Here is a 57,671-nt window from a genome sequence, read left to right on the forward strand (position 1 = left end):
CGCCTAACACTCATGACGAGCCTCCGAAACGGTAACCGAACCCGTAAACGGTTTGTATATAAATAGGGTAAGCTGGGTCCGTTTCGACTTTTTTACGTAAACGGCTAATATGAGCGTCTACAGTTCGTTCATCATTAAGCATGTCGTCTTCGAGTGCTGCATGCAAAAGCTGTAGTCGGCTGTAAACGATACCGGGTTTAGCTGCGAGGGTGAGCAGCAACTTGAATTCTGTCGGCGTTAAGCTGATTTCCATTCCCTTTTTCCACACCCGATATTCAGCTTCCGAGATGGTCAGTTCTCCTCTTTCCAAAGGTTGATCGGTGATGTCGGAGTCTTCAATTCTTCGTAACAGCGAACGAATTCTCGCAACCAATTCCCGTAAAGAAAAAGGTTTCGTAATATAATCATCTGCTCCGACTTCCAAACCGATGATTTTGTCTGTTTCATCTGTTCGTGCTGTTACCATGATGATACCGACATGACTCGTTTTCCTCAGTTCCCTACACACATCGATTCCACTTTTTTGGGGCATCATCCAATCCAAAACTGCAACGGATGCATTCGTTCGTTTCACTTGTTCCAGTGCTTCAGTCCCCGTCCTAGCCGTGACGACCTCAAAACCTTCCTGACGTAAAAAGGGCACGATAAAGTCCAATACCTTTTCTTCGTCATCGGCCACCAAAATGGTCGGTGTCATCTGCACCACATCCTTTCCTTACTTCATTATATTCTCTCATATTTCGATGTTTTTTGTATGTCATGTCGCACATTTCATAAAAACCGTAACAGTTCGTCATAAGTTCACAACATTTCATTGCTACTATGCAGAGTGAAGGTATGAAAAAAGTATATTTGCAAAGGTAGGGAAAGTAAATGAAATTTGTCGGTCGATGGCTTTACGCAACGTTTGCGTTGTTATTTTTGTTGTGTGTAATTGCTCAGTTTTATTTTGCAGGGGTCGCTATTTTCGGGGAGGCTTATTACTGGTCTCAGCATGTGACACTCGTGCATTTGTTTGGATTCAATTTGCCGGTATTAATGGTATTTGCAGCGTTTGCCGGGAGGAGCCGTAAGTGGGATTATTTACACATTCTTAGTCTCTTCTTTTTGGTGTTTTTGATGTATTTTACCGCGAATCTCGGTTTTGAGCACTCGTTTATCGGTGCTCTGCATCCTTTGGTAGGTGTCCTAATAGCGGTGATAGCAGGCTCTAATCTTTATCGCGCCATCACTTTAGCATTAAATCGAGAAAAAAGGAGGCAGGAGTAAAATGAGAGCTTTCATTCTTAGCATAATGGGGTGGGTTGGAGGTTATTTTCTTGGAAGTATGGTTTTCAGGATATTAAGTGTGTTTGGGGTAACTGTTTCCAGTTGGCCAGTGGTGTTTTTGTTGTTTCCATATGTAAGTGCATTCTTGCTCGCTTTCGCCTTACCAGTTATAGACTTGAAGAGGAAAAGTGACTCGTCATGAGAATGGAGGAGAAACATTGAATGATGATATTGACATGGATTTGGATGTTGAACGTCTTGTTCGTATGTTTTTTAGCCTTAAGATTTGTACTGGATGATACAACGACCGGTAATGAACAGCACTACAAAAAAGCAAGGTGCGTTCGCATAAGTATGCTGCTTTTAATTGTCAGCACCATTCTTTTATTTATCGACTTTTTTATACACGCAGATATAAGTTTTATGTCCTATATCTGGATGGGGATATCATCTATTGCTTTATTAGTTCTGGTGCCATATTTTTTGAAATATTGGAGTCTTCTATTGATGACCATGACTAGACAAGTACAGATGAGAACTATGCATTTAACATTAAGGAGTGTTTGAACAAATGATGAAGCTAACGGAATTCAGTTTAAAAAATCCCGTCGCCATTTTTATTCTTTCTGCATTATGTCTTGTTGGAGGAGTATATGCTTTTACCCAACTGGATGCGGATTTCATGCCGGAAACAGAAAGTAATGTCATCGATATTTCCATTCAATATCCGGGAGCTTCTCCGCAAGATGTTCATGATCATGTAACTGAAGTGGTAGAGGAAGCATTCATCGGTTTTGAGCATATGCGAGATATTGAAACGGCATCATACGAAGATCAGGCTTATATCCATCTGATTTTTTCATATGGGGTTGGAATTGAAGAGAGAAAAGATGCTGCAGAAGATGTACTCCAAGAAGTTGCTTTGCCTGAAGAAGTGGAGGTTGACATTTCCAGCTTTACTTTTGATGATTTACCCATTTTGGATATGGCTATTATGCCTGTGGACGAAAACAGCACTACATTTCAGGAATGGGTTTTGGAGGATCTGGCTCCGGAATTGTCAAGCGTACCTGGAGTGTATGATGTTATCGTGGAAGGTAAGAGTGATACATGGATGGAGCTGGTTGTCGAAAATGAACAAGCCATGGCTTTAGGATTATCGTTGCAGCACATTCAGGAGGCGTTGAGTGATGCTTCTTTCTCCCATTCAGCGGGAACTTTTGAACGAGACGGGGATCACATTCCCGTTAGAGTTAGCCAGGACACGACAGACATGGAGTCGCTTGAGCAATTAGCATTGCATTCTCCCGTGACTGGAGAAGCGGTTGCGATTGGAGATATTTCCCGGTTTGAAACGGTTCAAGAATCGAGTGGATATACACGGTATAATGCTCAGGATGCATTGTCATTGGCAATATATAAACGCGGTGATGTTAATACAGTGGACGTTGCCGATCAAGTTATGGATGTGTTAAACAGTTATGAAGAACGTATGCATTATGCGATTCATTCGGATAACGCAGCAACGATTGACTCGTCTGTCAGGGGGATGATCGAGACAGGCATACTGGGGGCATTGCTAACGTCCTTGATTGTACTCGTCTTTCTTCGAAACTTACGGGCTATGGTCATCGCTGTACTGTCTATTCCGCTTTCTTTACTTATTGCGGCTATTTTTCTTAATATGTGGAGTTTGAGTTTGAATGTGATTACGTTGGCGGCAATGGCTGTAGCTGTAGGACGAGTGGTGGACGACAGCATCATTGTGATTGAAAATATTTATCGCAAGTTTCACCAGCATCCGGATGAAGATCGAACATTGTTAACGATTTCCGGGACAAAAGAGATGATGAAACCGATTATTACCTCTACCTTGACGTCCATACTGGTGTTTCTTCCTCTCGGTTTGTTGAGTGGGAACACGGATGTCGGCGAGTTCATGATGCCGTTTGCGTTAACGATTGTTTTCGCCTTAATTGCTTCGACTGTGATCTCATTAACGCTTGTGCCCATTATGGCTCGATTCTCATTCATCAAATTAACACCACGATCGACAGATGCAATGCCAACCCGTTATTATGAGCGATTGTTACGCTGGTCTCTTGGGCGCAAGTTTGTCGTTGTTACACTGGCCACCGTTTTATTGTTTGGGTCATTGCCACTAGTAGGCAATCTCGGTTTCGTCTTTCTACCCGATGAAGAAAATCGCTTATTGCAGGCCGAGGTTCTCTTACCCGTTTCCTCCACGCTTGAACGGACAAATGAAACAGCTTTACAGCTAGAGGAATCTTTAATGGAACATCAACAGGATTACCCTCACATTTACACAAGTGTCGGCACTTTCGATGTCATGAGTGGGATGACGTTCTTGAACCGTGTTGAATTTGTTTTAGATATTGCTGATCATGTTCAGATTGATGAAGCGGTCACTCATGTTCAAGAACTGTTGGAATCCCAATTGCCTCAAGGTGAATCGGAAGCAGTTATTAATGTACAGGAAGCGCCATCAATGGGACCACCGACTAATAATCATGTTCATATCGACTTGTTTGCTGAAGATGCAGCGCAGCTTCAAGAAGCGGCATTGATGGTAGAGGGGATGATGGATGAACGTGACGATGTCCGTTATGTTCAAAATAATTTACGAGAAGAATTAGAGCAGTGGACCGTTCATCTGAATACGCTGCCAATGAATAGTGCAGGCTTGACATCTTTGCAGGTATGGAACCATTTAACAGACAAAACACAAACATTGGAGTTGGGTGCTCTTCAGGTAGATGATGAGCTTTACGATTTGAGAGCTGTGTATTCGGAACGTTTTAAGGATCCGGATGATATCGAACAGATGATGCTATATAGCGAGCAGGGGATGTTCAGCATTTCGGATGTCGCTCATGTAGAAGAAGGAGAGACAGTTACTTCGATTCGTAAATTAAATGGGAAGGAATTTGCTAGAGTGGCTGCACAAGTAATGGGGGATGATGTGCTTGCAGTCAGTGAAGACGTCAAACAAGCGGTGGAACATCTTGATTTACCCTCTGAAGTTACTATGATGGGAAGTGGGGGGAGTGACGATACAGCGGATATGTTCGGAGCTATGATCATGGCCATTTTACTCTCCATTGGTCTTGTGTATATAACGTTGCTTCTATTCTTTGGCAAATCACGACTGCCTTTTGTTATCCTAACCTCAGTATTATTTATGCCAATAGGGGCATTTCTAGCCTTATGGTTAGCTAATGAGCCTTTATCGATGAGTGCAATGATCGGTTTATTAATGCTGGTAGGAATTGTGGTGGCAAATGCGATTGTTCTGATCGATAAGATCAATCATAATCGTGAAGAAGGTATGCCTATCCGAGAATCCGTCGTCCAGGCGGGTAAGACGAGATTACGACCGATATTTATGACAACACTGGCGACAATCGTGGCACTACTTCCACTTGCATTTGCCACACCAGAAGGCGGAATTGTTTCGAGAGGAATGGCGATTGTTGTCATCGGTGGGTTGATGACATCAACCTTTTTGACTTTGATCATTGTTCCATTGGTATATGAATTTGTTTTCCGTAAGACGTTAAAGAATGAGCAGATGAAAGGAAAATAGACACACGGAATTATGATGCAATAGGACTGGAATGAAGGTGATGGCTGATTGTGCTTCAATACCCAGGGAGTGCAACGTTGTCTTCGAGATGTTAGAGAAGAGATTGAGGCTCTTTTATATTAGGTATTCTTTCAAAAGATAACTCCGTAGATTTTTAGACAAAATATAACTGAACGACTATCAGCTTTTGTTGGTAGTCGTTTTTGTATGATTTCTTTTATACGGAATATAATTACGAGTTATAAAGTAATGTATAATCCTGACACATAAAATGTCAGGTGGCGCTCATTCACTTTTGCACGGGGTTGATTGTTGAATTTCATGATGTTATCGGTGCGTTAACGAATCCTCGTGCCCCATAAAAGAGAATCTGCGGATGTATTTCACCCTGTTATCCCATAATCTCTAAGGAATATAATTCGATTAAAAAAGAGGTCTATAACGAACCCTAAATGAGAAAAGTTCCTACTTGTTGTTAGAAGGAGTTAAAGGGCTTTTTTAATATTGTATTTTATTAGTTAATTATTTATAATTAATAGACAGTCAGTCGGTTTATTTAAGGAGGAACTATGGCACGTAAAATTAATAAAGCAGAACATCAGGCTAAACGTAATAAAATTCTTGATGTAACGTATCAACTCATCATGACGAAAGGTTTTGGACAAATGTCCGTTCAAAATATTTTGGATGAACTCGATATTTCTAGGGGAGCGTTCTTTCACTATTTTCGTTCTAAAGATGATCTTTTAGAGCCGTTAATTGAGCGGATGTTAGATCATATTGAGCAGCAAGTGGTGCCGGTCGTAAAAAGTGAACGGTCTGCAGTGAATAAACTACAAGCTTTTTTTAATATAGTAAATGAAACGAAAACTGATCAAAGACAGCTTTTTTTGCAACTAATAGAGGTTTGGTATTCGGATGACAATGTGCTCGTTCGGCAAAAAGTTCGTATCCAAAAGATTAAACGATTTGAGCCGCTCTTACGGCAAGTCATCGTTCAAGGCATTGAAGAAAATAGTATAACGGGGATAAAGACAGAACACACAGCCGAAGTCGTTTTGTGTCTATTGTTAGACTTGTCTGATGCATTTGCAAGCTTCTTATTGACTAGAAAAGATGATTCATTGGATCTTGAAACGAAAGTTTTCGCTTATACGCAAGCGATTGAACGTATTGTTGGCTTACCTGCACATTCGTTATGTTTAATGGACAATGAGACGATTCAAATGTGGGGAGAAAAAGAAGTTTAATGTTGTTGAAATCGATAATAGCGAAACCGTAGAGGAGTGGAGAAATGAGTAAAAATGACGATACGTTAAGTCAAATGGATCACTTCACACTTGAACACCGAGGAGCAATAATTCATTACTGGATAACCCCTCACGATCATACAAAACCTTTGGTCATTTTCACCCATGGAGCGTCTCTTGATCATCGCATGTTCGATGCGCAGATTGAGGTGATTCAAAATGCTGGATATCCAGTTCTTACGTGGGATGTTCGCGGACATGGTTTGTCCAAACCTGTTGGGGAGGAATTTCATGGACAGATCGTTGTGGAAGATTTAGAGCAAATCATTCATAAACATCAGGTAGAGAAGGTTATCCTTGTTGGCCATTCGTTTGGTGGTTATGTTTCGCAAATGCTGACATTTCTTCGGCCGGAAAAAGTAAGGGCCATAGCAGTCATTGGATGTACAGATATTACTGAAGTTCCCTCATTGGGCATGCGTATTGCTTACCGAAACATGTCGCGTATTTTTCGCATAATACCAGAAAGAACGCTGCGGAAGAAATTTGCTGAAGGGATGGGAGTAACTGAAGCGGTACAGAATTACGCCTTGAATACAAACAAACAATTAATGCGTGATGAATTTATTGAAATTATGGATGGCGGTGTTCGTGCTATATATGAAGATCCTCATTTCGGAAAAGGATACTTTATTCAGAAGCCATTTTTGCTAACCCATGGTGAGAAAGACAGTGCGGAAAGAGGAGCTTTTGTTAAAAAGTCACCAGGCTGGGCAAAACGTGAAGCGAATTGCCAGTATAAAGTAATTCCGAACGCAGGGCATAATGCGAATCAAGACAACCCTACCTATTTTAATGATGTTCTGCTTCATTTTTTAAGTCGATTATGATGGATTTTACTAAAGTGACGGTCAGGATCGTTAACAGTATCCTGAATCCGTGATGAATTAATTTCCTAAACAAGGAGAAGTTGCGTCTAAACAAGGAGAAGTTGCGTCTAAACGAAGAGATGTTGCGTCCAAACAAGGAGAAGTTGCGTCTAAATAAGGAGAAGTTGCGTCTAAACAAGGAGAAGTTGCGCATACTTTGTATGAATCCTAAGAATCTCTCGATTTAACTTGGTGGAGTAAATACTCTAATTCGTAACTTGCGGACGCTTTCACTCCAAAGCACAACAGATGTCTCACTTGTGCCTAGAGGTGAAAGCGAGTAGATGAATTGCGTATCAACACGGTTATCACGGATTCAGGAGTATATAATAAACTCTAAATTTAACTATAGAATCATATGGATGCTGAGATTCGATGATATCTTCGAGTTCACAAGGAGGAGGATGGAAATGGAGGAAGTGAATGCCACTCGCAGCGAGATTGAAAGAAAGATTGGGGAGGTACTCGTATACCCAGACGGCAGATCCGTAACATTCCTGGAAAGCGGAAAAGATGAAGATGGGGAATACATCATTTTAAAACATCAAGTGCTCGAGCAAAGAGCATTAAATGGTCCCCATTGGCACCCAGTTTTAAAAGAAACGTTTAAGGTTAAGGAGGGAAGGATGAAATTCTTAATAGACGGACAAGAAATGATTCTTAATGCAGGCGAACAAATCACAGTCAACCCTAGGCAAATTCATCAATTCTGGAATCTAAGCGAAGGTCAGTTAGTAGCAACCCACAAAATTCAGCCACCTGGACTGCACTGGAAGATGTTCGCACTCGTCCATAAGTTGGAGCATGAAGGGAAAATGGGGAAGAATGGCATCCCACGCAATCCATTCTGGCTAGGGCTAGCATGGGAATGTATTGATGGTTATTTACATGGACCTCCCCGCTTCATCCAGACATACGGTTTAGGAGGGTTAGCTAAATTGGCAAAAAAATTAGGTTACAAAGTTTCAGCTAAATGATCTTACAACAAATAAAATGCAAGGGGTCCGTCGTCCGAGGTCAGATAATCAATCAGTGACAATTTTAAATGGTAAGAGTTGACCCTCACACTAATGTCATCGTTTACACTTTAGATAAACAATTTGAGGGGAGATGTCAAATGAGTTTTTACCATTTATATAGGAGGACACTTGCTTATGAATATTCTTCTCGTTGTTACTCATCCAAATAAAGATTCGTTAACCTTTGCCGTGATGCAGCGCTTTCTTGCGGGACTGCAAACAAATGAACATAATGTCGATGTTATTGATTTATACCGCCACTCATTTGATCCTGCATTATCTGAAGAAGATGAACCTGCTTGGAAACTTAAAGGGAAGCAGTTTTCACCTGAAATACAAAAAGAAATGGAACGAATTCAGTTAGCTGATGCCCTTGTGTTTATTTTTCCGTTATGGTGGTATAGCATGCCTGCTATGTTGAAAGGATACTTCGACAAAGTTGTAAATTTTAAATTCAATGGGCAAAAAAAGTTGCTCTGGATTACGTTAGCAGGAGCTACTAAACACCACTTAGTAAAATACGGGAATCATCAGTTGATTAGCCAATACTTCAATCAAACGATTGCTGGTTGGCTGCAGGCTGGAGAATCATCAACTGAGTTTTTATATGATACACTATCCGGCTCTAAGGTCCATATTCAAAGTTTGCTAGACGAAGCTTTTCAAATGGGCAAACAGTACCGTTAGTAGACGTTTCGCTTGGGATTTATGGATTATAATCGGTGATATGAAACAAAAAAATTAGCGACTAATCCTTACAAAATCTATCATTTAGTAAGGGGGAGTCGCTAAGACATTCATTAAACCTGTGATCTACATCGAACGAAGATGGCCTTCTTCACCGTTTATTTCGAAAATCTCTCTACTCTATTTATTATAGGATAAATTTTAAAAATAAGGACTTCACTATTGATACCAAAATTATCAGCATGATTATTAAGGATTTCTCGTCTCTTGAGCTCTTTTTCTAATTTTTCCTCTGCGATTTCCATGTATCCTTTAATTACTTTAAAGTCTTTGTCCTTCTCTAACACTCGATCTGGTATATTGATGTACCAATCATCATGAACTTTTACAAGGTGAACGTTATGTTCGTAAACGAACCCTGATTCATATTCCATTTCGACTTGATAGACGACATCATCGGAATTTACAGCTTCTTTACTTAAAATTTCGTATAGCACTAACGGATCATCATCTTTATAGCTTTCTAGTTTCTCTTCTTCCGTTTCATATCTTTCATCAATGACTCTTTCTACGTATGATTCCACGTTGCTAACTCGTAAATCAAGAATTTCCTTGATTTCTTCATCGGGATTAACATCTTTCCCTCCTGTTAATCCAGTGCTAGGTAACAACATGAAGATGACGAATACAATGAAAAGTATACGAAGCTTCTTCAATGAACAATCCCCCTATAATGAATGTGGAATTTATTCCCTATTGATTAGTTGCTTAAGAGTATAGAGTGATTACCTATTTTTGTAAAGGGGTTGAGAGAATCGGGGATTTCTGCACCATAACATAAGTAGGTAGAAAATAATATCAGCAAGAAAATCTTGGTGATAAGAGAGACGGAGTCTTGTCGCTAAGGAACTAAAACTATTCGAAGATAGATGTTGGTAAAGACACATATATATTGACCTTAAGGTAAAACTCATGTTATTATTTTATTGACCTTAAGGTAAATGTAGTGTGTGAGGAACACTATCACTGATAAAATCTCGCTACAAACATTTTTACTACTGAGGGATGTATTTCCATTATGAGTGTTATTGACCTTAAGTTAAAAACGACCAATAAACATATATCTCCCTTCGAAATAATGAAATAAGAAAAGCTCATGAATATCATTACAGTTATTGTTGACCTTAAGGATAATAAATTAATCGGGTTTTATAGATGTTAAAAGGTGGGAAGGAAACATGAATGATAAATTCTTAAACTTAAAGTCTGAAAGACGAGAGGCCATTATTAATGCAGCCCTTAAGGAATTTGCTACAAAAGGGTACCTGGATGCTTCTACAAACACGATTGCCAAAGAAGCTGGGATATCTAAGCCATTGCTTTTTCACTATACCAGTACTAAGAAGGATCTATTTCTATACTTATGTGAATACAGTTTTCGTATTCTTAAACCAGAGCTAATAGAATACCTCGAGTCAATAAAGAAAGAAAGAGATGTTTTTATAAGGATTGATCAGGCTCTCCAACTCAAAATGAAATTAACTCATAAATATCAGTATTTATATGAATTTTATGTTATGACTTTTTTTACAGAAGCAGAAGAAGTGAAGGATGAGCTTGCAAGTAAAGTTGATGACGTTTACTTTACTAGTCTAGAAAAATTAAATGAAAACATCGACAAGTCCAAGTTCAAGGATAATGTCAACGTTGAAAAGGCCATAAAAGTTATTACGTGGGTTAGTGAAGGGTTTGCAAATGAGGCAAACAAAGAACTGAAAACAGATGAAGGATATTCGAACCGGAATGATGTAGGAAAATATCGTCAAGAGCTTGATGGTTACTTGTCATTACTGAAGGATTGTTTTTATAAATAATAAGAAAGAAGGAGTCGAACTAGATGAGTGAAAGCACCTTTAAATTATGGTTAGATGCACGTAAAGTTAGAAAACAAGGAATGGAAGCAGTAAAACAGCGTCAGCGTGATCGCTTAAAAGAAATGGTAAACTTTGCTCGCGTTAATTCCAATTTCTATCGTGATAAATACAAAAATCTACCGGATAATATCGAAAATCCGACATCATTACCAATTACGAATAAAAAAATGCTTATGAACTGTTTTGATGATTGGGTCACTGATCCGAAAATAACACTTGAACATGCTCGTTCCTTCATGAATAACTCAGATTTGGTAGGTGAGAAGTTTCAAGGAAAGTACTTATTAGCAACTACATCTGGAACAAGTGGGAACCGAGGTATTTTTGTCATGGACGAACGTAGCCAGGCAGTTAACGTTGCTCTTGGAATTATTAGAGCGCAGTCCTGGTATGGAGCAGGAGATCGTGCTCGTATGCTTGCCCGAGGAGGTCGACAAGCATTTATCATGGCGACAGGAGGTCATTTTGTTGGGGTAGCTGGAGCTAGCCAAATAATTAAAAGTAATCGATTGGCTAACAAAACAATGAAGATTTTTTCAGTACACAAAGCTTTACCTGAACTGGTAGCTGAGCTTAATGATTATCAACCTACTATGATATTAGGCTACGCAAGTGTAGTGTCGTTGCTTGCTAGTGAACAGGAAGCTGGTCGATTAAAGATTAACCCAGTCCTCGTACAGCCCGGAGGTGAGTCGCTCCCAGAAAGTGAATTTGAACGTATTGCGAAAGCTTTTAAAGCGAAAGTCCGCACTGCTTACTCTGCTACTGAATGTGCTTTTATGGCCTCAAGCTGTGAGCATGGTTGGCTCCATATTGATAGCGACTGGGTCATCCTTGAACCAGTCGATGCAGATTATAAGCCAACTCCTGTGGGAGAGCAGTCCCATACTGTTCTTTTAAGTAATCTTGCAAACCGGATTCAGCCTGTTTTACGTTATGACCTTGGTGATTCGATCCTCACTCGTCCAGAGCCTTGTCCGTGTGGGAATCCACTGCCTGCAATCCGAATAAATGGGCGCTCAAACGACGTTCTTACATTTTCTACTGCCGAAGGTGAAGAGGTTACAATTACGCCACTAGCATTTGGAACGTTGTTTGACCGTACTCCTGGAATTGATCTGTTCCAGATCGTTCACATAGAACCAACTACGATAAAAGTACGTCTGCAGCTTTCAGATTACACAAATACAGAGAAAGTATGGCAGTCTATCCATGCCGAACTCTCTCACTTATTTACAGAAAACGAAATTAATCATATAAAAATTGAACGTGCAACGGAACCTCCAGAGCAATCCTCAGGTGGCAAATACCGTACAATTATCCCCTTGGAGAGTACAACAAGTTCATAAGATTAGTATGAAGATTAAACTTACCTCTGTGAAAAAGCAGCTTCATTTACCACCACTTATATAAGCTGATTAGCTTATAAAATCGGATGACAAATGTCACTAGTATCACGATCTTTTTGCCAATATGATTTAGATATACAAGAAGGGAATGATCAAATTGACAAATGGTGGGGAGCGAGGATCGTCAGAAAGGTTGACTATATGTTTGTTACGTTGCGGAATGGTCGGTTCTATCATGTTTGTGATCGTTTTTCTCGTCGATGGAGCGACTCGTATCGGTTATGATCCGATATACCATCCAGTTAGTGCGTTAAGTCTTGGTGACAGAGGATGGATCCAAGTTGTTAACTTTATAATAGCGGGACTACTCATGATTGCTTTTGCAGTAGGATTGCGACGGGCGCTATTTCCTGGTCATGGTGCAAAATGGGGGCCATTATTGTTTGGATTATTTGGGTTAAGTCTGCTGTTTTCAGGTGTTTTTGTTATGGATCCTATGAAAGGGTATCCTCCAGGAGCACCGTCTGGAGTCTATAGTGATGGTACTAGCTGGCATCACACGGTGCACGATGCATTTGGTATTGTTGTGTTCACTTCGCTTCCGATCGCATGTTTTGTCATTGCCCGTAGGTTCACCAAGTCTGCGAGGCGCAGCTGGTCAATATATAGTACACTCACTGGCTTTGTCATGATCGTCCTTTTCTTTATTTTTGGGACGTTATGGGAGAGTGACTCTCCTTTTAGCGGGCTCATTCAACGTATAATGCTCATTGTAGGATTTTTGTGGACCACTTTAGTTGCTATCTATCTGATTAAGAGGCTGAAGAAAGAGAGTGAACGAGATGGGAGACAAATATAGGATTTCCTGTTCCTGAAATTGGTCGATTCGTTGGTATAATTAGTACGTTTCTTATTGACTTCTCTTTTTGGGCTTATATGGAGCGGGGACATGAACATTCAATACTGGAGATCATGAAGGAAACAATACCTATTTGGAACAGATGGACTGCTTCGATTGTTGGAATCCTTCTTGTTCATTTCATTCCGCTTCGTTAAGAGAAATACAATCCGTAGAACGTTCATGAAGAAGATGAGCGATGTTGTTATCGATTATAGAGTATAGAAAAAGATAATCATTTCTCATAAATTTCTCTTGCAAGAGGAGGACTCAAAAATGTCTAAAAAATGCGTGAAGCTAGATAATGGTGAAGTTATTGCTTATAAAAAAAGGGGATATGGAGAAAAGGTCGTAGTGTTGATTCATGGCAATATGTCCTCAAGTGAACATTATTCATCATTACTTGAACAAATTGATCCGGAATCCTATACACTTTACGCACTAGACTTAAGGGGTTTTGGTGATAGTACTTACTACTCTCCAATTGAATCGGTTCGTGACCTCTCGAATGATATTTATAAATTTATAGACCATCTAAATATAGGGAAGGTTTATTTAATTGGGTGGTCTGCAGGTGGCCCAGTCTGTCTACAAGTAAGTATTGACCATCCAGGTTTAGTGGAAGGTATAATCCTTTTGAGTTCAGTAAGTTTTAAAGGAGATCCCATACAAAGAAAAGACAAATCAGGTGTAATAAACGGTGAGTATTATGAAAGTAAGGAAGAGATGGCTCTGGATCCTGAGATAGCTATCCCATCAAAAGCTATACAAAATAAAGATTTCAATATAATGAATAGTATGTGGAATGTAGGGATTTATACAAACCAGAAGCCATCTCAAAGTAGAAACGAATTATTGATTAAAGAAACGTTTAAACAGCGAAATCTTGAAGATATTTATTGGGCTCTTGCTCATTTTAATCTTTCCTATGAACATAATGGCTACAGTCAAGGGAGCGGACTGATTAAACAAATTAACGTTCCTGTATTAAGCTATTGGGGAGAACAGGATCGAATTATTAAGTTTAAGGATGTTAAAAGTACAGTGGACTCACTCCCGAATGCCTCATTGCGAGTTTTAAAAGAGTGTGGTCATTCACCACTTGTTGATAACTTAGAAGAGGTACTTAACGGTATGAAAGATGTATTCGTTTAGCTTACAATCCAACGAGAAAAACTTTAGTAGGTTTAAAGAATGCTTTCATCGAGAGTCATGAAAGAGGTTTGATATCTATTGTATATTAGTATCATTGAAAACATCTTTGGCTACCGTGAGAAACTCTTTTACAGCCGGAGAGGCCTCAGAGATTGAAGGGCAGGCTAGTGAAACGTTACGAGAATGTGTTAAATTCAGCTTTCCTATTTTAATGTTTTGCTGTGTTTTCAAAAATAACTCTGGACCAATGGTTATTCCGAGACCTTCCTGTACCATATTAGCAATGGTATTACAGTCATGCACTTCAAAACGAACAGTTGGTTTCATTTGTGCTTCTTCAAATAAATCCTCTACATGAGATTGATACATCCCTGTTGGCATAATAAAGGGCTCCGCCTCTAAGTCTCGCATATTTATTGTTTCTCTGTGGAGAAATTGATGTTCAGGGTGAAAAGCTACGACCATGTTGTCTTTTATGAGAGGAACAAAATCCAAATCTGGATATGACATCCCTTGCACGACAAACCCAATGTCAATAATTCCTGTGTTTAACCATTCGGTAATCTCTTCATATGTCCCTTCGTAAAACTTAAATTCTATTTTAGGATGCTTTTTCTGAAACTTTGAAAGTATTTTTGGTAATAAGCAGGACGATGCGCTTGCAAAGGTACCAATTCGAATGGTTCCTGTTTCTAAGTTTGATGCTAGCGCTACTTCCTGATTTATTTTTTCTATTCGATTTAATATTTCCCTCATATGCAGAATCGTCCTTTGCCCTACTTCAGTTAGTGTTATCCCTTTTTTACGATCACGAATTAATAACGTTACTCCCCATTCTGATTCCAGGCTAGAAATGGCATGGCTTACGGCTGATTGCGTCATATTTAGTTTTTCAGCAGCTTTTGTAAAGCTTCCTAGTTCAACAACTTTCGTTATTATCTCAAAGCGAACGATGCTCATGAGTAAAAGCTCATCTCCCTCATTAAATATATCAATTTTACTTATGTTACCACGGAGTTTAAAATGAAAGCAACTTGGAGGGAGTTGGAGAAATTGAAGGAGAGAATCAATCAATTAACTATATTTTTGTTAGCTTTAGGAGCATTTGCTACAGGTACGGCAGAGTTTGTTATTTCTGGAATATTAGAGATTATATCTTATGATTTTAATGTAACGGTATCATTAGCAGGTCAATTAATCACCGTATATTCTTTATCTTACGCCGCAGGAGCACTAATACTTGTGCTATTAACTGCAAAGTTTGAGCGTAAAAAAGTATTATTATATTCCATCCTTACATTTATATTAGGAAATCTTATAGCATTTTTTAGTTACAGTTATAGTTTGCTAATGTTATCGCGAATCGTCATGGCTATGAGCGGTGGATTATTTATTGTAGTTGCAACGAATTATGCTGCTCAAATTTCTACTCCTGAAAAACGTGGAAGTGCTATCGCAACAGTTATTACTGGTTTTACTGTTTCGTTAGTTCTTGGAGTACCTATAGGAACATTTTTAGCGGCTTATGTAGATTGGCGGTATATTTTTTTAATCATTGCTTTTGTTACAGTACTCATTTTATTTTTGCTTTACAAATTGTTACCTAGTATAAAAGGAAATGCGCCACAACCTTTTAAACAACAGATACAGGTTATGAAAGATAAACGTCTAATTGCAGGGCTAACAACGACTATATTATGGATTCTTGGATATACGATGGTATTTGCTTATATTTCACCGTTGTTAAGTACATCTGCTGATTTGTCAATAGAAATGATTAGTGTAGTATTATTCGTATTAGGCACTTTTGCTTTTATGGGTTCACGTTTTGGTGGGTTTGCTGTGGACAAATGGGGGCCAAATCGAACTATATCAATCAGTTTATTCGTTCATGCAGTTGCCTTATTTGCTTTGACCTTTACAATGGGTTCAACAACAGGAGTATTTATCACGATTATGGTTTGGGGAGCAGCAACTTGGACAACAACACCAGCAAAGCAATTCTATCTTATATCGTTGAAGCCAAATGCCTCAGAAACGATATTAAGCTTTAATACGGCATTGATGAATATTGGAATGACCTTAGGTGCAGCTTTAGGAGGTATAATCATACAATATACGACGGTTTTAAATTTAAGTTGGATTAGTGGGTTGTTCGTATTGCTCGCATTAATTTCTATCTTTTATTCATTTCACTTAAATGAAGTGTACAGAAAACGTGAGAAAGTAATTGCATAAAGCAGCTATGATGATATGAAAAAATAATTAACGATGAGTTTAGTTAAATGACAGTGGAAGCACTAATTAAATTAAGGCGTATCCCAATCCTACAAAAAGAAATACTTGTATGAATTTAACAAATATAGTTGATTATTATAAGAAGGTCATATAAATTGTAACTAATAAATGCGGAAGGGTGAAAGCGTACATGATTCAATAATCCTTACTTTAAGAGAAATCGATAATATTATTTTTAAATTCAGAATGGGCTGTATGTCAATCTGGACCCAAAAATGATTATATCGATTGTCTTTCTGGGATAGGATTATTGTATGTACGTTATATGAGACTTAAAAATGGCTTGAAGACAAGTTTGTTTTAAGGCTTAATAATGGACTACATAACCTCCTATCTCAGAAATTGAGCGTAGGAGTTTTTTGCGTGCCAAAAATTATAATTGGAGGGATGAAGATGAACGTTGAATTAAAAGAATTTGTTTTAACAACACCTGATTCAGGACCGTATGGGATCGCTGTAGCACAAGATGGAAAGGTATGGTTTACGCAACATAAAGCAAATAAAATTAGCTGTTTGGATAAGAATGGTGAGACTCAAGAATTTACAGTTCCTACAAATGATGCTGAAGTGATGTGCTTAATTGTATCTTCCAGTGGTGACATATGGTTTACAGAGTATGGAGCCAATAAAATAGGAAAGCTCACAACATCAGGTGTTTTTACAGAATACCCACTGCCACATAAGGACTCTGCTCCTTATGGCATAACGGAAGATTTTAATGGTGATTTATGGTTTACGCAATTAAAAGGAGACCGTATAGGAAGATTAACAAGTGGCGGTGATATTTATGAGTATGACCTTCCAACTAAAGGTTCCTTTCCTTCAGTAATTACGTTAGGTTCAGATCATGCACTTTGGTTCACAGAAAATCAAAATAATATGATTGGCAGAATGACTGTTACGGGAGAATTGACGGAATACCCTCTACCTACAGAAGCAGGGGGCCCTGTAGGTATTACTAGTGGTAACGATGGAGCGCTCTGGTTTGTCGAGATTGCGGGAAATAAAATAGGCCGTATTACAACTACTGGGGAAATCAGCGAATATACGATTCCAACTCCTAATGCACGCCCACACGCTATCATCGCAGGGAAAGACCAAGAGGTATGGTTTACTGAATGGGAGGCAAATCAAATAGGCAGAGTTACAAGTGATCGATCGATTGTTGAATATCAAATTCAAACAAAAAATGCAGAGCCTCATGGCATAGCGTATGATAACGATCATTCAGTATGGTTCGCATTACAGTGTAACAAAATTGGCAAGCTTAAATTGAAAAAATAAATTGAGAGGAGCTTTGTTTATGAAATCACAAAACCACCTAGGACCTAACCCAGACACTGTACATCCTATAAAAGGCAATAAACATGTTCAGTTTATTAAACCCTCTATTACAAAGTCCAATATAATCGTAGGAGATTATTCTTACTATGATAGTCAAGATGGTGAATCGTTTGAAGAGCAAGTACTTTATCATTACGAAGCAATAGGAGATAAATTAATCATAGGAATGTTTTGTTCAATCGGACCAGGTACTACATTTATCATGAATGGAGCAAATCATCGAATGGACGGTTCAACATACCCTTTCAACCTTTTCGGAAACGGTTGGGAGAGATATACCCCTACACTAGAAGAGCTACCTTACAAAGGTAATACAGAGGTAGGGAACGACGTTTGGATTGGTAAGGATGTAACAATTATGCCTGGAATACGAATAGGAGACGGAGCGATTATTGCGGCAAAATCGGTTGTAGTGAAGGATGTAGAACCTTATACAGTAGTAGGGGGAAATCCTTCACATTTTATTAAGAAAAGGTTTACTGAAGAGAAGATTAACGACCTCATAAAAATACAGTGGTGGGATTGGGACATTGAGCTCATAAATGAACATATTCATTCGATATTAAATGGGGATGTAGAGAAGCTAAAACGAATTTGATGAAGAAAGACTGAATGGTATGGTAGGACAAATTTTTTAAGAAGGGGGGACTCAAAATATTTATTTGAGACACCCTCCTCTTTTTGAAGTGTAACCTATCCAGCTTTTATAGTTAAGCTATGAAACTGTATCTATAAACTTTGAATTGCTACAAACCTTCTTACATTTAAATACTAAAAGTAAATCCGAAATGATAAAGATAAATGCTAGAGAAGTAGATATTAAACATTTTTTGCCTCCCCCGCAAGCTGAACACATGCAAGTCCAATAATGATGATCATAATCCCTCCGATCTGAATAGTTGTTAGTGCATCACCAAGCAATGTAGCTCCTAAGAGCGCTACAGTCAGTACACCAACACCAGACCATATTGCATAACCAATACCAATATTCATTCCATGTTTCAGGCTAAGTGAAAAAACAAAGTATGAACTCACTGCGAATAAGACTGATATTGTGGTTGGTAATGGTGCCGTAAATCCTTCCGAATAACGAGTCGCTATTGCTGCTGTTATTTCTAAGAAAATAGCTGTTAAGAGATATAAAAATGCCATACTTAATCTCCCCTTGTCTCGTAGTAAAAAGTAATTCCTCAAACTGCACCAATCTCTAACACAGCAACTCCTGATATGATCAGAGCAACTCCCATTACTTGCACTTTAGTAAGTGATTCTTTAAAAAAAATGAAGCCAAAAATGGCAATGGATATTACTCCTACACCAGACCATATAGCGTAGCCCATACCGATGTTTAACCCGTATTGGAGACTGACAGCAAAGAAAAAATAAGAAGCAATGATTACGATGATGGTTACGATACTCGGAACAACTTTTTTAAACCCGTCTGAGTACCGGCTTGTGATTGCGCCGGTCACTTCAGCTAAAATTGTTAATGCTAAAAAAAGATAAGCCAAATGAATGACCTCCTTTATGTGTTGTATACCTTTAGTATAAGGAGGTAATGGTATCATGTATAATGATTGTTAGTGATGATAACATCAATTTAAATGATGTTAATAAGGAGTGTGGAAACATGGAATTAAGTGACTTAAGAGTATTTCAAGCGATTGCCGAAGAATCGAGTATATCAGGAGCGGCAAAGCGGTTGGATTATGTTCAGTCGAATGTAACTGCGAGGTTACGTAAGTTAGAAGATGAGTTAGGTGTTCTTCTGTTTCATAGAAATGTAAAAGGGATAACGATTACAGATAAAGGTGCTCTATTTAGACAATATGCAGATTCAATCCTGCAAATGGCAGATGAAGCCGTTACAGCTTTACAAGATCACGATAAACATGTTGGAACCCTACGAATAGGTGTAGTAGAAACGGTTACTTGCGGGAATTTTATGAATCTCATATCTACTTACCAAACAAAGTATGAACAAGTATCGCTTCGCTTAGAAACGGGAACCCCTTTAGAGTTAATGGAGAAAGTGAAGAACTATGAATTAGACGCAGCTTTTGTAACGGAGAATCTATCATCAACGAACTTTGTCCTTGATTACGTTCAAACGGATGAGATTGTTCTTATATCTAAAGGAGAATTGAAGGTGCCCTCATTATCAGAGCAAAGATGGGCAATCTCTCCGGAAGGATGCCCCTTTAGAAAAAAGTTAGAACAGTGGTTTCAAGATGAAGGGATTACCTTGAAAGAATGCATTGAAATTAGCTCACTTGAAACGATTTTAAGCAGTGTAAAGGAAGGAATTGCATCAACGATTCTTCCGAAGTCTGTATTAACAGGTTCTTATGAACAATTACATGTCACGCCGATTCCTCCTCCTTTTCAACTCATTGAAACTGGCTTAATCAGGAGAAAAGAAAAGTATGTAAGCCATGCGTATAAAGCTTTTGCAGAGCTCGTTAAGGAGCAAGGGCTGTAATGATAGGAAAATAAAACTTATAGTGAAGAGTGATGTTTGCCTATTCTCACTTCATAAACTTCCCCCAACTTAGAAAAATGGATGGGATTAATGGAGAATAACCATTTCATTATATTCTTTGTAAACCACAGGCTCTGCCTGTGTGAAAATAAACCTTTAAGGGTTGTATTCGTGTGAGCTCTTAAAAGTAAGAATAGTTGGAAGGTATACTGCTTGCTTTCCACGGACGAACGGTTGAGCTACTTCGATCAAGCTCGAAGGGATCTCAACTCGTCCGTTTTTCCGTAGGAGTCGCGCAGTACCTTCCACCTTTTGATGACAACTTTATTTGCGTTATGTCATTTATTATCTTAAATGATGGATACGAAATGAACATAAGTTTCTTTGATAACAAAAGCCCTTTAATGAGATAAAATGAGCTGAGATACAACTTCCCCCAACTCGTTTTTTCTATGTATGCTATTAGAATGGTATTTAAATGTCATCATTTACTCGAAAGAGTGCCAGGCGGTGACTCAGGCGGGAAAAGCAATCGTCGAAAATCCCCTAGGTGCACACAGTGTGACACCTAGGAAGTTGAGGCATTGCCCGCTGAAAGCGTCCGCCTATAGCGATTTCGAATTCTATATGATTATGAAAAGGGATATCCTCAAAAAACTTTTGACACGGACCAAATTAAATAAGGTCCCTTAAGGGACTCTGGTGGTAAAGTGCCCTTATAGGGCGAAATTAAAACCGCCCGTTTTACGGGCGGATACTTATTAAATTAGAAAGTATAGACTAAAAAACAGCAATCTATAAGAAACGAAATCATGTGTAACGGTGGTAAGATGACAGAGTCTAGACAATAAATGCTAGGGAGGTCATCAATGTGGAAATGAAAAAGGCAGAATTCACGGGTGGAAGTAACATTGCCCTAAAAATACCAAAGTTCAAGTATGAAGAAACGGTGCATTTTTATAGAGATGTTTTGAAGCTTCCATATTTAGGCTTTATATCTGAATCTCATGCATTTCAGTTTGGAGACACTACGCTGTGGCTCGATTGTATGGAAAATTACTCCCAACAAGATGTATGGCTGGAAATTCAGACAAACCAAGTCCAAGCAGTAGCAGATTATTTACGTGAAAACGACATTCATCGAAGAGACGAAGTAGAGGTGCACGAAAATTCAGATGGTTATTGGATTTCAGATCCATGCGGCACGATCCTTAGAGTAAATCAACGAAAATAGTAGTCTATTGATAAGTAGGAATGATCTGAAGGGGTGTATATTGACGCCCCTATTTAAATAAGTTTGACAATAAATGGTTAATATGTGATGATATACATACCGAACGTTCGGTATGTATAGGAGGTACAAAATGACAAGACGATATCATTCAGAGGAAACAAAAGAAAAGATTATTGCTGTTTCAACTCGGCTATTTATCGAAAAAGGTTTTGAGAAAACGAGTATAAAAGACATTTGTGATGCTCTAGGAATGTCAAAAGGGGCAATCTATCATCACTTTAAGTCGAAAAAGGAGATTATAGAGGCTGTCAGAGAAAATAAAAGCAATCATATTGAAGAAACCGTAGAACATTGGCTGAATGGATTTGAAGCCAAAACGGCAAAAGAAAAATTAACACTTCTTTTAGAAAAGGACATAGCAGATCAAGAAGCACATTCACTTGATAAAGCTTTTAGTACGCAAATAAAAAGCCCTGACTTTATTGTGTCAACGATGAAAGATTCCGTTCAAAAGAGTGCGCCTGTATTTGCAAATATTTTAAAGGAAGGTAATAAGGATGGATCGATTGCAACGGACTACCCAGATGAGTTTGCTGAAGTCTTCTTTTTATTACTTAATATTTGGTGTGATCCGGTAATCTTCGAATGCGATGACGATCAATTGCATCGACGGCTGCAATTTTTGCAATCTATGACGAAAAAGATGGGGGCAGATATTATCAATGACCAAACCTTAGAAAAAGCAGAAAAACTGTTGCAAAACCTTTATTCAAATGGTGATCAAGCATGAGTCTTAATCAAACGGTTGTAAATGTTGAAAACTTGACCAAAACGTTTCATAAACAGGAGGTTATTACATCTTGTTATATGTCCGTAGAAAAAAACTCTATTTATGGTTTCTTAGGAGCAAACGGTGCAGGAAAAACAACGATTTTCAAAATGTTAACCGGATTACTCTCACCGACGACTGGCAAAATAGAAGTGCTAGGAATAAATGTTCGTAAACAGAGAGAAAAGATACTGCGAAACATTGGCAGTATGATTGAAAGCCCTATTTTTTATGAGCATTTGTCCGCAGAGGCAAATTTATACATTCATTTATCTTATATGGGGTGTAAAGATGGAGATATCCCTTTTGTACTTGAAAAAGTCGGATTGAACCATACAGACAATCAACCCGTTTCTCAATTTTCAGTTGGGATGCGTCAGCGTTTAGGTATAGCGAGGGCAATCGTACACAAACCGAAGCTTTTAATATTGGATGAGCCAATTAATGGATTAGACCCTATGGGGATCCGTGATATGAGAAAGTTGTTTCCATTTCTCGTAAATAACTATGATATGACGATTTTATTATCGAGCCATATCTTAAGTGAAATTGAGCATATAGCGGATACTATTGGAGTAATAGCTAGTGGAACTATGGTAGAAGAGGTAAACGTTAACTCGATCAAAGTAAATCACCCTAATGGATTAGAGGATTATTTCTTTCATGTGTTAAATCAGGAGGTGAATATATGATCGATTTAATGAAACTTGAAATCAAAAGAAATAAATTGAAAACCTTTACTTTGGCTAGTACCTTTATTTCAATTGCAATGTTAGGTTTCATGTATTTATTTGCGTATGCCCCACAACTAGAACCAAATGACCCTGATTTAATGATTTTTGCTGGATATAACAACCTTGTCACATTATATGGAGTCGTGAATATGACAGCTTTTTGTACACTTTCGTCTGTCATGTATTCACGTTTTATTATTGATGAATATTCAGGGAATCGTTTAACTTTACTCTTTTCTTACCCTGTCAATCGCAAAAAAATATTACTAGTCAAATTATCTTTTGTGTTTATCTTCACCTCCCTAGCAATGACCGTATGTAACCTCATCGTCTTTTCGATATTCGGGATCACGGAATACATCTATCCTTTAGTAAATGAAACAATAAATGTGAAGTATATGCAAGATGCAGTAGTAACTACTATTTTTATGGCGATTTTAGCAGGGTCAATTAGCATCATTGCGACGGGGGTAGGATTTATTAACAAATCAATTCCAACTGTTTTAATATCTGCCATTGCTCTGTCATCAATTGCCTGCAATATTGTTTTTAGTTCATTAGCAAATCAATCATTAATCATGATCACTGTGGTGATTACAGTCATTGCTGCAATTGTCATTACTTTGATACTGATGTGTAAAGTTGATCATATGGAGGTCGAATAACATGGAAGAAGGAATAGAGCGAATCATTGATCAGACACTAGCAAATATAGATCAACAACTTTATATATTGAGTGCAGTAGCAGGAGTCCTCCTTTTCTTTATAGGTCTTTACTTAGTCATCCGAAAGTCTAAAAACAATAAACAAGGGATGAAGATCCTTGGGCAAGTGTGTCTAGGCATTGGGATTCTAGCATTTTTTAGCGGGGTTATTCAAATTTTGATTCAGTAAGAGTTGAGACTTGCTGATCACAAAGAAACCATGATCGATGATGGTTTCTTTTTATTTTCCAAAAATACTAGTTTGAGAGAACAAGCCGATATTGAACCGGAAGCATGAGTGTGTCCTTTTATTTAGAAAAAAATGGTTGATTTATATACTGAGTAACTATATACTCAGTATATAAATCACTGTATATAAAAGAGGCTGATATGAAATGATGGATCTAATTGTCGAGTTTCAATGGGAAATCTTTATTGCGGCAGAGGTATTGTCGATGGTTTGCCTGCTTTTATTTGGAGCAGTGCGTTACCTTTTAGGCAAACGATCGTTAAGCATGTGGTTTCTCGTTTTATTTATTGTGTTGCTCGTCATTGAAGCAGCTTTAGCAATGCTCATTTATCAGGAAACAGGAGAAATCTCAAGGTTTCAGATCGTTGTCACGATTTTTGTTCTTTATGCTTGTACATTTGGAATTTTTGACTTTATAAAGCTTGACCGATGGATGCGCCGTAAAATTGGTGAATGGCGCGGGGTACAATTACTCTCAGATAAAGATATAAGGGTCATGAATATGCAGAAGGACCCAAGGTATGTCGCGAAAAAATATCGCTATAGTTCCATTGCTCATCTTATCGTATTCCTGGCCGTCCAGGCAGGTTTCTGGATTTACAGCACGAGCGATACGGATCAAATTATGCGCTATTTGACAGACCTTTCCTGGGTCGGGACAGAAAATGTAACAGAAACGCCTTATGCAAACGAAACCTTGTACCAAATATCAATGGTTTGGGGCATCGTGTTTATTATTGATTTTATTTGGTCATGGTCTTATACGATTTTTCCTGAAAGTAAGAAAGGATGATAGACATGATTGAAACGGTTGGGCTAAAAAAGGAATTTAAAACTAGCAGAGAAATCGTACCTGTGTTAAAAGGAGTTGATTTCTCTGTCGATCAAGGGGAATTTGTTGCGATTATCGGCCCGAGCGGGTCTGGAAAAAGTACACTTCTTCAATTACTTAGCGGTTTAGACACCCCGACTAAAGGGGCGATCAAATTGAATGGAACGGAATTACATACAAAAACGGAGAAGCAACGAACGATTTTAAGGCGACAGAAAATAGGCTTTGTATTTCAAAATTATCAGCTATTACCTACATTGAATGTTTATGAAAATATTGTTTTCCCTTTGCATGCTGATGGAAGAAAGGCAGATGAAAAGGACATTCAGCAGGTCTTGGATTCTGTTGATTTAAAAGGCTATGACAAACGTTTTCCACATGAACTTAGTGGAGGACAGCAACAACGAGTGGCCATCGCAAGAGCGTTAATTCACAATCCGACGATTTTGCTTGCGGATGAGCCGACGGGAAACTTGGATAGGGAACGAGCTAGTGATATTTTAGATTTATTATCGAAATTCCATTATGAAAGACAACAAACAATTATTATGGTGACACACGATATGTTTGCTGCAGGTTACGCCGATCGCATCGTTTTGTTTAAAGACGGGGTGATTGAAACAGAGGTCCAAAGGGAGGATGATGACTATGCTGCTTTCCTTTCTCGTTTCATGGCGTAATGTAACACGTCATAAAAAGCGTTTTCTATTTACAATCTTAGCTGTTGTACTAGGTGTCACGGTCATGACAGGAATGATGATTGTTAAAGGGACAACAGCGAGTACAATGGAAAATCAGGAACAGTTATACGCCGGGAGTGCGGACTTCTGGATCCAAGGGAATGAATACTTTTTCCCGATGAGTGAAATCGAATCCTTTTCCGAGCGAGATGAAGTGGAAAAAGGGGTTGCCTCTCTATTAAAGCAAGGGTTTGTTGAAACGGGTAATGAAACTTTTGACCAAGCTTCTGTAAGGCTAACAGGTGTATCTAGTTTTAACAATGGCTTAATTGAACTGCCTGTAAAAGAGGGAGATGTCACAAAAGAAGGGTTAATTATTACTGAAAATGCTGCAAACCTTTGGGAAAAAGGTGTAGGTGATTCGTTATCCTTTACGAATATGGGCAGTATGGAGATTACGGCTATTGTCTATGAAGGGGCTATGTTAAACAGCCCTAAAGCAATAGATGAAGCGTCGACCCGTCATGCGCGTGTCATGGTCCCACTCGATATTTTGCAATCATGGACAGGGATGGAAGGACAAATTACAAATTACCGATTTGAAACGAAGGCTGGTATTGATCAAAATGCGCTTCTTGAAAATTATCAAGCTGAGCTATCGGATTCCTCCTTATTTATTCAGCCAGTTGTTATAGACGGAAGGCAAAGTAATGATGTCGACGGTTTGTACTATACATTTGATTTAATCGCAATTATTTCGGTTTTTATAAGTGCGTTTATTGCATTTAATATGATCTATGCAAGCATTGTTGAACGGAAAAAGGAGTTTGCGGTAATGAAAAGCATCGGGTATACGAATCGAAATATTCATCGGCTCGTATTGAGAGAGATCGCAATTCTTTCAGTAATCGGAATAGTTGCTGGACTTCCGTTAGGTATTTTCTTAGGTGCTTTCATACAAGATATCATCATCTCAGCAGTAGCGACACAAAATGTTGCTTATGATTTGGAATTAGCACAACCTCTTGTCTTATCAGCGGCTGTCGGAATTGTTTTCCCTTTTCTTGCAGCAGCCTTCCCCGTTTATCAAGCGGGAAAAGTACCGATCATGGAGGCGATGGCAGAGAAACATGCTACCAATCAAGTTCGAAAAACAATAAGCACGTTACGAATTATTGCTGGGATCATCTGTACCGGAATCGGACTGATTGATCATTTATGGGCATTTTTATTATTATTTGTTGGGCTAGTTCTTTTATATCCATTGTGGATGCGTATCATTAAGATAATCATTAGTCCATTCATTAAGGTGGTATTTCATTATCCGGGAATACTGGCGATTCGTTCGACGAAACCATTTATGAATCGCAATGCTAATACTTCCGCAATGCTTGCTATTGGTGTTAGTTTAGCCTTATTTATGAGTGCATTGCTTGAATCACTTCCTGAAGGGATGGAGAACGATATTCGTTCAACGTTTGGCGGCGATATTCATGCTGTGAAAGAAACCCCGTGGACAGAAGCAGATTTAGAAGTCGTAGAAGCAATAGATGAGGTAGAAAATGTTTCTCGTTTTGCGAATGTCCCTACGATAACGTGGAAAACAGAGGATGACGAGTATCGGGAATTTTCGATGATGAGCTTCACAGGTGACCCAGAAGACGCAGAGATGTTTCGCATAACAGAAGAAACAGCAGAAGTAAACGAACGCCCACACCTTTATTTAGGAGAACGTGCACTGACAGAATGGGGAGGAAACGTTGGAGACATCCTTACATTAAATACACCATCTGGTCAGGTAGATTTCTTTGTTAAAGGGAAAGTACAGACTTCTCATTACACAGGTTATGTAGCGTTTGTCGATGATTCGGTACGCGAAAAGGTTTTTAATTGGCCTGAACAATTTCATCTTTCGATTTATGCCAATGATGAAGAAAGAAATATTCCCATTGTTTATGATCATCTTTCGGAAAGCTTTGGTGAAGTGTTATCAAGTGTTAACAGTGTAACATCAGATGTTGAGCAAGCGAAGAGTGCGATATCCGGTATGAATGAGCTTATTCAAGGCTTGCTCATTCTCATCGTTGCTTTATCAGCAATCGGCGTTAGCAATACGTTGTTCATGAATACGATTGAACGGGTTAAGGAAATTGGAACAATGCGAGCAATCGGTTTTACAAAAAGTCAGGTCAGACTTATGATAGTTGCAGAAGGTTTGCTCATTGGTGTTGCTGGTGTAATAGTAGGGACATTATATGGAATTCTTGTGATCTATTTGAATTCAAAATCCGAACAAGTAGAGGCGCTATTAAGCTTTACGGTTCCTTGGATCAGTCTATTCCTAGCAATTGCCAGCGGTATATTATTTTCAATTGTTGCATCATGGCTGCCTAGTGTTACAGCATCGCGTGTTCCAGTAAAGGATGCGATCAATTATGACTAAGTGGGGATTTCAATGTCTGTAAAACACTCGCTGCTTGCATTGTTATATGAAAAACCAAGACATGGATATGAACTAAAAACTGGTTTTGAAGAACTTGTTCAAGGAATGTGGCCGCTAAACGCAGGACAAGTTTATACGACGCTCGACAGACTGGAGCGGGATAAGCTGGTGGAATCACCAGGGCACGATCAGAAAGACCGTAAGCTATATACCATTACACAATCCGGTAAAGAAGAACTATGGAATTGGCTGGAAAAACCAGTTGGTCGCTCTTTACTAAAGGATGAGTTTTATTTTAAGTATTTATGTGCAAGTCATGTTGACTATGAGGAAAAGCAAAACATGATTAGACAGCAGAAACAAACGATGATGAAAGATATTCTACATCTGACCCAATTAAAAAAACAGATGAACCAATCTGGGAATCATACGATGAAGATGCTTGCTGAAGGAGCATTGCTTCATCTTGAAGCAGACATCAAGTGGTTGGAAATGATTGAAAAGGATTGAGTGTTCAAGTGAGAGATGCATGTTGACGTGCTTAATATTCAAAAACCTATGTTTTTATAAGTATCCTATGTTCATAAAAATAAGGGAGAGACCTTGAGATTTTCCCCCTGGAAACTCCCTTTTTAAAAATATAAGTAAAACTGATGATAGAAAGTTGTACAAACCATGAGTTGGAAAGGGCGTTTATCAGCTATAATAATTCACCATTATTAGCTTCATCTTTAATAAAATCAGCAACCCAATAGGCTAGAGCCCCTACGGTCTCGGCAGGATTATAGGCACCGATATTAGGGAATGCAGAGGATCCGACCACAAATAAGTTAGGGACTTCATGAGTTTGGCAGAATCGATTAACCACCGAATGATTAGGGTCCTCTCCCATACGTGTAGTGCCGCCAGCATGGCTATTTAATGCCCAAGGGTCTCCCAACTCACCACCCCAGGTTTCAATGGCTCCGCCTGCTTTTAACATTTTTTCTGCTTGAGAACGTAAAAAAGCCAATTGACGAGATGTTTGTGGATGCCAATCAAAGGTTACCCGAGGTACAGGGAGCCCTTGAGAATCTTTTACATTCGGGTCTAATTCCACGAATTTATCCTGTTGAGGTGGTTCAGTTGTGTAAATTCTAACGGTGTAATGGTGGGAATAGGCTTCTTCCATGAAATCACGGTAATCCTTCCCCCAATTTGGAATATCATCAGGAGTCGGAGCACCTGAAAACTCTATAGGCTGGCCAGCTAATCCGAATGGATCGGAACCTGTTAAGTTACCTCCCATCACAAAGTCTTCTCCCCATTCATCAGGATCAAAATTATCTTCTGCAAAACGATTTACTGCCCACCTTGGCGTAGGACCTAAGAAGGCGTTCATACGCTCTTTAAATAAACCTAACAGTTGGGAGATTCCCCGCATATAAAAATAACGTCCTACCTGATCATTGTTATTAGCAATTCCTTTTGGAAAGCTGCTAGATTTGGATAACAGCAGCAGCTGGGTCGATTCTAAATAGTTAGCAGCTACTATAACAAGACGTCCTTTAATATGATGAATATCCTGGTTTTTGTCAAAATACTTTACCCCTTCGGCTCTTCCATGTGAGTCTGTAGTGATTTCAAAAGCTCTACTGTGAAATCTTAATTCAAAATTACTATTTTTGCGTGCTTTCCGGAGTTCAGTTAACCCAACATCTCCTTTGGCTTCTACTACACAGCCGAAGCTTTGACAAAAACCACAATACCCACAGGCAAAGCGACCATCATAATCGATAGAATTAATAGCTCCAGGAACGGGAAATGGTTGATGGTTCAGTGATTTTGCAGCTTCAATAAAATGTCGTGTAGCATATCCTGGAACAGTCGGGGGCATGGGATATCCTTTTTGACGTGGGGGGTGATAAGGATCAAGACGATGGTCTCCGCTAATTCCAATACGCTCTTCAAATCGTTGATAAAAAGGTTCCAAATCAGAATAGGAAATCGGCCAGTCAATGAGTGCTCCGTTGTCTACTTGACCAAACACACTTTTCGCTTTGAATGTAGCCGGTTGAAACCGCCATGACTGCGCACCCCAATGCAGGTGATCACCGCCAGGTCCCCAGCCACTCCAGCCGGTAATGACTCTTTCGGTTTTGTTTTCTTTATCGGAACGCCACGTATAACGTGGTTCATCCTGTGGTCCCCATAAAACCTTATTTCTTATAGGGAATTTTAATTCGTCCATTGCGTACTGTTCAGATTTAATATCTGGTCCTCGTTCCAATGCAATTGTATGGAGGCCGTGATCTGACAATTCACGGGCCAATATGCCTCCAGCACAACCACTGCCAACGATAATGACATCTGCGTCAAAAGAATTCGTTTTCATTCAACACCATTCCCCTTGTCTTTCAAACTAGCGTACCTTTTAGGTTTCCATCCACGGCTAAGGTGGGTAATCGGGTGAAAGCGGGCACCGGGAAATCCGATTAATTTCCATCCTGCTTTATCTTTATTTCCGCCGTAAATGGGATCTGCGAACATTCCTTCCATTGTATGTTGACGAAGTGTTTCGAAAAATTCCGTTCCCTCAACCTGTTCCATGATGGACTGCCGATTTTTCCGGTTTAATTTTTTAAAAGAGGAGTTGTAATGTTTTTGGGATAGCACTTCTAATTTCTTGAGACCTTGTTTATAAGTAATGACGTCATTCTGATAGACATTACGTAAGGAGCGTAAAATGTAGATATTCACATTTGCCTTCTTGGCTCCTGGAAAAATTGTTTCTACTGCAGCACGCAAGGTTTTAACGAATCGCTTATTAAAATCCAAGTCTTTATCCCGTTTTTTATTTGCATACTTTAAGTTCTCCCATTCTTCTAAAGAGCAACACTTAATCGGTCTCCCATCTAATGGATGGGAACGTTCGTAAGCTTTGGACAAGCTTTTTGATTTCATAATTTAACAACCCTCCTGATCGATAGGTTATTATCCATATTATTAGAGGGGCTTCAAGTATATACGGAGAAAAGATTAATTAGCTGGCTAATAGGAAAGAAGCAGTAGAAAAATAGTAGATAAAAAAATTGAAAGTGATCAAAAAAAGGTTGTTGACAAGAAGATATATGATTAGTATAATTATCTCGAATTCGAGATAATATCATTTGAAAGTAAATAATCCAAAATTTTTTGAGTGAATGTCTCGAATTCGAGATGTTAGCAGGGTGCTACTGAGTTGATCAATATCAGTCAGACTCGTCCATGTTTTACCTTAACAAAAAACGGTAACAAATATTTTATGAAGCAATTAGAAGAACGAATATTTTTTTATAGTAATATCTCGATTTCGAGATAAATGTTCTGACAAGTATCTTGTTATTTTATTCGTTGCTTGACGATAGGGAAATTGACAAATATGGATTCGAGTTCACTACGACGAAACCCCAAAAGCGGACAAAATAATGAGATATCTAATGTGTTAGTACAAAAATAAGATAAATCCAAAAGGGAGTGAACAAGAATGAGTAAGCAAACAATGGGAATTCACCATATCACAGCAATTGTAGGTCATCCACAAGAAAATGTAGATTTTTATGCAGGTGTTTTAGGGTTACGGTTAGTGAAGCGAACGGTTAATTTTGATGATCCAGGTACGTATCACCTTTATTTTGGTAATGAAGGTGGAAAACCAGGAACGATCATCACCTTTTTTCCATGGGCAGGTGCACACCAAGGGAAGATCGGCGGTGGTCAAGTAGGGGTCACATCTTATGTCGTTCCAAAAGGTGCCTTACCATTTTGGGAAAAAAGACTGGAAAAGTTTCATGTTTCGTTTTCAAAAACCGAACGTTTCGGAGAGCAGTATTTAGAATTTAATGATCCACATGGGCTTTATTTGGAAATTGTTGAAAGGAGTGAAGGAGAAGTCAATCGTTGGAGCTTTGGCGAGGTAACCTCCGAAGTGGCGATTAAAGGCTTCGGTGGAGCGACATTATTATCGAATAAACCTGATGAAACGGCGAAATTGTTAGAAGAAGTAATGGGGCTCGAATTGATGGCAAAAGAAGGAGATTTCGCCCGATATCGTTCTACAGCGGATATTGGGAATATCATTGATTTAAAGTTAACACCAGTTGGAAGCGGACAAATGGGTGTTGGTACAGTACACCATGTAGCTTGGCGGGCAATCGATGACCAAGATCAACTAGATTGGAAAGAGCATGTTGAACGTGTTGGATTCCGTGTGACGCCAGTCCAAGACCGAAACTATTTTAATGCCATTTACTTTAGAGAACGTGGAGACATATTGTTTGAGATTGCAACTGACCCTCCTGGATTTGCACACGATGAAACAGAAGAAACAATGGGAGAAAAATTAATGCTTCCTGAACAATATGAGTCTCACAGAGAAAAGATAGAACAGGTTGTCCTGCCGTTTGAAGTAAGAAAATTAGACTGAACGAAAAGGGATGATGACAATGCTATCGATAGACCCGTCTACTCGTACCGAAAGAGAAAATTATAAATTTTTAATCGGAAGTATTATTCCAAGACCGATTGCATTCGTGACATCGATTTCGAAAGACTCGATATTGAACGGAGCACCTTTTAGTTACTTTAATATAGTTTCTTCTAATCCGCCAATGATTTCATTATCAGTACAACGTTCAGAAGGGAAACAAAAAGATACCGTCAGAAACATTTTGGGAGCAACAGAATTTGTCGTTCATATTGTAGACGAACTTAATGTTGAAAAAGTGAATCAAACAGCAGCGAACCTTCCGTCAAATCAAAGTGAAATCGAGTTAGCAAGATTGACTCCAGTAGATAGTGAGAAGATTTCAGTGCCAGGTGTAAAGGAAGCGAAAATTCGAATGGAGTGCATGCTGGAGCACTCCTTACCACTAGGAGGTTTAGATTCACCTGGGTGTGATTTAATAATAGGAAAAGTTGTTCATTTTCATATTGAAAATGATATTTATGACAAGGGAAGAATAGATCCAAACGGCTTAGCTGCAGTAAGCCGTCTTGCAGGAAATCATTATGCGAAAATCGGAGAAATGTTTTCCATTGAGCGACCTAAATAAGCATTGGAAAGGTGGGAATAGAATGCAAATATCATCAGGAATCCACCATATTACCGCAATGGTGAATGATGCACAAAGGAATATTGATTTTTATGCAGGCATCCTTGGGTTAAGACTCGTAAAAAAAACGGTCAATTTTGATCGCCCAGAAGTGTATCATCTTTATTTTGGTAATGAAATGGGCCAACCAGGAACTGTTATGACATTTTTCCCATGGCCAAAACAGTTAAAAGGGCGTATTGGAACCGGGCAGGTCGGAGTTACCAGCTACATGATTCCAAAAGGGGCCATTTCCTTCTGGGAGCGTCGTTTACGAAAGTTCAATATTGAATTTCGTTCAGAGGTTCGTTTTGGCGAGAAATATTTGAAGTTCTATGACCCAGACAACCTTGAAATTGAATTAGTGGAACGCGATCAAGGCCCATTAAACAATTGGAACTTTGCAGGTATTCCATCAGATCATTCAATAAAAGGGTTCAGTGGGGCTACTTTATTTTCTAAACAGCCTTATAAAACGGCTGATGTACTTGAAAATGTATTAGGGTTTGAATGCATTGGGCAAGAAGAGAGTTTTCTCAGGTTTACGTCAGAAGCAGCACTTGGAAATACCATCGATCTTAAGTTAACGGCATCTGTTCGTGGGTTGATGGGAGCAGGAACTGTTCATCATATTGCCTGGAGAGCTAAGGATGAAGAAGATCTTCGCAGATGGAGATCACTTCTTCAACATAAAGGGTATAATCCAACAGAGATTCTTGATCGGAATTACTTTAAAGCTCTTTATTTCCATGAAGAAGGAGGCATTCTTTTTGAAATTGCAACGGATCCACCGGGCTTTACTGTAGATGAACCACTAAATAATCTCGGTGAGAAACTAATGTTACCTTCATGGCTAGAGTCAAAACGAAATGAATTAGAGGAATCGCTGCCTCAAATTGAGGCTCGTAAATTGAAAGGAGACGAATCATGAAACACCTATTTAATAAAGGGACAGATTCAACAAAACCAACGTTATTGCTGCTGCATGGAACTGGAGGAAATGAATTAGATCTATTACCTCTTGCGGGGAGAATTGATGATGAAGCTTCAGTATTAAGTGTAAGAGGCAGCATATTAGAAAATGGAATGCCTCGTTTCTTTCGGAGGTTAGCTGAAGGAGTATTTGATGAAGAAGACTTGATTTTTCGAACAAAAGAGTTAAATGAGTTTCTTGATGAAGCAGCTGAAAAATATAGCTTTGATCGAAATAATGTAATTGCAATTGGCTATTCGAACGGAGCTAATATTGCAGCGAGTTTATTATTTCATTATCAACATGCATTGAAAGGTGCGATCCTTCATCATCCGATGGTACCGAGAAGAGGGATAGAACTCCCTGATTTATCTAGAAAGTCTGTGTTTATTGGGGCAGGGACAAATGATCCAATTTGTTCATCAGAAGAATCTTCTGAACTAAAATCGTTATTAGAAGCTGCAAATGCAAAGGTTGAACTACATTGGGAAGATAAAGGGCATCAGTTAACCGCTGAAGAAGTAGAGGCGGCAGCCGGATGGTATCGTAAGTGAATGAATTTCATAATTATTGGCCCTTACAGGCCAAGGGTTTCAAGACATGAAAAAAGGAGTACCTCCCCAAATGTCGAATTTAGTAAGTAACGAGCAAACTAATTCGAAGGGGGAAAGACTCCTATGTCTATTGTACGACAAGAAAGTCTTTTTAGCATGCAAATTTTATTTGATTTAGAACCTACCCAACGTTACGATGAGATTTTTTCAGCCATTAATATCCATCCACTCCTTACCGTGGTATCAAAAAAATCCAATTTAGGCAGGCCCGTTAAATTAAACTATCCTGCCATGATTCAAGCACTTGTAGTAAGACTCGTTGAAAGAATTCCTGAAATACAACTTCTCATTAAACGTTTAAACTCGGATCTTAAGTTTAAGATAGATTGCGGTTTTTTAGTATCAGATCCTGTTCCTTCGGAAGCTTCGTTTTCAAGGATGATTACAAAGATCAAAGATACAAACGTTCTTGAAGAGGTCAATTCTCAAATAGTACTTGATGCGATTCAAGAAGAATTTATTACGAATTCCAATATCGCCATCGACTCTGGTCACTTTGAAGCGAGAGATCAGGCTCCTTCCAAGAAAGAAGAGAAACCAAAGCCTGAGCCAAAGAAACGTGGGCGTAAATCAAAGGCGGAACGCGAACAATGGTTAAAAGAGAAAGAAGCCATGGAAGCCTCTTTGTCCATTTTTGAAAAGAAAATTGAAGATCAGCTAGACGTTTCTTATGATGAACTTCATGGTCAGCTGCCTCTTGACCCTGCATGGGGCGTGAAGAAAAACAGTGAAGGTAAAAATGTGTTTTGGTACGGGTATAAAGGCCATTTGGCTGTGGATACAAAAACACAATTTATTCTCCAATCGACGATTTCTTCAGGCAGCCTAAACGATGGGAAAGCAGCTATCCCTTTATTAAAAGGAATAGAAAGTAACTTTCCGGAACTTAGGATGATCTTTGTCCTAATGGATGCAGGGTATGATTACGATGCCATCTATGAACAAGTCCATCGAATGAAAGGGCATTCCATCATTGCTTACAACAAAAAGAATGAATCAGAGCCAATTGGGTTTGATGAGAATTTCGCTCCAACCTGTGTCAGAGAACATTCGTATCGATATGATAGCTTTGATCAAAAGTATCAAACGCTAAAATATACTCGTCCAAAGGAATGTATAGACTGCCCACTAGCTGATGATTCCTTATGCCAAAAGGTTTACAAGATAAAAATAGAGTCTGATTTACGGCGGTATAGTGCACCTGCACGTGGTTCCATTGCCTGGAAAGAGCGATTCAAAGAACGGAGCTCCGTTGAACGGGTGATTGGATACCTCAAAGAATTTTTTCAGTTAAACAATGTAAGATATCGAACAGGAAAGCGAGCCAAAGTCCATTTTGATTTAGTTACCATGGTATATAATGGCATGAGATTAGCCAGCATGCGACTTGCTCAAAAACAAACTTCAACGAGTTTGGCAGCAGCTTAATAAAATGCAGGGAACCAGTGATTGTAGCGAAAGGTGCGAGACGCCTTCGGGAATAGCATTAGCTGAAGATCCCGCAGGGTGCTCTCCCCGAGGAAGCTGAAGCAATGCCCGAGGCAAGCGAGCGTCCTGAAGCGAAAATCAGCATCAATGTTAATAGATCGAATAATTTTTTAAAGGTATAACTTTTATTCTGAAAGTGTTTGCTTTTTTAAAAAAGTGAATTATGAAATTGGTTCAAGTTATAAATTATTTTAAAGTAAATCTGTTAAGTTTTTCGTTGTAAAAATTCATTCATAACAAAAGAGATTGGAGAGATAAAGTGATGTTAAACAAAACCGAAATTGGCGCATTTTTATTACGTCTCGTACTAGGTATTATATTTTTAGCGCATGGTGCTGACAAGTTCCTAGGTGGGATCGACAATACAGTAGGTTGGTTTGATAGTATCGGTTTACCAGGAGCGCTGGCTTATGTTGTAGCAACTATTGAGTTAGTTGGAGGTATTGCTCTTATTATAGGATTATTTACAAGAATTATTTCTGCACTAATCGCCTTTATCATGGTTGGAGCAATCATAACCGTGAAATTTTCAGCAGGGTTTTTAGACGGCTACGCGTATGATCTTGTGTTATTAATTGTAGCTGTCTACCTTGTCTTAAATGACAGTAAGTTTCTTTCTCTTAGTCAAGTATTTAGTAAAGATAAAGCGCGATTCACAAAATCAACTTAATTATTTCGAGTTGTGGAGGTTGATAATTTCATATTTATAGGACTCCGAGTAGGAGCGAGATAGTAAATGAATATCCCTCTTAGTTTTAGCCAAAAAACCCGTCTATATTATAATTGGTCGGGTTTTTCTAAGTGCAGAAATGGAAAAATCGAATTTCTGAACTATACTGCCTTACTCTGTAATGTATCCTTATCTTTGACCGGTTTCTTTGATAGAAGGGCAAAAACCATGGCCACAAAAGGAAAAATCGTCATTAGATAAATCATTTCTTGATAGCTGCCAATGCAAACGGCAATGGGCCAAAAGCAGAACCAATGACCATAATGGTTGAGGAAACCCCTTTAATACTCCCGATGTTATAGCGACCAAAAATAGTTTGGCCAAACAATTCCAAGGCTTATTGCTCGAATCCTCCTACGATGCCACGAGCAATTCCGAACATAATAGCTAAAGAATATGACTCAGCAGGTACGAGCAATATCATGATACCAATTTGCCCGGCAAAAGTTAATGTAAGAATTAATTTACCTTCACACGTTCTACAATAAAACCTGCGAGGAAGGTAATTGGAAAGGATACCATAGCCATAATACTTAAAATATATGCTGCCGCCTAAACTCACAGAAGATTATTGAGAAACCGTTGACAGATCTATGCGGGACATTGAGTACGCTATATGCGCGAAAAAGGGTAATATTGCGTGTTTGGAGGACACAAGATCCGCTATTGAGTCAAAAAGTCAATGATTTCATGTGTTATGAGTAGAATAACGGAACAGGTGTCCTCGAAGATTGTGATAAAGACGTTTTTTGGTCAAATAAGAGATCTGATGTCCGCCAAAACTCACCTTATAAAAACAACCGTCCAAAAAAGACGATTGTTAGATGGAGGGTTATTACTGTGGAGGCTGATTGTTATGTGTAGGGAAAGAGATGTTAGATAATGCTTGACCTGCTTCATTTTGATAAATATTTTGAGTGGCAAGGTCTCCAATTGAAAGCATCCCTACTAATTGGTTATTTTCAACAACAGGTAAGCGGCGAATTTGCTGTTGTGCCATCATGTTAGCTGCTTCATGAATGTCCATATTCACATCAGCAACTGTTAGGTTACTGCTCATACATTCTGATACTGGAGAATTCGCTTGCAATCCATGTGCGGTCGCACGTAAAGTAATATCCCGGTCTGTAATAATCCCTCTAACTTGACCATTCTCTACTACTGGAACAGCTCCACAATCGTGTTGCTCCATTAAAGCAGCAGCCTCTTGGACCGATTGTTGTGGAGAAACAGAAACGACATGATTACTCATTAAATTTCTTATCGTTTGATTCATATATTTCACTCCCTTTAAAACTAGAGTTTGTAAAAGGAAAGGAAATATACAATGGAACAATGAATTGAAAAATAACTTTTACAAGTATCATGGTATTTAAAGCAATTAGGTTACATCCGCGAATTGTGTTCCTTTTCTTTTTAATAAGAAATCTCAATCACTTGATTGTACCGATATGCAGACGCCTTGTTCTGTTCTTATATGCTACCCTGTAAATACGTCTCCTTTTGGATAAGAGACATTTGGTTTTGACGATTTCGCAAGGGCAAAAGCTAATGTGAGCGGTCCAATACGACCGACAAACATTAAGACAATGATCATTTGCTTTCCTAACATAGATAAATCTCCGGTCAAGCCCATTGAAAGACCAACCGTTCCAAAAGCTGAAAATGCTTCAAAAACGATCAGAATAAAGGGGGCTTGCTCCGTAATATTTAATATGAAGATGGAGACAAAAACCATTGCTAAACTAATGACCACGATTGCTAATGCACGATGAATAATGTCTTCATTGATTCTTCGTTTATAAATTACAGACTCTTGGCTGCCACGTAAGTAAGTATAAACAGCTAATATAATGACTATAAAAGTCGTGAGTTTTATCCCACTCCCTGTTGACGCACTGCCGGCTCCAATAAACATAAGAAGAAGAATGAAAACAATAGTACTATGGTTCATATCACTGATTTCAATCGTATTAAAACCTGCAGTCCTGGGTGTTACGGCTTGAAAGTAGGAAGCCCAAATTTTTTCGTAGGTTGTTAGGTCTCCTAATGTCATTGGATTTGTATATTCCAAAATAAAAATCGTAAATAGTGCGACTACATTTATAATTAGCGTGCCAACTAGCATAATCTTTGTGTGTAATGAATAATGGCGAAATCTTTTGGTCGTCATGACATCATACAATACAGTAAAGCCGATTCCCCCAACGATAAATAAAATCGTAATAATTAGATTGACGATCGGATCGCCTACATAGCCTGATAAACTATCAGCCCATAAACTAAACCCAGCATTATTAAAAGCAGAAACTGAATGGAACAGGCTTGTAAAAATACCAAATCCCCAGCCATACTCTGGTATCCAACGAATCGAAAGTAACACAGTTGCAATAACTTCCATAATAATGGAGAATAGAAATAAGATTTTAACTAACCGGACAACACCACCAATTGAATGTTGATTAAGTGCTTCTTGTAGCAGAACTCTTTCTTTCAATCCGATTCTTTTTCCTAATACTAAAATCGTCATGATGGCAAATGTCATTAATCCTAAACCACCAATTTGGATCAAAATCATAATGATAACCTGGCCAAAAATGGTGAAATCAGCGCCAGTATCAAGAACAATCAACCCTGTAACAGTCGTTGCAGAAGTAGCCGTAAATAATGCATCAATCCATGAAATGCTTCCTGTTGTACTCCATGGAAGCATTAAAATAAGAGTCCCAAGTATGATGACAACTCCAAATCCGGCGGCTAAAAATTGTGGAGGGGAGATACGCCACCCTTTAAATAAATTTTGTAATCTCACCTTACATCGCCTGATCTTCAAATCGCTTAATGTCTTTATTTTCACCAATGACGATGAGGAGGTCTCCTTCATGAATTTTCATGTCTGGTTCTGGTGAAATGTCAATGTCTTCATTTTTTTTGACCGCAAGGATTGTGACTCCGTATTTTGCACGAATATCTAAGTCAATCAATGTTTTACCTTTTAATTTCGAAGTTGCAATGAGTTCGACAATACTATATTTATCTGAGAGCTCAATGTAATCAATGACCTTTTCATCTGAGACTTGCTGTGCAATTCGTTTCCCCATATCTTTTTCAGGGTGCACGATCATATCAGCGCCAATCTTAGCAAGAACTTTATGGTGATAGTCATTTTTAGCTTTAACCCAAACTTTACTAATATTGAGTTCTTTTAATACGAGCGTTGTTAATATACTTGCTTGAATATCATCACCTATAGAAACAATGACATATTCAAAGTTTCTTATGCCTAGTGATCGCAGTGCTTTTTCATCAGTAGAGTCTGCGACAACTGCGTGTGTTGCAATGTTCGCGTATTCATTGACTTTATCTTCGCTTTTGTCCATCACAAGCACTTCATGACCTAAATCGATTAATTCCTTACATACACTTCCGCCAAAGCGGCCTAAGCCGATAATGGCAAATTGACCTTTTCTAGACATCCTATCCATCTCCTTTAACAAAAAAAGACCTCTTCAAAGAAGGGTCGTTTTTTGACCTTTCTCTCGAAACGCTTACGAAGTTAGCTGTCGGATTAGGGGATCAGAGTACCCCTTCTTAAATAAGATTCACCCCAAGGCGATGAAACATACGCCAGAAAACTGGTTCCTCCGCTCTGAGAAGATTCAGCGATTTAAAAGGTTTTATAAAATTTTTGATCATTCTTCTTTCCCAATTAATCGGGTCCTGAGTAATTGGAATAAATATAAAAACGGATGAAGAAGGGAATCTCCATCCGTTTTTTTGCAAAGTTAATAAACATTGAAACATCGGATTTTTACCGAATAATCAATGCATACCAAAAAAACAATTGTCCCTTCAACGCTTACGAGGTTAGCTGTCGGATTCGGGCGCAAGAGTCGCCCTACGACTAGTAAATATAAAGTCGATTCACCCCTAGGAAAACGATTAACGTTATCCGAAAATGGGTCCCCCGCTTCAATTGAATTAAGCGATATACAATTTAAATATGTGTGAACCAACTATGCTTGATGTTTTGAATGATCATAGATTACTCCTCGTTCAAAAGATTGTAAAGAGCTATAAAATGTCAAAAATAATCAAAAATGATTTTCATATGAGATTATGTAATTAATACTATCATTTACTTAATTTATAATGGTTTTTCTTTTATTTTCGATTTTGAGGTTGGATTCTTATCTATAAATTATGGAAAATTATTTCTTAATTGGATTTTTTGTATTCAATATGTCTATTTGTTCTCTCTGTACAAAGTTTGGATAAAAAGGCTAACGAAAGTTTTTCTCGTTAGCCTCGATGTACAAACATTTATTTATTTTTTGTTTGAATCCACCAAAGGTTCCCTAATGGGTCGACGATGCCTCCCATATGTCCATTCTCCTCTGTTACTTCCATGATCGAGGTTCCTCCAGCTGCGGTTGCTTTTTCATGAGTTTCAGCAGCATCGTCTACATAAATATACATTTGTATAGGCACTAGACCGTCATTGTTTAAGTCACCACATACACCTGGCCCACAACTTCCATCAGCAGACGTATCAGCAAAATAAATAGTGCTTCCACCGATTTTCATTTCTGCATGGATGACACCTTCTGTACCTTCCAGCTTTTCAACCGTTCCTAACTCAGCTTGAAATGCTTTCCTAGTAAAATGAATAAACTTAGGGGCATTTAACACCATAAAGTAGGGGACGATCGATTGATCCTCGTGTAAATTTTTCATTTTCCATTCGCTCCTTTTAACTTTGATTTAGTAAGAAACTAGTTCATTTCTTCTTACAATTTCATTTTACTAATTTCATGCAAATGGATAGGTTTAATAAAATAAATCGTATAAGAATAACTTATATATTGGATAAACCCGTCATGAAGTTTAAAATTGAGTTACAATGGTCTCCTCAAGAAGGTTGAGAATCGCACATAGAGCTTGTAACAAAATATTATAGGTGATTTCGTTTACGCAATCATAAAAGGAGTTGGGCTCATGATGAGAGGAAGTGAAATAGCAAAGAAGTTAAACATAAGTACAAGTGCATTAAAGCACTATGAATCGTGGGGCATTATCCCTAATGTTGAAAGGGCGAGCAACGGTTATCGGATATACACAAAGGAACATGAAGCTTATTTTCAATGTATACGAGCACTGAAGCCAGGCTTTGGGATGGATGTTGTGAAGGAAGTGATGCCTCTTATTGTGAAAGGGGAGGATATGAAAGCCTTATGGTTAATCAATGAAAGGCAAGTACGTCTTCACGAAGAAAAAAGAACAGCAGAAAGAGCTGTACAGTTGCTTGACTTAAAAGAGCTAGAAGACATTCCGCGAGATAAATCGAAAAAGACTTTTTATTCGATCGGTGAAGTAGCTAAACAAGCAAATGTTTCTCCATCATCAATACGGCACTGGGAAAAGGAAAAGCTAATAGAACCAAAACGAAGCAAAGATAGTGGATTTAGAATCTTTACTTTCTCAGATCTTCGAAAAGTTCTTATTATTCGAACCGTACAAAAAGCCGTTTATTCGTTAGATATTGTCCGTGAAGTTATAGCGGAAATGGAAAACGATAACTTCGTTCAAGCGAGAGAAATGACAAAACAATCCTTAATCTATATTGATCAAACGTTGGTTGAGCAAATTAAGGGAGTTTCATCCTTGAATCATTTATTAGAGGTGAAAAAGAGACTCTAATGTTATATACAAAAAATGGATATGTTACGTTGACTTTATTAGCAACTGAACTTATAATAATGATTGTGTTTCATATGATTAATTTAAGGAGGGTTGTTAAAAATATGGGTTCAATTATTATTTTCCGTTCTTTGAACAAGTAATTTCATACGTTCAAAGGCTCTGTGATCGCTAACAGAGTAAACGGGAAAAGTCTGCCCATTTTTATTTAACAATCCTATTGAATATGCTTAATAAAAAGTAGGGAAAGACTGATATTCTGTCTTTCTCTTTTATTATAGGTTCAACTAGAAAAGGTGCTTTTATTAAATCAGCAGTAGTTAAATAAGCGTAATCAGATACGTAGGAAGCATTGTTATTAACTGCGGTTTAAAATAGCAGCAAAACACTTGAATTGAGCCTGATAATATGAGGAATAGATTTTTTAGAAAACTAGGGAAGGCTACGTTATGCTTATTTTTTGAAGGTTCCTTCTTTCTTTATTTTTTCCAAAATCGATCCCGTTTACTGAAAGCCGCAGACCACGATGTCTGTGGCTTTTTCATGCGATTGGGGCTGAAGGATAAAGTAAGAAGGGATTGAGAAATGAATGACGAAAAGAATGAATAAACATACGTCCAAGAGGAAAGCATCACGACGGGGGCAAGCAAATTTTAGCGGGCAGCACTTCATGCACAATAAACGGATTGTAAAGGAAATAGTAAACATCGCTCACATTTCAAGTCGGGATCTCGTACTAGAGTTAGGAGCTGGAAAAGGGGCAATAACAGTAAGTTTGAGTGACAGGGCGAGAAAATTGATCGCTGTTGAATATGATGATAAGCTCATTGAGAAATTAGCACAGCTTCGAATGGAAAACACATCAATTATAAGGCAAGACATGTTAAACATCTTGTTGCCACGAGAACCGTTTGTTGTCGTTTCAAGTATCCCTTATGCGATTACGACGAGGGTTATGAAAATGCTTTTCAGTAATCCGAAAAATAGCGTTCAAAGAGCAGTTATTGTGATGGAAAAGGGTGCAGCTAAACGATTTACATCTCGTTTTATTAAAGATGCATACGTCATCACTTGGAGAATGTATTATGAGATTTGTTACGTTAAAGAAGTATCAAGAAAAAATTTTTCTCCGCCACCAAAAGTAGACTCTGCAATCATACGGATAAATCGGAAACAAACACCGGTTGTGCCAATAAATGATTATTTTATCTTTCAGGGGTTGGCAGAATTCATGCTTAAAAATCCACAGTTACCGATTGATATTGCTTTGCGGGGGATATTTACTCCTCCACAAATGAAACATTTAAAAAGAACACTTCAAATAAAAAAGGATCTTTCTGTAGGATTCTTATCGGAGACACAATGGGGAATCATTTTTAAAACGATGGTCGAACGCGTTCCGAATTTTAGATGGCCTAGGGCAAAAAGAAGAAAGTTGAACGAATTTTAAGTCTAAAATGTGAAGTCAAGATAACCTTTAAAGGAGAAGAAACGATTATGGATCAGATAAAGAGGGTTTTAAAAGACTCGTACAATATAGACGCTTTGGAAGTATCACCACAGCAAGGCGGATGGTCAGCACTAGCTTATAAAGTACGTGACTTAAAGAAAAGCTATTTTTTAAAGGTGTATGAAAAACATCGGTCATCTACGCCGAAATTGACAGCGATGATCGATTTATATGTGCCAATTTTGATATGGCTCACTGAAAATAGCGGTCTAAAAGATCATGTTCCAGTCCCGATTTTAACAAAGGATGGCAAATGTAAATGTGAAGATGAGGAAAATATTTATTTGCTGCATGAATTCATTGAAGGGGAAACGATCGGAGAAAAAAGACTAACGAATAAACAGGTTGAACAGCTAGCGGTGTTCATTTCAGAGCTTCATCGATATGGGGGAGAGATCCCTGTCGAAACGGGTGCAATAAAGGAGGATTATAACGCTCCATTTATAACTTCATTGCACAAGACGATCAATTATGATCAGAACGAATTTCCTTTTGATATATGGGAACTCGTCCATCCCTATGTAACGAATATCAATCATTTGATAGAAAGGGTACAACTTTTATCTGAAAGTTTAAAATCAAAGGAGCTTAAGTTATCTCTCTGTCATACGGATTTGCACAATTGGAATATGATGCAAGCTGGACAACAATTCATATTAATTGATTGGGAAGGTTTGAAACTGGCTCCTGTTGAAGCTGATTTGATGTTTCTTCATGATAAATCGTACTTCAATGAATTTTTGAATATCTACGCGAAAGCACATCCAAACTTTACAATGAATGAAGAGGCATTACAGTTTTATCAATGGAAAAGAAGGCTTGAAGATATATGGGAGCTAATTGAACAGCTCGTGTTTGATAAGCAGGATAAGAATGAGAAAGCGCTCACTATGAAATATTTGAAGGAAGAGTTAGAGGTGGTCAGTAAAGAAGATTGATAGATAATCACGAACAAAAACGTCCATCAGCATCGTATTGCTGATGGACGTTTTACATATGACTAGATAGACGGTGGGGATGCTGGTTCGACTTAGGAAAAGAGGTCCAATAAATCTGACATCCTAGGTGAGATGCTAAATTTTATAATGAGAGAGGAGCAGTGAAATTAATTCTCTCCGGCTTCTTACACCAGTTTTCATAAATATCGATTTTAAGTGGTCCTGTACTGTATAGACAGATATCGATAATGTTTCCGCTATATGTTTTGTTGAATGACCATACAATAACTGATTAACAAGTTGTTTTTCACGTGAGGACAGGTCATAGGTTTCATAAAGCAGTGCTACAACCTCTTGGGGTTTTGCTTGTTCTGTCATCACGGCGAATTGTGACGTTGTTCCATTTAGTTTGCTCGCATGAATGGAAAGGAAAGTACTATCTGACATACGTATACACAATTTAGCCTTTTCTGCATCTCTATTTCTAATTATGGCATTAGCTTTTGCTTGTGAGCAGATTGCTCGAATTGGTCGTGGTAAAATGTGGCTTTCGACTTTTTCCCTATCTCGTAACCATTCAAGTAGTGACTCAGCTGCAGCATTGGATGAGAGGATATTGAAGCTGTCATTGAGGATGAGAATGCCCGACTCAAACGACTGCTTTTGAATTAACTTTGGAGGTCGTAATGAAAATGTTTGTAATGACTGAGCAATCGAAGGTATCAAGTAGGAAAGTTGTTTAAGCTCATCGTTAGAAAATAGACCTTGATCGGTTGAACGGAATAATGTTAAAAATCCCCAGCACATTCCTCTGTACATCAGTGCTGCTCGTAATTCATCTCCAAAACCAGTGGGGAGGAGAATGTCACGGTAACGGCGGCTCCGTCTTAATTCACCCTCTGTAGATTGACTTAAAAGTGCAATCGGTTTAGTTGATTTTGCTAATACTATAAAGCTGTTGTAGTCATCGGTTAAATATTCACTCTCAAATAATCGTGAATGAATCTTTTCGATACGTCCATCTGTTACAGCACCTGTTGAAAGAAGTGTATGCGGATCAACCGTTGTAAAACAAGCGGCTTCAAATATTAGTTTTGACTTTAACTCATGTATAGTATTTTTACGAAAAGAGTACGAATCATACGCCTTATGATTATTAATTGTTGTCGTCATTACATACACCTCATATTAGAAATTGTTATCGAGTAAAGAGTCTCTACAATGCTAATCCACTTAAAATCCCATCTTTATGGGATTCTTTTTAATTTCATTTATTTTTATAATTGATAATGATTATTACTATCATTATATTACATGAAAGTGGAAGGGGGGAAAAGATGATATTTAGAAAGCTAATCTTTGTGCAGTTTGTTGGTGTATTGTTCTTTGCTACCGGTTGCATGATGAATCACGAGCAAACACATCACGAGCACATTGAAGTGACTGTGTTATCATTCCAACGATGATTACAGCGGGAAGGTATAACTTTCTATTAACATTGTGGCAAACAGAGAAACCCACTGTCCTACTTGTTTCTCATGATCTAGAGGAGACATATAAACTTAGTAATCGCGTGATCGAGTTAAAAGGAAGTCCTGTAACACAATATGAAGAAATCATTGAAAAGCAAAAGCTGATAGGGGGCAATTAGAGTGAAAGAAACAAAACGTCCAAAATCTTGGAGTGATCCGAAAGTAGCTTGCTATGAGAAAGAAATACCAAGAAAAATTGCAGGTTATTCCCTTATTTACGAACTCATTGTAAATCTTTTGACTGTCATATTAGAACATATAAATAAACCAGAACTATTAATTGTAGGTGCTGGAGGTGGTCAAGAATTAGTCACTCTAGGAATCGCTAGGGATCGCTAGGGGTCAATGGAGGTTCACAGCTGTCGATTCTTCGAAGCCAATGCTAGAAGTTGCGCAACAAAGAAGTAGTCATTTTAGTGAGCGAGTTCGCTTTAAACAAATAGCATGGGAGAAGTTTTCAGAGGACATTTATTATGACGGAGCTACAAGTATACTTGTCTTACATTTTATAAAAGGACTCGAAAATAAACGTAATTTTTTGACTCGTATCTATAAACACCTTAGACCTGATGCACCATTTTTTCTTACGACCATTCAAGGGGATGCAACGAGATTATCATATTCTGTTCAAATGAGGGCGTGGAAAAACTATATGACTAGCCAAGGTATTATGCCGGAAGTTTTTGATGAATTTGCATTATCAATAGGAAACGAAATTGACTTGCTTACAGAAGAGCAAACCGTAGAGCTGCTTCATGAAACTGGATTTACTGAGGTAAGCCGGTACTTCAGTTCATTCCTCATTTCTAGTTATGTAAGCTTTAAAAAGTAATGGAATTTCCTCAAAGAAAGGAGTGCAAGTTATGGATAGAAATCAAATTGTCGTGATCGGTGGGTATGGTCATGTAGGACAAATGATATGTCTACAATTAGCTTCGTTATTTCCGAATCGTGTATATGCTGCGGGGAGAAACAAAACGAAAGCGGAACAATTTGCTTCTTCAACAGGTGGTCTTGTCAAACCAATGGTCATAGATCTATTAGAAGAACCAAATCATTCAATCTTTCAAAAGGTGAAACTTGTAATTGTTTGTGTTGAGCAGACGAATGATTATTTTCCTGCTTTCTGTCTCAAACATGGAGTAGACTATATTGATATTTCAGCATCGAATGATTTTTTGGAAAAAGTTGAAAAACTAAATGATCTGGCGGTTACAAACAAAGCGACAGCTATTTTAAGTGTAGGATTAGCTCCAGGTATAACGAACTTACTTGCTGGATGGCTTAATCGTCAACTAGATTCGGTCGAAGAAGTCGATATATTTTTAATGCTTGGTTTAGGTGACCATCATGGTGGTGGTGCAATTGAATGGACATTACAACAGACGAAAAATGATTTTCATAAGAGGTCGAAAGGAACGCTAAAGACAGTGCGAAGTTTCATAGATAAAAAGTCGGTATTTTTTAACGAGAAACTAGGATGGAGAAGGGCATATTCCTTTAACTTTTCTGATCAGCATACATTAAGAAAAACACTAGTCGTTCCTGAAGTTAATACTTACCTTTGTTTTGATTCTCGTATTGTAACTAAAAGTATTTATTTATTAAAAAGAACAGGGCTTATAAGCATAGCCCCTTTGCAAATCTCAAAGTTTCTTTTAACGAAAGTGAAAATAGGGAAGCCACTTTTTATTTTGAAAGTAGTAGGTCGAGCAAAGCGTAAAGGCAAAGATACCTTATTAGAGACGATGGTTCACGGGGCAGAAGAAGCAAGGGCTACTGCAGCTGTAGCAAGTTGGGTTGCCCAAACCATTTATAACCAAGAGGTTTCCAATGGTGTGTATCATATTGATGAAGTGTTCGAGTGGACAGAAATATATGATTCGTTGAAAGCAATCATTGAATGGGAGCAAAAGTAAGGATGGAAGCAATAAATAAAAAGTTAGAACCAACAAAACAGAGCGAACGTTATGTAGAGCTTGATGTATTGAGAGGGATTGCATTATTTGGAATTCTAGTTGTGAACATGAAGTATTTTTCAACACCTGCATTATACATGGATATGCTTGGCATCACTGCTTGGCAAAACGAAACAAACAAGATCATAGACTTATTCATTAAACTTGTTTTTGAATTTAAGTTCGTTAGTATGTTTTCGTTTTTATTTGGTATAGGCGTTGCGGTTTTTATTTCTCGAGTTAAACAAAAGGGGCTGTGTGCCAAACGTTTGATGAAACGAAGACTTACCTTTCTATTACTAATAGGATTGTTTCATTTATTTTTTATTTGGTATGGAGATATCTTAACGCTCTATGCATTAGTCGGTTTTTTACTCCTGTATTTTATAAAGAAAAGGCAATCCTCGATGTTAATCTGGTCGTTTGTTTTATTAACTATTCCTGCCGTAATTATTAGTATGGTTTTATTATTTGGACTAAATATGAATAGTGCCTTTAAACATCAAATTGAAGTGATCATGCATAAATCAAGTTATACTTATTCTGAAGGGACGCTATCTGAGGTTTTTCTTCAAAGACTAGTCGATATTCTCTTCATATACCAAGGCTATGTTCTAATGGTGCCAGTTGTGTTAGGATTGTTTTTGCTAGGTGTATACTCATGGAAAAGTGGGTTGATCGAGAATAGGGTGCATCGGAGGGAGAAAATAATAAAAATTCGTAACGTATGTTTTGTTATTGGTCTTCCTTTTCTTATGCTCATGTTATGGGCGAACCTGAAGGGTGGCGAAGGAAGTATCCCTTATTATATGCTTTCACTTTTAGGTCATTCTGTAAGCGGACCAGCACTAGCACTCTTTTATATATCAAGTGTTTGTTTATTTATGCAACGTAGCAATTGGCAAAAGAGGTCTGTTTTCTTACAGAAAGTAGGGAGAATGGCGTTTACGAATTATCTACTTCAATCTTTCATTTGTACAACAATCTTTTATAGCTACGGCTTTGGTTTATTTGGAGAAATAAATGAATTACAAGGATTTTTATTAGCTGTTGTTATTTTTTTCTTTCAAATATTATTTAGTCATTATTGGTTAAAAACTCATAGCATGGGACCGATGGAGACTGTTTGGCGAAAGATTACGTATAAGTAATGGGATCAAAAGATGTTTGGCGATTAGGTCAGAATAGATGTTTGGGCGTTATCCTTGTTAAAGTGGAGTCAATAGAAGAGGATTATAGTCTCCTTTTATATCATCATTGCAAAAGGTGATCAAAGATGAAAAGAGCGGATTCACTCTTGATATTTGGGAGTTAATCAGCAGCTCGTATTTGATAAGCAGGATGAGAATGAGAAGGCTCTCACAATGAAATATTTTAAGGAAGAGTTAGAGGTCGTCAGTAAAGAAGATTGATAGATTAATCTCGAACGAAAACGTCCATCAGCATCGTATTGCTGATGGATGTTTTACATATGACTAGACAAACGTGGCGGATTACTGATTACTCCCTTTCTACCGCAACATCAATGTTTTTCTAACTTCATTGTCTATCGTTTCTTCATCTTTGAAGTAGGTTATTATAAAATCTTTAAATGCAACTGCTGCCTGTGATAAATAACGATCTTCCCGCCAAGCAATTCGAAAGATTCTTTCTCCTGTAGGATGTTCAATCGGCAGTTTGACTAAGTCTAGCTCTTCCTCACTTTTACAGCCACCAACAATCGCGATACCAAATCCAGCTCGAACAAGATCAGCGATACTTGCTGGATCTTCCGTTTCACACACCATTTTTGGACGAAATCCTGCTTGGTTACAAAGATCATCATTCATGATTCGCAGAGGAGAATTTTCTTTATACCCAACAAAAGGTTCAGTCTCCACTTCACGAAGGTCAATCGATTTACGGTTTGCAAATTTATGTCTGTGTGGGACTGCAAGGTAGAGCTTTTCACGAATCAATGGAATTTCAACGAATCCTTCCCGTTGAATCGGCAGAGAAGTTAAATAAAAATCAACATCTTTGTTTGTTTCTAGATTCTCAAAATCGTCCATCGACGATTGGAACATCTGAAAATGGACTTCTCGATGTTCAGCTAAAAAAGTCTGCAAAGGCTTTTTCACCTGTTCCATATTCATAATAGCTAAATGAATACGGCCATGTTTTAAACCGGATAGATCCTCGACTTCCCGGCGTCCCTCTTCGAGTAACTCGATCGCAGCCTTCGCTTTCGCTTCAAAAGCTTTTCCAAATGGATTCAAACGGATCTGCCGTGCTTTTCGATCAAATAATGGTACCCCTAAGTCTTCTTCTAGGCGATGAATCGTTCTGCTTAAAGCCGGCTGGGAGATATGAAGTTCTTGTGCAGCTTTCGTCATATGTTCTAACTTTGCTACAGTTAAAAAATACTGGAGTTGGAGTAGTTCCATCTTTTTCCCCTCCTTTTCATTACATTCAGTATATGCATATATACCAAAACATGTATTTTTCATTATCTATTTACAATTATATACTGAATAGTACCAGCAAACAATCTTAAGGACGCAGGCGAAAATCTCAAAATTACGATTTTGATTGTCTCTCTTTTTATATGTTTGATCGAAAACATAAAGGTTTATAAAAAATGAAGGAGTTGATGAAATGAAAGCAATAGCCTTTCATTCACCGGGTCCCCCGGATGTGTTAGAAGTGATGAACTTTGAAAAACCTATTCCTGGGAGCGGGCAAGTTCGCGTAAAAGTAAAATCAGCTGGTGTTCAGCCCGTTGACTGCGCAATCCGTGGGCAAGGTTTTAGCCCACCAGGAGTGAAAATCCAATACCCTCAAATTTTAGGGAATGAATTTGCTGGTGTCATCGACATGATTGGAGAAGGGGTAGAAGGTTTTTCAGTCGGGAGCGAAGTGATCGGTTGGTCGCTTCTATCAAGCTATGCTGAATATGTCGTTGTCCCAATTTCTCAAATTGTTCGAAAGCCTAAAAGTATGCCTTGGGAAGAAGCTGGTGTCCTTACTGCTTCAGGGCAGACTGCCCATACAGCTTTGCAGGCACTTGGAATCAGTAAAGGAGATACTGTACTCATACACGCAGCTGCTGGAGGAGTTGGAACATTCGCCGTTCAATTAGCACGAGCATGGGGGGCAACTGTAATCGGTACTGCCAGCCCGCGTAACCATGACTACTTGAGATCGTTAGGAGCGATACCAGTCGCATATGGAGATGGTCTTGTGGATCGGGTACGTGAAATTGCACCTATTGGAGTCGATGCCGCTTTAGACGCTGCAGGAAACGACGCACTTAGAGCTTCTGTGAAGCTCGTCTCCGATAGAAAAAGGATCGGTACGATCGTTGCATTCGATCTTTCAGAGCAGCTTGGAACGATCCCAATTCGCAGTAAGCGAAATCTATCAAGACTATCTGAACTGACAAAATTATACGAACAAGGTCACCTTCGTGTTGTGATATCACAATCATTTCCACTATCTAGAGCAAATGAGGCTCATAGAGCTGTAGAGACCCGACATGTTCGAGGGAAAATCGTACTAACAGTGGATTAGAACGTTAATTTGAATTAGGAGGACTATATGTGGAAAAAATAAAAATTGGCATTATTTTAGGAAGTACACGTGAAGGGCGAGTAAGCCCGCAAGTCGGAAAATGGGTAAAAGAAATAGGGGAGGAACACGGTGGTGCTTATTATGAGCTTGTCGATTTAGCTAATTATGACTTACCATTTTTAGGAACGGGGGCAGGGGAAGAGAAAGGAATCATATCTTGGAAAAAGAAGGTTGCCAGTTTGGATGGGTTCGTTTTTATCGTTCAAGAGTACAACCATAGTATAACCGGTGTGTTAAAAAATGCACTCGATTCAGCGTACGAGGAATGGCACGATAAAGCAGCGGGGATTGTTAGTTACGGTTCTACAGGTGGGGCTCGTGCTGCAGAGCATCTACGCGGGATCTTAGCTGAATTATCAGTCGCAACAGTTCGAGCCAATCCAACTTTATCCATTTTCACCGACTTCTCTTCGAAAGTGTTCAAACCTGCGGATTTTCATACTAGGTATGTGACGTCGATGTTGGATCAAACTTTATTATGGAGTCGTGCACTTAAAACTGTAAGGCAACCGTAATGTAGAAATGACCTGCCTTATAGACGTATAGATACAGCTAAGACCCAGACGGATCACCCGCCTGGGTCTTATAAAGCACTTTATACGTAAATCAATTTTCATATAAAGAAGAAGTACCAGGTTCTACAAATCCTTCATATTCAAGGTCTAATACCCACCAATACATTTCTTCTTCTGTAAGGCCGAAGTCTTCATGCGAAACTTCCTCAGCTTCAATTGCTTCGAATAGTTCCAATTCCTCTTCAGTTAGTTCATATTCATAGTATTCTTCAAATTCATCGATATATTGTTCCATATGTGACTCTACTTCTAGCTCGATGTCATAGAACATCATATCAAGGTCAGCTTCTGTTAATTCTTTTCTTTCAGCTCCATATAAGACAAACTCAACATCTTCATTATATTTATAGGTACTACTAGCAGTCGCTGTAATGTTGAATTCGACTCCTTCTTCTTCAAACGTCATCGTCATATCAGCATTACTTGCTGTAATATTGCCGCTTTCAATCATGAAAGCAACTTCCATTATCAGAGTGCCATCTTCAAGTGTATCTACTTCTTCTTCAAGGTCTGCGATTGCTGTTTCAATATCGATATCAGAGTCCTTTTCGAATGCCTCTTTTGCTTCCTCATTGTCTTTCACTTCATTTAATGCATACAAGTAAGAGTGAAAGATCAAATCTTCATCTAAATCAAGAATAATCCAACCGTCTTCTTCGGTCACTAAATCGCCATCGTTGTTGTCTTTAAAGTAATCGATCATATGGTCGATTACGAAATGAAATAAATAATCTTCGTCATCATTTTCTATGAAGATTCTTTCATCAAGGTCTAAAGAATCTTTATATTTTGCTCCTTTAATTGATTCTTCAACAACAGGAACAACAGCCGTGTTTAATTCAGTTGAAAGGAAATCTCCTACATCTTCACCTTCTGTAAATAATGCTAGCTCCTCTTCAATTTCAGGGATGTTTGGTAAAATATTGTACGATAACACATCAATAAAATCAGAAAGGAACTCTGTATAAGGGTCAAGATCCAAGGCAATCTCATCAGCATCTTCATCTAAGTATAACCGAAATGGCACTTGTAAATGGACATCTTCTCCATGAATATCACCTGATATTCCATAAGAGCCACCTAATTCGACTACATGATTTTCAAAGTCAACAACAACGGAATTTTCGCCTTCAATGTTTTGAAAAATATCCTTTAAGATATTAAAATATACTTCCTCTTCACCGTAAAGACCAAATTCAGAAGGGTGTCCATCAAAGTCAAGACTCATAGTGAAATCAGTGTCCACTTGAATCTGATCTTCATTCGTTAAGTTCCCAATCGCATTAGCAAGCTTTGCTTCTGGGGAAGTGAAAAACGAGTACGCTAAAAATCCTCCTATGATGACGACAAAAAGGGTGATAACCCCTGCTATAAACTTAACACTTTTTTCTTTCATTAACACATTCCACCTTTACATGTAAAAAATAACAACCGATTCTTATTATTGCATAAAAGTACTAGTTACAAAGATTGGTTTTTTAGCAGTTCAATAGTCGGAGTTTGTCTAATTGTGACAAGTTTCATAGCTTCATTTTTCCGAAGGGAAAGGAACAGTACTTCCCCCTTATATATCGGTCATTCTAAATGTGTAGTTCTATCATCTTAGATGCGGTTTTTTTAGTTAAAAAGGAATTACTCTATTTTTGTCGAAAACAATTAAAAGGTTTTCCAAAATCTTCGTGTATGATGGAATGATAAATGAAAGAGACGGAACTATCTAATTTTTATATAGGCTAGGATGTGGAGGACAAAAGAGTGAATCTTATCGATCATAAAGACTATGTACGTTTCTGGCTCGCTTCGACAGTTTCTAGCTTTGGAACTTATATTACGACACTCGCTTTACAAGTGCTCGTCGTCGTTCATATGCAAGGGAGTACTGTAGATGTCGGTTGGGTAAATGCTTCAAGGTGGCTGCCTTATGTATAGTGACGGGGGTTTTCATTGATCGTTTCAGCCGTAAAACGATGTTAGTTTTCACCGACATTGGACGGGGTGTTCTGCTTGCCATTATTTGTCTATTAGTCGTTGTTGGAGAAGCCGGTATTGGCAGTTTGATGGCCATTATGGTTCTCTTTGGAATGATGTCATTGTTTAATGATGCAGCTAGCCAGTCGTTTGTGCCTCAATTAGTGCCGAGGGGTTTATTAATGCGAGCGTATGCAAGACTGGAACAAAGTGCAGCTGTATCTGAAACGAGTGGGCCAACTGTTGCTGGATTATTAATCTCTTGGATTAGTGCACCGTTTGCCATTTTAGTAAACGGTCTGTTTTACCTTTATTCTGGATTCGTTATGGCTTCCATTAAACATCACCCTATACGAGAAAAAGAGCCGAAAAAGCGGATGTGGGGACAAATAAAAGGTGGTTTGCGTTGGATTTACAAGCATCGCTATTTAAGTACGTTAGCTTTAAATACGCACGCTTGGTTCCTTTTTCACAGTATGGTCGGTACGGTACTCGTCACTTTTGCGCTCACAGAGTTAGGATTCAATGCATCGACTTTAGGAATCGTACTATCATCAGCGGGGATCGGTGCTGTTCTTGGTTCTACGCTATCTACTCGAGTTGGAGATTATTGGGGAATCGGACGCGGCATTGCTTTTGCTCGTATTCTCTATTGTCCAGCGGTCGTACTAATCGTATTAGCACCATCAGCTGAACAAGGCACTCTTTTAATGGGGACTTTTCTCATGATTGGACTCGGACAGTTTCTCTATGGTTTTGCAATGGGAGTCGAGGGGCCGCTTGAAATGGGATACCGGCAATTGATTACACCAGCACATTTACATGGGCGCGTGAATGCAACGATGCGCTCGATTAACCGGAGTATGGTTGTTATTGGCGCCCCATTAGGCGGGTTAATTGCAGAATTATTTGGATTTCGAACAGCATTATGGTTCATCATTGCAGGGTTTTCGATCGTTGGATCTTGGTTTACATTCTCTCCGATGCGCCACGCTCAAATTGATGAAGCTGAGACAAAAGAATCGTAGTGGATGTAGGCTAGGCAATTCCAATTAATAGGGTGAATTGACAGTATTTAGGGTGTATGATAAAGTTTTTGTAATATAACGGAAAATTCAGACATTTAGAAAGGGGGAGGGCAAATGAAAAGGTGGGAATATTTGCTAGTCCTTTTAATTGGTATGGCTCTCGTCGGATGTTCGAGTAAAGAAGGCGAGACAATAGTCGTCACAGAAACGAATGAAGAGGTTCGCGATGGGGAAAACGACGAACAACCTGAAATTAAACCACTAGGGCTTGGACTCTCGATTGACGGGACTTTGTATAAATCTCTATTATTCACGTACTGTTGGGAAGGCGGAGAAAAAGAGTGTTCGAAACTTAGCAGTGCTGAACAAGTTCTAGAAAATAGGGGGGAGCGACCGATATTCGTAAGTGAAGGTGAGCAAATTCAACTGATGGAAAGTCTAGATCCAAGTGGAAGTTTACCACCAGCAGATAGCATGACAATTATTGAAACCGAGACAGGCGAAGCTCATACAATTAGCGATTCAGAAACTTTTACAGCCCCAGAAGAAAATGGAGCTTACTATTATAAAATTCATGCTCAATGGGATGACAGTGCAAAGGAAGAAGCGATCTATCTTTTTGAACTGGATGTCAGGTGATATTTCTGCTGTTATCGTTTCATGATAACAGCTTTTTTTTGATAAATCACCACGAAGGGAGAAATTTTTACATGCCATATATACTGATGGCTCTCATAACAATCATAACTGTTTCTTTAACACCGTTTTGGCGAAAAACGAAAGCGACAGCTAAAATTGGGATGATATCGTGGATTCTAACGAGTACATATTTTATTTTCGAGTATGTTGTTATTAGAGGGACGACAGCACCATATCAAGTTCTCCATCAACCGATGAGTGATCTCGGAGTAACGATATGCGGTACGGATACTTATGCATTAGCTTCTTATGAGATATGTTCACCGAATCATTTGTTCATGAATTGGATATTTACATTAACAGGTCTTGTCATATTTGTCGGGGCCGTCTGCTTGCATCAATTTTGGCCAAAAAAGAAGACAAACGTCATTGCGACTGTGTTACTTGCCATTTTTGGACTGAGTTATACGATATCTGGAATTATTCCGGCAGACGTAAGTTTTATTTGGCATACGCTTGCTTCACTTCCAGGGATGTTTGTTCAAATACCCGCGATGGTGATCATCGGATTATCTATTCGAAAGGAGATGCCGAAATTAGCGGTTTGGACCTATGTTTGTACGGCTATAAACATAATCACGCTTTTACTCATCTTCCTTCAATTTTCCATGATTGATTTACCAGGAGGGTTGTTTCAGCGTATTCTTTACGGCTCTGTTTATCTATGGATGACTGGAACCGCGATCGGTCTGTGGAAAAAATAGCGTTCGATTCGACAGGTTAAAAAAGTTGTGATGAGGATAGCTATTGTATGGATGACGTATAATGAGCCTTGTCGTGCGAATCTTTATAAGACGGAATTTAACTTAATCTTATTTGTTGTATGAACACCCCTAGGTCAGCCGACCTAGGGGTGTTTACGATTAGCCAAAGGGATGGATAAACCTAAGAGATTGTGTCGATAAAGAGGATTGAATGAAACCGTTCGTACTTGTAATGATATCAATCATATGAAAGATGAGTTTGACACATAGATTGTATGTGTGTATTATTAAGATAGTACACTAATACATTAATTCAATTTACTGGAGGTTTTATAAATGGACGCTTGGTGGAGTTTAGTAAAAAAAGAATTTCGGTTAGGGCAGCCAGCTTTAATTCTTGCCATTGCTTCTTACATTGTGTTTAGTATTATTGCTATCTATTTTGCAAATCGGGCTGGGTTTGGAATCGAAGCACTACTAATTGTAAGCGGGATTGCCGTTATTCTTCATGTTTTTTACTTAGTTTATTATTTGCTTTACAGCTTAGAATTTGAACGGAAACGGCTTCATTTATGGCTGCATAATCCGATGCCAGGATATGGGT

At 38.4% G+C, this 57,671-nt stretch carries 61 protein-coding genes and 2 riboswitches (2 of these 63 only partly in view); of the genes, 46 read left to right on the forward strand and 15 right to left on the reverse strand.

What is annotated here, in order from left to right:
• Together CD001_RS04585 and CD001_RS04590 are read right to left on the reverse strand one after the other, a co-directional pair.
• Positions 1-14, reverse strand: the 5' end (the start) of a protein-coding gene (locus CD001_RS04585) for a sensor histidine kinase (protein WP_096186393.1). 1,333 nt of this gene lie to the left of the window's left edge; 14 of the gene's 1,347 nt are visible here — the first part of the coding sequence; the start codon lies at positions 12-14; its stop codon lies beyond the left edge, outside the window.
• A complete protein-coding gene (locus CD001_RS04590) occupies positions 11-697 on the reverse strand; it encodes a response regulator (RefSeq protein ID WP_096186394.1) in 687 nt (228 codons plus the stop codon). Before CD001_RS04590 ends, CD001_RS04585 begins: the two co-directional genes overlap by 4 nt.
• Before the next feature lie 176 nt (positions 698-873).
• On the opposite strand from CD001_RS04590, the gene CD001_RS04595 reads away from it, so the two are divergent.
• The 8 genes from CD001_RS04595 to CD001_RS04630 all read left to right on the forward strand — a co-directional run bounded on the left by CD001_RS04595 (position 874) and on the right by CD001_RS04630 (position 8,761).
• On the forward strand, positions 874-1,269 hold the full coding sequence (locus CD001_RS04595; RefSeq protein ID WP_096186395.1) for a DUF6220 domain-containing protein: 396 nt from the start codon (positions 874-876) through the stop codon (positions 1,267-1,269).
• 1 nt (position 1,270) lies between these two features.
• A complete protein-coding gene (locus tag CD001_RS27230) occupies positions 1,271-1,471 on the forward strand; it encodes a DUF5957 family protein (RefSeq protein ID WP_096186396.1) in 201 nt (66 codons plus the stop codon).
• 369 nt (positions 1,472-1,840) lie between these two features.
• Positions 1,841-4,876: an efflux RND transporter permease subunit gene (locus tag CD001_RS04610; RefSeq protein ID WP_096186398.1), complete on the forward strand. Its 3,036-nt coding sequence runs from the start codon at positions 1,841-1,843 to the stop codon at positions 4,874-4,876.
• Positions 4,877-5,445: 569 nt separating this feature from the next.
• On the forward strand, positions 5,446-6,126 hold the full coding sequence (locus CD001_RS04615) for a TetR/AcrR family transcriptional regulator (RefSeq protein WP_096186399.1): 681 nt from the start codon (positions 5,446-5,448) through the stop codon (positions 6,124-6,126).
• 44 nt (positions 6,127-6,170) lie between these two features.
• Positions 6,171-7,016: an alpha/beta fold hydrolase gene (locus CD001_RS04620; RefSeq protein WP_218839236.1), complete on the forward strand. Its 846-nt coding sequence runs from the start codon at positions 6,171-6,173 to the stop codon at positions 7,014-7,016.
• Positions 7,017-7,096: 80 nt separating this feature from the next.
• Complete coding sequence (locus tag CD001_RS26270; protein WP_179298601.1) at positions 7,097-7,243, forward strand: hypothetical protein; 147 nt, start codon at positions 7,097-7,099, stop codon at positions 7,241-7,243.
• Positions 7,244-7,465: 222 nt separating this feature from the next.
• Positions 7,466-8,032, forward strand: a complete 567-nt coding sequence (locus CD001_RS04625; protein WP_096186400.1) for a cupin domain-containing protein — start codon at positions 7,466-7,468, stop codon at positions 8,030-8,032.
• A 177-nt stretch (positions 8,033-8,209) separates the two neighbouring features.
• The gene (locus tag CD001_RS04630; RefSeq protein ID WP_096186401.1) at positions 8,210-8,761 is read left to right on the forward strand and encodes an NAD(P)H oxidoreductase; all 552 of its coding nucleotides are present in this window, start codon (positions 8,210-8,212) and stop codon (positions 8,759-8,761) included.
• Between the two features lie 158 nt (positions 8,762-8,919).
• On the opposite strand, the gene CD001_RS04635 is transcribed toward CD001_RS04630, so the two are convergent.
• A complete protein-coding gene (locus tag CD001_RS04635) occupies positions 8,920-9,477 on the reverse strand; it encodes a hypothetical protein (protein ID WP_096186402.1) in 558 nt (185 codons plus the stop codon).
• A 522-nt stretch (positions 9,478-9,999) separates the two neighbouring features.
• Here CD001_RS04635 and CD001_RS04640 point away from each other — a divergent pair.
• From CD001_RS04640 to phaZ, 4 genes are all read left to right on the forward strand, one after another.
• Positions 10,000-10,635 (forward strand): TetR/AcrR family transcriptional regulator, encoded by a 636-nt coding sequence (locus tag CD001_RS04640; RefSeq protein WP_096186403.1) that lies wholly within the window; start codon positions 10,000-10,002, stop codon positions 10,633-10,635.
• Positions 10,636-10,658: 23 nt separating this feature from the next.
• Entirely contained in the window at positions 10,659-12,044 is a 1,386-nt protein-coding gene (locus tag CD001_RS04645; protein ID WP_096186404.1) for a phenylacetate--CoA ligase family protein, read from the forward strand.
• 148 nt (positions 12,045-12,192) lie between these two features.
• Positions 12,193-12,903, forward strand: coding sequence for a DUF998 domain-containing protein (locus CD001_RS04650; RefSeq protein WP_218839237.1), 711 nt, complete (start codon positions 12,193-12,195; stop codon positions 12,901-12,903).
• Between the two features lie 315 nt (positions 12,904-13,218).
• Positions 13,219-14,097 (forward strand): intracellular short-chain-length polyhydroxyalkanoate depolymerase, encoded by an 879-nt coding sequence (phaZ, locus tag CD001_RS04655; RefSeq protein ID WP_096186405.1) that lies wholly within the window; start codon positions 13,219-13,221, stop codon positions 14,095-14,097.
• A gap of 75 nt (positions 14,098-14,172) precedes the next feature.
• Here the strand turns inward: phaZ and CD001_RS04660 are convergent, their stop codons facing one another.
• Positions 14,173-15,057, reverse strand: a complete 885-nt coding sequence (locus CD001_RS04660; protein WP_096186406.1) for a LysR family transcriptional regulator — start codon at positions 15,055-15,057, stop codon at positions 14,173-14,175.
• Positions 15,058-15,120: 63 nt separating this feature from the next.
• Between CD001_RS04660 and CD001_RS04665 the strand changes: the two genes are divergently transcribed.
• The 3 genes from CD001_RS04665 (at position 15,121) to CD001_RS04675 (ending at position 18,337) form a co-directional block, all read left to right on the forward strand.
• Positions 15,121-16,335, forward strand: coding sequence for an MFS transporter (locus CD001_RS04665; RefSeq protein ID WP_096186407.1), 1,215 nt, complete (start codon positions 15,121-15,123; stop codon positions 16,333-16,335).
• Positions 16,336-16,788: 453 nt separating this feature from the next.
• On the forward strand, positions 16,789-17,679 hold the full coding sequence (locus CD001_RS04670) for a Vgb family protein (protein ID WP_096190487.1): 891 nt from the start codon (positions 16,789-16,791) through the stop codon (positions 17,677-17,679).
• 19 nt (positions 17,680-17,698) lie between these two features.
• Positions 17,699-18,337 carry a Vat family streptogramin A O-acetyltransferase gene (locus tag CD001_RS04675; protein ID WP_096186408.1) on the forward strand — a complete coding sequence of 213 codons (639 nt, stop codon included), beginning with the start codon at positions 17,699-17,701 and terminating at the stop codon, positions 18,335-18,337.
• Positions 18,338-18,558: 221 nt separating this feature from the next.
• Here the strand turns inward: CD001_RS04675 and CD001_RS04680 are convergent, their stop codons facing one another.
• Positions 18,559-18,891: a DMT family transporter gene (locus tag CD001_RS04680; protein ID WP_096186409.1), complete on the reverse strand. Its 333-nt coding sequence runs from the start codon at positions 18,889-18,891 to the stop codon at positions 18,559-18,561.
• A gap of 38 nt (positions 18,892-18,929) precedes the next feature.
• The gene (locus CD001_RS04685; RefSeq protein ID WP_096186410.1) at positions 18,930-19,250 is read right to left on the reverse strand and encodes a DMT family transporter; all 321 of its coding nucleotides are present in this window, start codon (positions 19,248-19,250) and stop codon (positions 18,930-18,932) included.
• Between the two features lie 119 nt (positions 19,251-19,369).
• On the opposite strand from CD001_RS04685, the gene CD001_RS04690 reads away from it, so the two are divergent.
• The 10 genes from CD001_RS04690 to CD001_RS04735 all read left to right on the forward strand — a co-directional run bounded on the left by CD001_RS04690 (position 19,370) and on the right by CD001_RS04735 (position 28,437).
• Positions 19,370-20,221 (forward strand): LysR family transcriptional regulator, encoded by an 852-nt coding sequence (locus tag CD001_RS04690; protein WP_096190488.1) that lies wholly within the window; start codon positions 19,370-19,372, stop codon positions 20,219-20,221.
• Between the two features lie 877 nt (positions 20,222-21,098).
• Positions 21,099-21,455, forward strand: a complete 357-nt coding sequence (locus tag CD001_RS04695; protein WP_096190489.1) for a VOC family protein — start codon at positions 21,099-21,101, stop codon at positions 21,453-21,455.
• A 130-nt stretch (positions 21,456-21,585) separates the two neighbouring features.
• Positions 21,586-22,245 carry a TetR/AcrR family transcriptional regulator gene (locus tag CD001_RS04700; protein WP_096186411.1) on the forward strand — a complete coding sequence of 220 codons (660 nt, stop codon included), beginning with the start codon at positions 21,586-21,588 and terminating at the stop codon, positions 22,243-22,245.
• Entirely contained in the window at positions 22,242-22,976 is a 735-nt protein-coding gene (locus CD001_RS04705) for an ATP-binding cassette domain-containing protein (protein ID WP_096186412.1), read from the forward strand. The genes CD001_RS04700 and CD001_RS04705 overlap by 4 nt, the downstream gene beginning before the upstream one ends.
• Complete coding sequence (locus CD001_RS04710) at positions 22,973-23,683, forward strand: ABC transporter permease (protein ID WP_096186413.1); 711 nt, start codon at positions 22,973-22,975, stop codon at positions 23,681-23,683. Before CD001_RS04705 ends, CD001_RS04710 begins: the two co-directional genes overlap by 4 nt.
• 1 nt (position 23,684) lies before the next feature.
• Positions 23,685-23,912: a hypothetical protein gene (locus CD001_RS04715; RefSeq protein WP_096186414.1), complete on the forward strand. Its 228-nt coding sequence runs from the start codon at positions 23,685-23,687 to the stop codon at positions 23,910-23,912.
• A gap of 205 nt (positions 23,913-24,117) precedes the next feature.
• Positions 24,118-24,765 (forward strand): hypothetical protein, encoded by a 648-nt coding sequence (locus tag CD001_RS04720; protein WP_096186415.1) that lies wholly within the window; start codon positions 24,118-24,120, stop codon positions 24,763-24,765.
• A gap of 5 nt (positions 24,766-24,770) precedes the next feature.
• Positions 24,771-25,484: an ABC transporter ATP-binding protein gene (locus CD001_RS04725; protein WP_096186416.1), complete on the forward strand. Its 714-nt coding sequence runs from the start codon at positions 24,771-24,773 to the stop codon at positions 25,482-25,484.
• Positions 25,444-27,927, forward strand: a complete 2,484-nt coding sequence (locus CD001_RS04730) for an ABC transporter permease (protein ID WP_096186417.1) — start codon at positions 25,444-25,446, stop codon at positions 27,925-27,927. The genes CD001_RS04725 and CD001_RS04730 overlap by 41 nt, the downstream gene beginning before the upstream one ends.
• A gap of 12 nt (positions 27,928-27,939) precedes the next feature.
• Positions 27,940-28,437, forward strand: coding sequence for a PadR family transcriptional regulator (locus tag CD001_RS04735; RefSeq protein ID WP_096186418.1), 498 nt, complete (start codon positions 27,940-27,942; stop codon positions 28,435-28,437).
• A gap of 190 nt (positions 28,438-28,627) precedes the next feature.
• Here the strand turns inward: CD001_RS04735 and CD001_RS04740 are convergent, their stop codons facing one another.
• A complete protein-coding gene (locus CD001_RS04740) occupies positions 28,628-30,301 on the reverse strand; it encodes a GMC family oxidoreductase (protein ID WP_096186419.1) in 1,674 nt (557 codons plus the stop codon).
• The gene (locus CD001_RS04745) at positions 30,298-30,870 is read right to left on the reverse strand and encodes a gluconate 2-dehydrogenase subunit 3 family protein (RefSeq protein WP_096186420.1); all 573 of its coding nucleotides are present in this window, start codon (positions 30,868-30,870) and stop codon (positions 30,298-30,300) included. Before CD001_RS04745 ends, CD001_RS04740 begins: the two co-directional genes overlap by 4 nt.
• Before the next feature lie 562 nt (positions 30,871-31,432).
• Between CD001_RS04745 and CD001_RS04750 the strand changes: the two genes are divergently transcribed.
• The 6 genes from CD001_RS04750 to CD001_RS04775 all read left to right on the forward strand — a co-directional run bounded on the left by CD001_RS04750 (position 31,433) and on the right by CD001_RS04775 (position 36,783).
• Positions 31,433-32,371, forward strand: a complete 939-nt coding sequence (locus CD001_RS04750; RefSeq protein ID WP_096186421.1) for a ring-cleaving dioxygenase — start codon at positions 31,433-31,435, stop codon at positions 32,369-32,371.
• 19 nt (positions 32,372-32,390) lie between these two features.
• Positions 32,391-32,999: a flavin reductase family protein gene (locus CD001_RS04755; RefSeq protein ID WP_096186422.1), complete on the forward strand. Its 609-nt coding sequence runs from the start codon at positions 32,391-32,393 to the stop codon at positions 32,997-32,999.
• A 22-nt stretch (positions 33,000-33,021) separates the two neighbouring features.
• Entirely contained in the window at positions 33,022-33,969 is a 948-nt protein-coding gene (locus tag CD001_RS04760; RefSeq protein ID WP_096186423.1) for a ring-cleaving dioxygenase, read from the forward strand.
• A complete protein-coding gene (locus tag CD001_RS04765) occupies positions 33,966-34,565 on the forward strand; it encodes an alpha/beta hydrolase (protein WP_096186424.1) in 600 nt (199 codons plus the stop codon). Before CD001_RS04760 ends, CD001_RS04765 begins: the two co-directional genes overlap by 4 nt.
• 123 nt (positions 34,566-34,688) lie before the next feature.
• Positions 34,689-36,053 carry a transposase gene (locus CD001_RS04770; RefSeq protein WP_096186425.1) on the forward strand — a complete coding sequence of 455 codons (1,365 nt, stop codon included), beginning with the start codon at positions 34,689-34,691 and terminating at the stop codon, positions 36,051-36,053.
• A gap of 322 nt (positions 36,054-36,375) precedes the next feature.
• Positions 36,376-36,783, forward strand: coding sequence for a DoxX family protein (locus CD001_RS04775; RefSeq protein WP_096186426.1), 408 nt, complete (start codon positions 36,376-36,378; stop codon positions 36,781-36,783).
• Positions 36,784-37,678: 895 nt separating this feature from the next.
• On the opposite strand, the gene CD001_RS04785 is transcribed toward CD001_RS04775, so the two are convergent.
• The 4 genes from CD001_RS04785 to CD001_RS04800 form a co-directional block, all read right to left on the reverse strand.
• Positions 37,679-38,119 (reverse strand): CBS domain-containing protein, encoded by a 441-nt coding sequence (locus CD001_RS04785; protein WP_096186428.1) that lies wholly within the window; start codon positions 38,117-38,119, stop codon positions 37,679-37,681.
• Positions 38,120-38,323: 204 nt separating this feature from the next.
• Positions 38,324-39,655: a TrkH family potassium uptake protein gene (locus tag CD001_RS04790; protein ID WP_257009702.1), complete on the reverse strand. Its 1,332-nt coding sequence runs from the start codon at positions 39,653-39,655 to the stop codon at positions 38,324-38,326.
• 1 nt (position 39,656) lies between these two features.
• Positions 39,657-40,328, reverse strand: coding sequence for a potassium channel family protein (locus CD001_RS04795; RefSeq protein ID WP_096190490.1), 672 nt, complete (start codon positions 40,326-40,328; stop codon positions 39,657-39,659).
• Positions 40,329-40,374: 46 nt separating this feature from the next.
• Positions 40,375-40,518, reverse strand: a riboswitch (cyclic di-AMP (ydaO/yuaA leader).
• Positions 40,519-40,684: 166 nt separating this feature from the next.
• Positions 40,685-40,841: riboswitch (cyclic di-AMP (ydaO/yuaA leader) on the reverse strand.
• A gap of 325 nt (positions 40,842-41,166) precedes the next feature.
• Positions 41,167-41,580, reverse strand: coding sequence for a VOC family protein (locus tag CD001_RS04800; RefSeq protein ID WP_096186430.1), 414 nt, complete (start codon positions 41,578-41,580; stop codon positions 41,167-41,169).
• Positions 41,581-41,841: 261 nt separating this feature from the next.
• On the opposite strand from CD001_RS04800, the gene CD001_RS04805 reads away from it, so the two are divergent.
• The 3 genes from CD001_RS04805 (at position 41,842) to CD001_RS04815 (ending at position 44,991) form a co-directional block, all read left to right on the forward strand.
• Positions 41,842-42,543: a MerR family transcriptional regulator gene (locus tag CD001_RS04805; RefSeq protein WP_218839238.1), complete on the forward strand. Its 702-nt coding sequence runs from the start codon at positions 41,842-41,844 to the stop codon at positions 42,541-42,543.
• 589 nt (positions 42,544-43,132) lie between these two features.
• Entirely contained in the window at positions 43,133-43,993 is an 861-nt protein-coding gene (erm, locus tag CD001_RS04810) for a 23S ribosomal RNA methyltransferase Erm (protein WP_096186431.1), read from the forward strand.
• Between the two features lie 47 nt (positions 43,994-44,040).
• The gene (locus tag CD001_RS04815; RefSeq protein ID WP_096186432.1) at positions 44,041-44,991 is read left to right on the forward strand and encodes an aminoglycoside phosphotransferase family protein; all 951 of its coding nucleotides are present in this window, start codon (positions 44,041-44,043) and stop codon (positions 44,989-44,991) included.
• A gap of 135 nt (positions 44,992-45,126) precedes the next feature.
• On the opposite strand, the gene CD001_RS04820 is transcribed toward CD001_RS04815, so the two are convergent.
• Positions 45,127-46,164 carry a helix-turn-helix transcriptional regulator gene (locus CD001_RS04820; protein ID WP_096186433.1) on the reverse strand — a complete coding sequence of 346 codons (1,038 nt, stop codon included), beginning with the start codon at positions 46,162-46,164 and terminating at the stop codon, positions 45,127-45,129.
• 164 nt (positions 46,165-46,328) lie between these two features.
• Between CD001_RS04820 and CD001_RS26795 the strand changes: the two genes are divergently transcribed.
• The 5 genes from CD001_RS26795 to CD001_RS04845 all read left to right on the forward strand — a co-directional run bounded on the left by CD001_RS26795 (position 46,329) and on the right by CD001_RS04845 (position 49,632).
• Positions 46,329-46,457: a hypothetical protein gene (locus tag CD001_RS26795; protein ID WP_257009703.1), complete on the forward strand. Its 129-nt coding sequence runs from the start codon at positions 46,329-46,331 to the stop codon at positions 46,455-46,457.
• 186 nt (positions 46,458-46,643) lie between these two features.
• Positions 46,644-46,862, forward strand: a complete 219-nt coding sequence (locus CD001_RS04830) for a hypothetical protein (RefSeq protein ID WP_096186435.1) — start codon at positions 46,644-46,646, stop codon at positions 46,860-46,862.
• Positions 46,855-47,355 (forward strand): class I SAM-dependent methyltransferase, encoded by a 501-nt coding sequence (locus CD001_RS04835; protein ID WP_257009963.1) that lies wholly within the window; start codon positions 46,855-46,857, stop codon positions 47,353-47,355. Before CD001_RS04830 ends, CD001_RS04835 begins: the two co-directional genes overlap by 8 nt.
• Positions 47,356-47,386: 31 nt before the next feature.
• A complete protein-coding gene (locus tag CD001_RS04840) occupies positions 47,387-48,442 on the forward strand; it encodes a saccharopine dehydrogenase family protein (RefSeq protein ID WP_096186437.1) in 1,056 nt (351 codons plus the stop codon).
• 2 nt (positions 48,443-48,444) lie between these two features.
• Positions 48,445-49,632, forward strand: coding sequence for a DUF418 domain-containing protein (locus CD001_RS04845; protein ID WP_179298603.1), 1,188 nt, complete (start codon positions 48,445-48,447; stop codon positions 49,630-49,632).
• 360 nt (positions 49,633-49,992) lie between these two features.
• Here the strand turns inward: CD001_RS04845 and CD001_RS04850 are convergent, their stop codons facing one another.
• Positions 49,993-50,907 (reverse strand): LysR family transcriptional regulator, encoded by a 915-nt coding sequence (locus CD001_RS04850; RefSeq protein WP_096186439.1) that lies wholly within the window; start codon positions 50,905-50,907, stop codon positions 49,993-49,995.
• A gap of 211 nt (positions 50,908-51,118) precedes the next feature.
• Between CD001_RS04850 and CD001_RS04855 the strand changes: the two genes are divergently transcribed.
• Positions 51,119-52,033, forward strand: a complete 915-nt coding sequence (locus CD001_RS04855; RefSeq protein ID WP_096186440.1) for an NADP-dependent oxidoreductase — start codon at positions 51,119-51,121, stop codon at positions 52,031-52,033.
• 29 nt (positions 52,034-52,062) lie between these two features.
• Positions 52,063-52,608 carry an NADPH-dependent FMN reductase gene (locus CD001_RS04860; RefSeq protein ID WP_096186441.1) on the forward strand — a complete coding sequence of 182 codons (546 nt, stop codon included), beginning with the start codon at positions 52,063-52,065 and terminating at the stop codon, positions 52,606-52,608.
• 91 nt (positions 52,609-52,699) lie between these two features.
• Here the strand turns inward: CD001_RS04860 and CD001_RS04865 are convergent, their stop codons facing one another.
• Positions 52,700-54,064, reverse strand: coding sequence for a hypothetical protein (locus tag CD001_RS04865; RefSeq protein WP_096186442.1), 1,365 nt, complete (start codon positions 54,062-54,064; stop codon positions 52,700-52,702).
• 359 nt (positions 54,065-54,423) lie between these two features.
• On the opposite strand from CD001_RS04865, the gene CD001_RS26800 reads away from it, so the two are divergent.
• The 5 genes from CD001_RS26800 to CD001_RS04885 form a co-directional block, all read left to right on the forward strand.
• On the forward strand, positions 54,424-54,597 hold the full coding sequence (locus tag CD001_RS26800) for a hypothetical protein (RefSeq protein ID WP_257009704.1): 174 nt from the start codon (positions 54,424-54,426) through the stop codon (positions 54,595-54,597).
• Positions 54,597-55,664 (forward strand): MFS transporter, encoded by a 1,068-nt coding sequence (locus CD001_RS04870; protein WP_257009705.1) that lies wholly within the window; start codon positions 54,597-54,599, stop codon positions 55,662-55,664. The genes CD001_RS26800 and CD001_RS04870 overlap by 1 nt, the downstream gene beginning before the upstream one ends.
• A 114-nt stretch (positions 55,665-55,778) precedes the next feature.
• Positions 55,779-56,303: a putative periplasmic lipoprotein gene (locus CD001_RS04875; protein WP_096186443.1), complete on the forward strand. Its 525-nt coding sequence runs from the start codon at positions 55,779-55,781 to the stop codon at positions 56,301-56,303.
• Between the two features lie 71 nt (positions 56,304-56,374).
• The gene (locus CD001_RS04880) at positions 56,375-57,067 is read left to right on the forward strand and encodes a DUF998 domain-containing protein (protein WP_096186444.1); all 693 of its coding nucleotides are present in this window, start codon (positions 56,375-56,377) and stop codon (positions 57,065-57,067) included.
• 336 nt (positions 57,068-57,403) lie between these two features.
• Positions 57,404-57,671, forward strand: partial view of a hypothetical protein gene (locus tag CD001_RS04885; RefSeq protein WP_096186445.1) — the start only. Its footprint extends 530 nt past the window's final position; only the first 268 of its 798 coding nucleotides appear in the window; it begins with the start codon at positions 57,404-57,406; its stop codon lies off the right edge, out of view.

Origin of the sequence: Evansella halocellulosilytica (assembly GCF_002335745.1) — a bacterium.
In the GTDB taxonomy this organism is placed as follows: Bacteria; Bacillota; Bacilli; order Bacillales; family Salisediminibacteriaceae; genus Bacillus_CA; species Bacillus_CA halocellulosilytica.

What these genes read in the sequence shown, in the direction of transcription:
- CD001_RS04590 (WP_096186394.1), bottom strand. Translation starts at nt 697, where the DNA reads ATGACACCGACCATTTTGGTGGCCGATGACGAAGAAAAGGTATTGGAC.
- CD001_RS04595 (WP_096186395.1), top strand. Translation starts at nt 874, where the DNA reads ATGAAATTTGTCGGTCGATGGCTTTACGCAACGTTTGCGTTGTTATTT.
- CD001_RS27230 (WP_096186396.1), top strand. Translation starts at nt 1,271, where the DNA reads ATGAGAGCTTTCATTCTTAGCATAATGGGGTGGGTTGGAGGTTATTTT.
- CD001_RS04610 (WP_096186398.1), top strand. Translation starts at nt 1,841, where the DNA reads ATGATGAAGCTAACGGAATTCAGTTTAAAAAATCCCGTCGCCATTTTT.
- CD001_RS04615 (WP_096186399.1), top strand. Translation starts at nt 5,446, where the DNA reads ATGGCACGTAAAATTAATAAAGCAGAACATCAGGCTAAACGTAATAAA.
- CD001_RS04620 (WP_218839236.1), top strand. Translation starts at nt 6,171, where the DNA reads ATGAGTAAAAATGACGATACGTTAAGTCAAATGGATCACTTCACACTT.
- CD001_RS04625 (WP_096186400.1), top strand. Translation starts at nt 7,466, where the DNA reads ATGGAGGAAGTGAATGCCACTCGCAGCGAGATTGAAAGAAAGATTGGG.
- CD001_RS04630 (WP_096186401.1), top strand. Translation starts at nt 8,210, where the DNA reads ATGAATATTCTTCTCGTTGTTACTCATCCAAATAAAGATTCGTTAACC.
- CD001_RS04640 (WP_096186403.1), top strand. Translation starts at nt 10,000, where the DNA reads ATGAATGATAAATTCTTAAACTTAAAGTCTGAAAGACGAGAGGCCATT.
- CD001_RS04645 (WP_096186404.1), top strand. Translation starts at nt 10,659, where the DNA reads ATGAGTGAAAGCACCTTTAAATTATGGTTAGATGCACGTAAAGTTAGA.
- CD001_RS04650 (WP_218839237.1), top strand. Translation starts at nt 12,193, where the DNA reads ATGATCAAATTGACAAATGGTGGGGAGCGAGGATCGTCAGAAAGGTTG.
- phaZ (WP_096186405.1), top strand. Translation starts at nt 13,219, where the DNA reads ATGTCTAAAAAATGCGTGAAGCTAGATAATGGTGAAGTTATTGCTTAT.
- CD001_RS04660 (WP_096186406.1), bottom strand. Translation starts at nt 15,057, where the DNA reads ATGAGCATCGTTCGCTTTGAGATAATAACGAAAGTTGTTGAACTAGGA.
- CD001_RS04665 (WP_096186407.1), top strand. Translation starts at nt 15,121, where the DNA reads ATGAAAGCAACTTGGAGGGAGTTGGAGAAATTGAAGGAGAGAATCAAT.
- CD001_RS04670 (WP_096190487.1), top strand. Translation starts at nt 16,789, where the DNA reads ATGAACGTTGAATTAAAAGAATTTGTTTTAACAACACCTGATTCAGGA.
- CD001_RS04675 (WP_096186408.1), top strand. Translation starts at nt 17,699, where the DNA reads ATGAAATCACAAAACCACCTAGGACCTAACCCAGACACTGTACATCCT.
- CD001_RS04680 (WP_096186409.1), bottom strand. Translation starts at nt 18,891, where the DNA reads ATGGCATTTTTATATCTCTTAACAGCTATTTTCTTAGAAATAACAGCA.
- CD001_RS04690 (WP_096190488.1), top strand. Translation starts at nt 19,370, where the DNA reads ATGGAATTAAGTGACTTAAGAGTATTTCAAGCGATTGCCGAAGAATCG.
- CD001_RS04695 (WP_096190489.1), top strand. Translation starts at nt 21,099, where the DNA reads ATGAAAAAGGCAGAATTCACGGGTGGAAGTAACATTGCCCTAAAAATA.
- CD001_RS04700 (WP_096186411.1), top strand. Translation starts at nt 21,586, where the DNA reads ATGACAAGACGATATCATTCAGAGGAAACAAAAGAAAAGATTATTGCT.
- CD001_RS04705 (WP_096186412.1), top strand. Translation starts at nt 22,242, where the DNA reads ATGAGTCTTAATCAAACGGTTGTAAATGTTGAAAACTTGACCAAAACG.
- CD001_RS04710 (WP_096186413.1), top strand. Translation starts at nt 22,973, where the DNA reads ATGATCGATTTAATGAAACTTGAAATCAAAAGAAATAAATTGAAAACC.
- CD001_RS04715 (WP_096186414.1), top strand. Translation starts at nt 23,685, where the DNA reads ATGGAAGAAGGAATAGAGCGAATCATTGATCAGACACTAGCAAATATA.
- CD001_RS04720 (WP_096186415.1), top strand. Translation starts at nt 24,118, where the DNA reads ATGATGGATCTAATTGTCGAGTTTCAATGGGAAATCTTTATTGCGGCA.
- CD001_RS04725 (WP_096186416.1), top strand. Translation starts at nt 24,771, where the DNA reads ATGATTGAAACGGTTGGGCTAAAAAAGGAATTTAAAACTAGCAGAGAA.
- CD001_RS04730 (WP_096186417.1), top strand. Translation starts at nt 25,444, where the DNA reads ATGATGACTATGCTGCTTTCCTTTCTCGTTTCATGGCGTAATGTAACA.
- CD001_RS04735 (WP_096186418.1), top strand. Translation starts at nt 27,940, where the DNA reads ATGTCTGTAAAACACTCGCTGCTTGCATTGTTATATGAAAAACCAAGA.
- CD001_RS04740 (WP_096186419.1), bottom strand. Translation starts at nt 30,301, where the DNA reads ATGAAAACGAATTCTTTTGACGCAGATGTCATTATCGTTGGCAGTGGT.
- CD001_RS04745 (WP_096186420.1), bottom strand. Translation starts at nt 30,870, where the DNA reads ATGAAATCAAAAAGCTTGTCCAAAGCTTACGAACGTTCCCATCCATTA.
- CD001_RS04750 (WP_096186421.1), top strand. Translation starts at nt 31,433, where the DNA reads ATGAGTAAGCAAACAATGGGAATTCACCATATCACAGCAATTGTAGGT.
- CD001_RS04755 (WP_096186422.1), top strand. Translation starts at nt 32,391, where the DNA reads ATGCTATCGATAGACCCGTCTACTCGTACCGAAAGAGAAAATTATAAA.
- CD001_RS04760 (WP_096186423.1), top strand. Translation starts at nt 33,022, where the DNA reads ATGCAAATATCATCAGGAATCCACCATATTACCGCAATGGTGAATGAT.
- CD001_RS04765 (WP_096186424.1), top strand. Translation starts at nt 33,966, where the DNA reads ATGAAACACCTATTTAATAAAGGGACAGATTCAACAAAACCAACGTTA.
- CD001_RS04770 (WP_096186425.1), top strand. Translation starts at nt 34,689, where the DNA reads ATGTCTATTGTACGACAAGAAAGTCTTTTTAGCATGCAAATTTTATTT.
- CD001_RS04775 (WP_096186426.1), top strand. Translation starts at nt 36,376, where the DNA reads ATGTTAAACAAAACCGAAATTGGCGCATTTTTATTACGTCTCGTACTA.
- CD001_RS04785 (WP_096186428.1), bottom strand. Translation starts at nt 38,119, where the DNA reads ATGAATCAAACGATAAGAAATTTAATGAGTAATCATGTCGTTTCTGTT.
- CD001_RS04795 (WP_096190490.1), bottom strand. Translation starts at nt 40,328, where the DNA reads ATGGATAGGATGTCTAGAAAAGGTCAATTTGCCATTATCGGCTTAGGC.
- CD001_RS04800 (WP_096186430.1), bottom strand. Translation starts at nt 41,580, where the DNA reads ATGAAAAATTTACACGAGGATCAATCGATCGTCCCCTACTTTATGGTG.
- CD001_RS04805 (WP_218839238.1), top strand. Translation starts at nt 41,842, where the DNA reads ATGATGAGAGGAAGTGAAATAGCAAAGAAGTTAAACATAAGTACAAGT.
- erm (WP_096186431.1), top strand. Translation starts at nt 43,133, where the DNA reads ATGACGAAAAGAATGAATAAACATACGTCCAAGAGGAAAGCATCACGA.
- CD001_RS04815 (WP_096186432.1), top strand. Translation starts at nt 44,041, where the DNA reads ATGGATCAGATAAAGAGGGTTTTAAAAGACTCGTACAATATAGACGCT.
- CD001_RS04820 (WP_096186433.1), bottom strand. Translation starts at nt 46,164, where the DNA reads ATGACGACAACAATTAATAATCATAAGGCGTATGATTCGTACTCTTTT.
- CD001_RS26795 (WP_257009703.1), top strand. Translation starts at nt 46,329, where the DNA reads ATGATATTTAGAAAGCTAATCTTTGTGCAGTTTGTTGGTGTATTGTTC.
- CD001_RS04840 (WP_096186437.1), top strand. Translation starts at nt 47,387, where the DNA reads ATGGATAGAAATCAAATTGTCGTGATCGGTGGGTATGGTCATGTAGGA.
- CD001_RS04845 (WP_179298603.1), top strand. Translation starts at nt 48,445, where the DNA reads ATGGAAGCAATAAATAAAAAGTTAGAACCAACAAAACAGAGCGAACGT.
- CD001_RS04850 (WP_096186439.1), bottom strand. Translation starts at nt 50,907, where the DNA reads ATGGAACTACTCCAACTCCAGTATTTTTTAACTGTAGCAAAGTTAGAA.
- CD001_RS04855 (WP_096186440.1), top strand. Translation starts at nt 51,119, where the DNA reads ATGAAAGCAATAGCCTTTCATTCACCGGGTCCCCCGGATGTGTTAGAA.
- CD001_RS04865 (WP_096186442.1), bottom strand. Translation starts at nt 54,064, where the DNA reads ATGAAAGAAAAAAGTGTTAAGTTTATAGCAGGGGTTATCACCCTTTTT.
- CD001_RS04875 (WP_096186443.1), top strand. Translation starts at nt 55,779, where the DNA reads ATGAAAAGGTGGGAATATTTGCTAGTCCTTTTAATTGGTATGGCTCTC.
- CD001_RS04880 (WP_096186444.1), top strand. Translation starts at nt 56,375, where the DNA reads ATGCCATATATACTGATGGCTCTCATAACAATCATAACTGTTTCTTTA.